The organism is Streptacidiphilus monticola (genome assembly GCF_042658505.1).
Taxonomy (GTDB): domain Bacteria; phylum Actinomycetota; class Actinomycetes; order Streptomycetales; family Streptomycetaceae; genus Streptacidiphilus; species Streptacidiphilus monticola.
Genome location: NZ_JBHSQJ010000147.1, coordinates 40374 through 94721 on the forward strand (window position 1 = coordinate 40374; position 54348 = coordinate 94721).

Genomic DNA, 54348 nt, shown 5'->3' on the forward strand with positions numbered 1-54348 from the left:
CTGACGTCGTGTCAGGCCGAGGTCCAGCGCGGGCGGCGGTGCTCAAGGAAGGCGGCGACGCCCTCCGCCGCGTCCGGGGCGGCCAGCGCGTCGGCGTCCGCCTTCTCCGTGGCCGCCCACGCGGCGGGGTCGTCACCGGACAGCACCGCGTCCATCGCGGCGAGCGAAGCACGCACCGCGGAGGGGGAGTTGTCGCAGATCCGGTCGGCCAGCTCGAGTGCGGTCGGCAGCGCGTGGCCGGGCGCGGTGAGCCGGTTCACCAGGCCGTGCGCGTGCGCGCGCTGGGCGTCGATCGGGTCCCCGGTCAGCACCATCTCCCGGGCCAGGTTGACCGGCAGCGCCCGCGGCCCGCGGAACAGGCCGCCGCAGCGGGCCACCAGGCCCAGCTTGACCTCGGGCAGGCCGAACCGGGCCGAGGTGGAGGCCACCACCAGGTCGCAGGCGAGCACGAGTTCCAGTCCGCCGCCCAGAGCCGCGCCCTCGACCGCCGCGATGAGCGGCTTGCGCCGCTGCCGCCGGACCAGGCCGTAGGCGCCCCCGCGTTCGGTGACGTAGTCGCCGCCGGCGGTCAGGTCGCTGCCGGCGGAGAAGACCCGTCCGGTTCCGGTGAGCACGCCGACCCACAGCTTCGGGTCGTCCTCCAGCAGGTTGAAGGCGGCGTCCAGGCCGTCGGCCACCCGCCGGTCCACCGCGTTGCGCCGCTCCTCGCGGCAGATCCGCACTTCGAGCACCCGGCCGTGCCGCCGGGTCTGCACCAACTCACCGCTGTCTGCCATGCCTGTCAGCGTAGGCTGGCAGACTGCCCGCATGCGTGATCTCGGAACGGGCTTCGCCCATCTGCTGAAGGGACAGCGCTGGGTGGTCCGGCATCCCCGCTGGTGGGCCTTCGGCCTGCTGCCCGGGCTGGTCGCTCTGGTGCTCTACCTCGGCGCGGTCGTGTCGCTGGTGGCCTGGTCGGGCGACCTGGCGCGGTGGGCCACTCCCTTCGCCGACGGCTGGAACGCGGACGGGCGCGGCACGCTTCGGGTGGTGGTCGCGGTGCTGCTGGTCTGCGGAGGGCTGCTGCTCGCGGTGGTCACCTTCACCGCGGTGACGCTGGTGCTCGGTCAGCCCTTCTACGAGTCGCTCGCCGAGCGCGTCGAGCGGATGGAGGGCGGCGCACCGGACGCCCCGCGCCGCTCGCCGGCGCAGCAGTTCGGCTCCGCGATACGCGACGGGCTGGCGTCCGTGCTGCTGGCGGCGGGCTTCGGCGTGCTGCTGTTCGTCGCGGGCTTCCTGCCGCTGGTCGGGCAGACGGTGGTCCCGGCGATCGGGGTGTGCGTCTCCGGCTTCTTCCTGACCGAGCAGTTGGCCGGGGTGGCGCTGGACCGGCGCGGGTTGACGTTCCGTCAGCGGGTGCGGCTGCTGCGGGCGCGGCTGTGGCTGGCGCTCGGCTTCGGGGCGCCGCTGGCGCTGCTGTTCCTGGTGCCCTTCGTGGCCGTCGTGGCGATGCCGGGTGGGGTCGCGGGCGGCACGCTGCTCGCCCGCGAACTGGTGCCGCCCGCCGCGCCGCAGGGACCGGGAGAGCAGGGACCGGGACAGCGGGGACCGGGACAGCGGGGACAGGACGACTCCGACGAACCGCAGGGAAGTCCGTCCGCCGTCACATCGTCAGGCGAATGACCTCGAACGCGGCGGCGTAGGTGGTGCCCAGGCGGCTGCCGGCCATCCGGCCGAAGGACTCCAGGAACTCGTCCGGCTGGGCCATCGCGCCGCCGAGGCCGTCCAGGTAGGCCTTGTGCTCCTTGAGCGAGGCCACGCCGAGGTCGAAGTGCGCGGTGGTGTCCACGGCGTGCGCGGCGGCGGGGGATCCTGCGGCCAGCAGCAGCCGCACGCCGTTCCACGGCGCCAGGCCCTCGGACTCGGCCAGGTCGCGGAAGACCCAGCGGTTGCCCGCGTCCCGGACGCCGTCCAGGGCGGCGCGGCCCACGGCGATGTGGTCGGCCTGGTTGGGGAACACGCCGCCGTAGGTGTCCCGGAAGTTGGTGGTGATCACGACGTCGGGGCGGTGCTGCCGTACGGAGCGGGCGATGGCGCGGCGCAGCGGCAGCCCGTACTCGATGACCCCGTCGGGGAAGTCGAGGAACTCGACGGTGTCCACGCCGACCACGGCCGCCGAGGCGATCTGCTCGGCGGTGCGCACCCGGGCGGCCTCGTCCGGGTCCATGCCGTCGATGCCGGCCTCGCCGCGGGTGGCCATCACGTAGACGACGCGCTTGCCCTGGCCGGTCCAGCGGGCCACCGCGGCGGCCGCGCCGTACTCCATGTCGTCGGGGTGGGCGACGACGGCGAGTGCCGTCTGCCAGTCCTCGTCGACCGGTTCGTAGGGAGGGGGTGCCTGCTCGCTCATCGGGCCGTCCTTCCTCAGGGCGAAGTCGCGGGCGCGGGGGCGGTGGTGGCGCCGCCGCCACCTGACGGTACCTCAGTGCTCGTACCGCCGTTGCCGGTTGCGCCGCCGGTGGTCCCGCCGGTGGCGGTGCCGGCGCCCGGGCCGGTGGTGCCCGCCGAGCCGCTGCCGGAACCGCTGCCCGAGCTGCTGCCCGAACTGCTGCCCGTGGACGGGGAACCGCTGCCCGAGGAGGAGCCTGACGCGGAGGTGGACGTGGACGCCGAGGCGCTCGGCGAGGTGCTGCTCGGATGCGCGGTCGGGGTGTCGTGGCCGCCGTGGGTGCCGACCGGGCGGACGAACCAGGTGCCGGTCGCCGGGTCGTAGAGGACGACCCACTCGAGCGCGGACGGCGCGGGGGAGACGGTGACGACGCGGTCGGCCTGGAAGCCGGACCAGGTGGTGCCGGTGAAGTGCGCGCTGCTCGCCGCCGAGGGCGGCGTCAGCGGATTGCCGCAGGCGCAGCGCACCCGGGGCACGCCCTGACGGTCCACCAGAACGGCGGTGCCGGACTGGAGGACGGACTGGAAGGTGGTGGCGGACCCGTCGCGGAAGCCGTGGTTGGTGACGCGCGTGTCGGTGCGCAGCACCACCGGGGTCAGCGCGTGCAGGTAGTCGGGGATCCGGCCCGTGTCGATGCCCTCGACCTGGGCCCAGGCGGTGCCCTTGTCGGCGTGGGTGGTGAGGAAGGACTGCAGCTGGGGGACGTCGCAGCTGGACACCTTGGTACTGCCGCCGTAGAGGCCGACCGCGTTGCCGGAGACGGTGCCCCCGGAGGCCGTCGCGGTGGGGGAGGCGGGCCCGGCCCCGGTGGTCTTCGCGGTGGTGAACGGGTCGGGCCCGGTCGAACCGGTGGGCTGGAGCAGGACCTGGGCGCTGGCCTGGCGGTTCGCCAGGACCAGGGACAGCGCGGTGGCGAGCGCGACCAGCACCACCCCCAGCACCAGGGTGCCCGGCCGACGCCACCAGGGACGGCCGTGGTAGCGGGAGGCGCCCGGCGGATTGGCCGGGGGGCCGGGCGGTCCCGGCGGTCCCGGCGGCCTGCTCGGCGGGCCGGAGGCGCCCGAGGGCGGTCCCGACCGAGGGCCGGAGCGCGGACCGGAGCGGCCTCCGGACAGGGGACCGGACGGCGGCCCCGACTGCGGGCCGGACGGGGGCGGAGGGGGCTGGGTCGTCATCGCGGCACCTCACCTGGGCGCGGGACAGCGAACACGGGAGCCGCCCAGGCCGGAGGCTCGGGCAGCGGAGCCGCCGCCACCAGTTGCGTGGCGCGGACCAACTGGGTGGCGTCGTGCAGGACCCGGGGCTCGTCGTGCGGTTCCCCCCGGGCCGCCGCCCGCACGGCGGCGACCAGTTCCAGGCAGGAGCCGTGGCGCTGGTCCGGCTCCTTGGCCAGGGCGCGGGCGAACACCTCGTCGAGTCCGGCGGGCAGCTCGGGCCGACGCTCCGTCAGGCTCGACGCGTCGTCGTGCAGGTGGGCCCAGAGGCTCGCCAGGTCGTCGCCGCGGCGGAAGGGGGGCTCCCCGCACAGCGCCTCGAAGAGTACGCAGGCGGTGCTGTAGACGTCGCAGCGGCCGTCCACCGGCCTGCCGGAGATCTGCTCGGGCGCGACGTAGTCGACGGTGCCGACGAACTGGCCGACGGCCGTGAGACCGGTCAGCGAGGAGGAGCGCTTGGTCAGCCCGAAGTCGGTGAGGTAGACGTGCTCGGGGTGGTCGCTGTCGGTGCCCTCGGCCAGCAGCACGTTGCCGGGCTTCACGTCTCGGTGCACGAGTTCGCGGCTGTGCGCGGCGTCCAGGGCCGAGGCGAGCTGGGCGGCGATCCGCAGCGTCTGCGGCAGTCCCAGCGGCCCCTCGCGGTCCAGCAGCACGCGCAGGTCCCGGCCGCGGACGAAGCGCATGGCGATGAAGAGGACGCCCTCGCTCTCGCCCGCCTCGAAGACCGGGATGATGTTGGGGTGGTCGATCGCGGCCGCGGCCCGCGACTCGGAGATGAACCGCTTGCGGAAGACGTCGTTGTCCGCCAGCCCCGGGGCCAGCAGCTTGACCGCGACGGTCCGGTCCAGGCGCAGGTCCCGGGCGCGGTAGACGACGGCCATGCCGCCGCGGCCGATCTCCTGCTCCAGCTGGTAGCCGGCGACGCGCTCCCCGGCCGCGCCGACCGGCAGGCCGCCCATCAGGGCTCACCCGCCTGCGTCGGCGCGTGGTCCACCGCGCTCTGCCGCCCCTCGCGCTCGCCGGGGATGGACACCGCCGCGTGCGGCTGGAGCTGCCCGGCCCGGGCGTAGAACCAGCACTCCTGCTCCAGGTCCAGCAGCCAGGCCGACTCGCCGTCCAGCACTGCGCCCACCCGGTGCCCGCGGATCCGGTCGGCGAAGGCCTCACGGGAGATCCGGCCCTCCGCGAGGTCGTCGAGCGCCTGGCGGTACGCCTGGACGGCCTCCTCGACGCGCCGCAGCAGCGGCCGCGGATCCCCGGCCGGGGCAAGGGCGTTGGGGGTGCGCGGCGGTTGCTGCGGCAGAGCCACCAGCAGCCTGCTGTCCACCCACGTCTGCCAGCCGTTCGAGCAGGTGACGTGGCCCCAGTCGCCGATCACCTCGGTCAGCCGGACCGGCAGCACCGGGTCGAGCGGCACCGAGGGCTGCGCCGGGTCGGGGGCGGACCAGCTGGGAAGCCCGTCGGGCGGGACGACGTGCGTCGGGCGGAACTCCGGCTCGTCCATCGGCTCTCCTCGCGCCTGCCCGGCTCACCTGCGGCGCATGACCGCGGGCTCCTGGCGCCGCAGCAGCACGGAGACCACCGCGCCGAAGACGACGGACAGGACGAGCAGCATGCCCATGCACAGCAGCCAGGTCCCGGGCCGGTGCGCGAAGAGCGGGTCGGCGCCGATGCTGCCGGGGACCAGATGGCGCAGGTCGACCGTGCCGGCCATGGCGCCCAGGGCCCACCGGGCGGGCACCAGCCAGGCCAGCTGCTCCAGGCCGGGGACGCCGTGCAGCTTCAGCAGCGCGCCGCAGAAGACGACCTGGACGATCGCCAGCAGCACCAGCAGCGGCATGGTGATCTCCTCGCGCGGCACCAGCGCGGAGACCAGCAGCCCCAGCATCATCGCGGTGAACGCCAACAGGGCCACCGCCAGCGTCAGTTCGACCAGCGGCGGCAGGAAGACGCCGCCGGCCCCGGGCGGTCTCAGCCGCACCCCGACCAGGCCGACCATGGTGAGCACCACCGCCTGGACGACGGTGACGGTGCCCAGCACGACGATCTTCGAGCAGAGGTAGGCGGAGCGGGACAGCCCCACCGCGCGTTCCCTGCGGTAGATCACCCGTTCCTTCACCAGCTCGCGGACCGAGTTGGCGGCGCCGGTCAGCACGGCGCCGACGCACAGGATCAGCAGCGCGTTGAGCGCCGTGGACTGGTCCAGCCTGCTGCCCGCGAGCGCCCGGGCCATGGCGCCCATCACGAAGGGCAGCGCGATCATGACGACCAGGAAGGTGCGGTCCGAGGACAGCGCGGCCGCGTAGCGCCGCACCAGCGTGGACAGTTGGGAACCCCAGCTCTGCGCCTTGGGCGGCTCGGGCGGCGGCGTCTCGGCCGGGGCGCGGGTGGGCCGCTGCTGGCCCATGGCGTCGGTGATGTAGGCGCGGTAGGGCTCGGAGGCGCGGAACTGGCCGGCCCAGTCCCGGCCGGGCTGCTCCTCGAAGGCCTCGAAGGCGGCCGGCCAGTCGTCGCAGCCGAAGTAGGGCAGGGCGTCGTCCGGCGGCCCGTAGTAGGCGATCCGGCCGCCGGGCGCGAGCATCAGCAGCCGGTCGCAGACGCTGAGGCTCAGCACGCTGTGGGTGACCACGATGACGGTGCGGCCGTCGTCGGCCAGGCCGCGCAGCATGTGCATCACCGAGCGGTCCATGCCGGGGTCGAGGCCGGAGGTGGGCTCGTCGAGGAAGAGCAGGGACGGCTTCGTCAGCAGTTCCAGGGCCACGCTGACGCGCTTGCGCTGTCCGCCCGAGAGGCGGGAGATGACCAGGTCGGCCCGCTGGGACAGGCCCAGTTCCTGGATCACCTCGTCCACCCGGGCCTCGCGCTCGGCCTTGGCGGTGTCGTCCGGGAAGCGCAGTTCGGCGGCGTAGCCGAGGGCCCGACGGACCGTCAGCTGGGTGTGCAGGATGTCCTCCTGCGGGACCAGGCCGATGCGCTGGCGCAGCTCGGCGTAGTCCCGGTAGAGGTCGCGGCCGTCGTAGCGGACGGAGCCGGTGTCGGCGGGGCGCAGCCCGGTGAGCGCGCCGAGGAGCGTGGACTTGCCGGCGCCGGAAGGGCCGACGACCGCCAGCAGGCTCTTCTCGGCGATGGGGAAGGTGACGCCTTCCAGCAGGGTCCGGCCGCCGCCCACGTGGACCGCCAACTCCTCGACGCGGAGCGAGACTTCGCCGGTGTCCAGCCACTCCTGCAGCTGGTCGCCGACCAGGCAGAACAGTGAGTGGCCGATGCCGACCAGGTCGTCCGGGCCGAGGGGAGCGGTGGTGACCGGGCTGCCGTTGACATAGGTGCCGTTGTGGCTGTCCAGGTCGGTGATCTGGAACCCGCCGTCGGGGCGGCGGCTCAGCTCGGCGTGGTGACGGGAGACCACCAGGTCGTCCAGGACCAGGTCGTTGTCCCGGGCCCGGCCGATGCGCACGGCGCGGACGGGCGCCGGCCGGATCGTGGTCGGCTGGCGGAAGGCGCCGGTCAGGCGGGTCAGCGCGGAGGGCTGGGGCTGCATCCGGGTCGGCTCGGGCAGCGCGGCCAGCGCGGCCCAGGGGCCGTCGGTGAAGCTGCCGAAGTGCAGCACGGTGCCGGGGCCGACATCGAGGTGGATCACGCGGTGCCCGGCGTCGTCGAAGGTGCCGTTGGAGCTGCCGACGTCGTCGCAGACCCAGTGGTCGTGGTCGGCGTGCAGGATCGCGTGGTGCCAGGAGACCCGGGGGTCGGTGAGCACGATGTCGCTGAGCGGGTCGCGACCGACCTGGTAGGCGCGGCTGGGGCTCATCACCTGTGAGTCGCCGGCCGTCTCGAGTACGAGTTGCGGCGCGCCGGGCGCGCCCGAGCGCTCTCCCATGCCCACCACCGTAGCCCCGGCCGGGGACGCCCGCGCGCCGCCGGGGCTACGGTGGACTGGGGGCGGCCCAGGACCCTGCGAAGGAGGGCGAGATGCCCGGATCCACGAAGCTGGGGCAGCACGCGATGCCCGTCGAGCTGGAGCACGAGGACGGCGAGCGGCTGGGGTCGCTGCTGGACTGCCTGGCCCGGCTGCTGGACGCCCGCGGCCCCGAAGGACTGACCGACGCGCAGGTCGACGCGCTGTGCGCCGGCCACGAGCACTCCCGTGACGAACTCCGGGGCTGGCTCGGCCACCTGACGGCGGACCTGAGGGAGAAGAGCTGACCCCTGGTCCCGGCCCCGGGCCGGCTCCGCGACCGAGGACAGGTCAGTGGCTGGGGACGGTTCAGCGGCTGTGGATGGCGATGTCGTCGGCGGCCGCGTCCACGGTGCCGGTGCGGAGCAGCTGGTAGCCGAGGCCGACCAGGGCCCGGCCCACGGCGAACTCCTCGCCGATCACCGGGACGGGCGTGTCGTGCGGGTTGCGGCGGGCGTTCGCCCTGCTCTCCAGGACCTGCTCGCCGGTGTCCAGGACCGCGTGGACGCGGGTCTCGTCGTCGCCCTCCTCGACGATGTCCACGGTCACCGTCCAGGTCCGGTTGCGGACCGGTTTCGGCTGCTCGTTCATGCTGCTCGCCTCCAGGGGGACCGGATGCCCCTGGGTCAACTCTCGCACCGCGGCGGCGGACCGGCAGCGGCAGCAGGGTACCGCCGCCGGTCCGCGCGGGCCGCCTCAGTCGTCCACCGAGTGGGCGGCCAGGAAGTCCTTGTCCAGGACCTCGTGGGCCGCCTTCAGGTCGTCCAGGTCGACGATGCCGTACTTCTCCGCGTGGGCGTCCAGGGCCGCGAGTATCTTCTCCACCGGCTCGTGGGTGCCGCCGAGGCGGTTCTCGGCGTAGGCCGCGATGCCCAGCTTGAGGAAGAGCTGCGCCGCCGCGCGGTTCTCCAGGAACTCGCTCACCGCCTCGTGGACGGTCTCGGTGCCGGTCTCGACGGCCGAGAGGGCGCGTTCGAAGATGCTCATCATGGCTCCTGGCCAGAAGTAGGGATCTTGTGAGTGTCGGCCAGACCCTACCCGAGGCTCCGTCAACTGCGCTGCCGGGTGGGCCGATCAGGACTGCGGCCGGCGCAGGTCGCGCAGCCGCTTGAGCTTGCCGACCGAGCGCTCCAGCGTCTCCGGGTCCACCACCTCAACGCCGACGGTGACGCCGATGCCGTCCTTGACGGCCCGGCGGACGTCGTCCGCCGCGGCGGCGCGCACCGCGGCGTCGGCGTCGGGGCGGGCCTCGACACGGACGGTCATGGCGTCCATCCGGCCCTGGCGGGTCAGCTCCAGCTGGAAGTGCGGGGACAGGCCCGGGGTGCGCAGCACCAACTCCTCGATCTGGCTGGGGAAGAGGTTGACGCCGCGCAGGATGACCATGTCGTCGCAGCGGCCGGTGATCTTCTCGATCCGGCGGAACGCGGGCCGGGCGGTGCCGGGCAGCAGCCGGGTCAGGTCCCGGGTGCGGTAGCGGACGACCGGCAGCGCCTCCTTGGTCAGCGTGGTGAAGACCAGTTCGCCGCTCTCGCCGTCGGGCAGCAGCGCGTCGGTGACGGGGTCGACGACCTCGGGCAGGAAGTGGTCCTCCCACACCGTCAGGCCGTCCTTGGTGTCCACGCACTCCTGGGCCACCCCCGGCCCCATCACCTCGGACAGGCCGTAGATGTCGACGGCGTGCAGGTCCGCGCGCTCCTCGATCTCGCGGCGCATCTCCTCGGTCCACGGCTCGGCGCCGAAGACGCCGACCCGCAGCGAGGTGGAGCGCGGGTCGACGCCCTGCCGCTCGAACTCGTCGAGCAGGGTGAGCATGTAGCTCGGCGTCACCATGATGATCTCGGGGCGGAAGTCCTGGATGATCTGGACCTGACGGGCCGTCATGCCGCCGGAGGCGGGGATCACCGTGCAGCCGGCCCGCTCGGCGCCGTAGTGGGCGCCGAGGCCGCCGGTGAACAGGCCGTAGCCGTAGGAGATGTGCACCTTGTGGCCGGGCCGCCCGCCGGCCGCCCGGATGGAGCGGGCCACCACGTCGGCCCAGACGTCGAGGTCGTGCTCGGTGTAGCCGACGACGGTGGGGCGGCCGGTGGTGCCGCTGGAGGCGTGGACGCGGCGGACCTGGTCCATGGGGACGGCGAACATGCCGAAGGGGTAGCCCTCGCGCAGGTCGGCCTTGGTGGTGAAGGGGAAGCGGGCGAGGTCGGCCAGGGTGCGGCAGTCGTCGGGGTGGACCCCGGCGGCGTCGAACTTGCGCCGGTACAGCTCGACGTGGTCGTAGGCGTGGCGCAGGGTCCACCGCAGCCGCTCGAGCTGGAGGGCTTCCAGCTCCGCGCGGTCGAGCCGTTCGCCGGCGTCCTTGAGCTGTTCCGGCAGCGGCTCGCCGAGTTTCATGGCGTCTCCCTGATGACCGACCGAACATTCGGTATGCATTCTGGGCGGAGACCCGGCGTGTCGTCCAGTGCCCGGCGCGGGGCGGTCGTGTCTGATGGGGCGTGTGTTCACTGGCGCACACGTGATCCTCTACAGCCACGACGCCGAGGCGGACCGGGCCTTCATCCGGGACGTGCTCGGGTTCCCCTACGTCGACGCGGGCCACGGCTGGCTGATCTTCAAGCTGCCCCCGGCCGAGGTCGCGGTCCACCCGTCGGAGGGACCGCCCCGGGACGAGCTCTACCTCATGTGCGACGACGTCCGCGCCGTGGTCGCCGGACTGGCCTCGCAGGGCGTCGAGGTGGTGCGCGAGCCCGCCGACCAGGGCTGGGGCGTCCTGGCCGCCGTACGGATGCCCAGCGGAGCGGAACTGCCGCTCTACGAGCCGCGTCACCCCGTCGCGCACAGCCTCGACTCGGACTGAGCGCGCAGCGACAGGGCGGCGTTGACCAGCGCGACATGGGTGAACGCCTGCGGGTGGTTGCCCAGGTGCCGGCCGGTGCACGGGTCCCACTCCTCGGCGAACAGCCCGACGTCGCTGGCCAGTTCCAGGCAGCGGTCCAGCAGCTCCCGGCCCTCCTCGGTCCGGCCCACCACGCCCAGCGCGTCCGCGAGCCAGAACGCGCAGGCCAGGAAGGCGCCTTCGGAGCCGGGCAGCCCGTCCGGCGCGGTGTAGCGGCGGATCAGGCCGCCGTGGTCCAGCTCGCCGCGGACGGCCTCGACCGTGCCGGCCAGCCGCGGGTCGTCCGGCGGCANTCCGGCGGCAGCAGACCGCTGCGCGCCACCAGCAGCGCGGAGGCGTCCAGCGCCGTCGAACCGTACGCCTGCACCAGGACGCCCCGGTGCGGGTCCACCCCGTACGCCAGCACGTCCGCCCGCACGGCGTCGCGCAGCGCCCGCCAGCCGTCCAGCGGAGCCGGCAGCCCGGTGCCCTCGGCCAGCCGCACGGCCCGGTCCGCGGCGACCCAGCACATCACCTTGGAGTGCACGTAGTGGCGGCGGGCGTCCCGGATCTCCCACAGCCCCTCGTCCGGCTCCCGCCAACGGGACGCCAGACCCTCCATCAGCACCCGCACCAGCGACCAGACCTGACGCTCCATCGGGATCCCCGCCGACCAGGCCAGGTGCAGGGTGTCCAGCACCTCCCCGTACACGTCCAGCTGCAACTGGCCGACCGCGGCGTTGCCGAGGCGGACCGGCACCGAGTCCGCGTAACCGGGCAGCCAGTCCGCCCGGGTCTCCGGCAGGGCTCGCTCCCCGGCGACGCCGTACACCGCCTGCAGGTCGGCCGGGTCGCCCGCGATCGCGCGCAGCAGCCAGCGCCGCCAGGCGGCGGCCTCGGCCCGGTAGCCGCTGCGCAGCAGGGCGTTGAGGGTGAGGCTGGAGTCGCGCAGCCAGCAGAAGCGGTAGTCCCAGTTGCGGCTGCCGCCGATCCGCTCCGGCAGCGAGGCCGTGGGCGCGGCAACGACGCCGCCGGTGGGCGCGTAGACGAGGGCCTTGAGGGTGATCAGGGAGCGCAGCACCGCCTCGCGCGCCGGGCCCTGGTAGTCGCAGCGGGCCGACCACTCGGTCCACTGCTGCTCCGTGGCGCGCAGCAGCTCGTCCGGGTCCAGCCGGCCGACCGTGCCCAGGTGCGAGGGCTGCCAGGTGAGCGCCAGGGTGGCCCGCTCCCCCGCGGCCACCTCGAACTCGCACCTGGTGCAGCCGTCCACGCCCCAGGTGTGGGCGCCCGGCGGCACCCGCAGCCAGGCGGAGTCCGGCCCGGCGACCGCCACGCGGTGGTGGCCGGTCCGGCGCACCCAGGGCACCACCCGGCCGTAGTTGAAGCGCAGCCGCAGGTCGGCCCGCATCGGCACCCGGCCGCTCAGGCCCTCGACGACGCGCAGCAGCCGCGGGTGCCGGTCCCGGTGCGGCATGAGGTCCAGCACCCGGACGCTGCCGTCGGGCGTGTCCCAGCGGGTCTCCAGGACCAGGGTGTCCCCCCGGTAGCGGCGGGCCGTGCAGCGCGGCGGGCCGTCCGCCGGGGCCAGCCGCCAGTGGCCGTGGCGGTCGTCGCCGAGCAGCGCGGCGAAGCAGGCGGGGGAGTCGAACCGGGGCAGGCAGAGCCAGTCCACCGAGCCGTCCGGGCCGACCAGGGCGGCGGTCTCGAGATCGCCGAGCAGCGCGTAGTCCTCGATCCTCGCGGCCATGGCCACCATCCCGGTTGCGGCGTATCTGACATGGTAGGAGTTTTGGTGTGTTCGGCACGCTGTGCCCGGGACACGGAGACGGCCGGTCGGTTGCGGGCCGCTCAGCCTTTGGGCCACTCATCTTGTCGGGGGCGACGACGATGCCACGCGCGGAATGGGTCCCGGAGGGGACCGACACCACCCGGCCCAACGCGGCCCGTGTGTACGACTACTACCTGGGCGGCTCGCACAATTTCGCCGTGGACCGGCAGATGGCCCGGCAGGCCATCGCCATGTGGCCGGACCTGCCCGCCATCATGCGGGCCAACCGCGCCTTCCTGCGCCGCTCGGTGCAGTACCTGGCGGAGCACGGCGTCACCCGCTTCCTCGACATCGGCTCCGGGATCCCGACCTTCGGCGCGGTCCACGAGGTCGCCCGGGAGGTGCGCCCCGGCGCGCGGGTGGTCTACGTCGACAACGACCCGGTGGCCGTCGCCCACTCCCGGGCGATCCTCGGCGACGACCCGCTGACCGCCGTCGTCCAGACCGACCTGCGCGACACCGAGACCCTGCTCGGGCACCCGGCCGTGGCCGGACTGCTGGACGCCGGGGAGCCGGTGGGCCTGATGATGGTCGCCATCCTCCACTTCGTGCAGGACGCCGACGCCCCGCACGCCCTGGTCCGCCGGCTCGCCGCGGCGCTCCCGCCGGGCAGTGCGCTCGCCCTCTCGCACGCCTCGCTGGAGGGCCGCCCCGACCAGGCGGAGTCCCACCAGGGCCTGTACGCGCGCACGCCGACCCCGCTCACCATGCGCAGCCACGACCAGGTGCTCGCCTTCTTCGACGGCTTCGACCTGGTCGAACCGGGCCTGGTCTACCTGTCCGAGTGGCGACCTGACGATCCGTCGACCGTGGGCGACCACCCCGAGCGCATGGTCGGCCTGGCCGGCGTGGGGTGGCGCCGATGACGTCCGCCGCCGAACCGCACCGCGCGGCCGGGGACCAGGGCATCCGTGAAACCACCGCCGTGGGACGGCAGTTCGACTTCCCGACCGAGTGGAGCAGGCTCCTCGCCGAACAGGGCGTCGTGCTCAACCCGCGGGCGCTGCGCCGGCTCGCGGGCCGCACCGCGGAACTGCTCGGCTCGCCGGTCCCTGGCGACGGGGCGATCCGTGCCGGGGAGGCGCTGGTGGGCGCACACTTCACCGACCCCGCCGTGCTCGGCGAAGCCCTGCACCTGCTGCTGGAGCGGCCCGGCTCCGAGCAGCACCGGCACGAGACCGCCGCCGCGTTCGCCGTCGGCTGGTCCAGCGCGCTGCGCGAACGCACCCTCGCCGAACAGGAGTCGATCCGGCTGGCCGCAGACCGCGCCCGCGCGGACACCGAGCGGCGGCTGCGCGCCTCCGAGGCCCGGTTCCGCGCGCTGTTCGAGCACGCGGCGGTCGGCATCGGCATCGGTGACCTGGAGGGGAACATCCTGGCGGTCAACAACGCGCTGCTGGAACTGTTCGGCGCCCAGGCGGAGGACGACATCCGGGGGCTCAACGTCGGCCAGCTGATGCACCCCGAGGACACCCCCGGCGTCTGGGAGGCGTACGCCGAACTCGTCGCCGGGGAACGGGACTCGTTCCAGGCGGACAAACCGTACTACCGGCGCGACGGTGAGGTGGTGTGGACGCATCTGACGGTCTCGCTGATCCGCGACGAGGACGGCAGCCCGCGCTACCAGGTGGCGATGCTGGAGGACATCACCGACCGGCACCGGCTGCAGGAGCGGCTGCGCCACCAGGCCACCCACGACCCGCTCACCGGACTGCCCAACCGGGTCGCCTTCTTCGAACGGCTGGAGGCGCTGTTCGAGGCGCCGGAGCCGGACGCGCGGGTGGGGCTCTGCTACGTGGACCTGGACGGGTTCAAGGTGGTCAACGACAGCCTCGGGCACGAGACCGGTGACCGGCTGCTCGCCGCGGTGGCCTCGCGGCTGGGACAGGCGCTGGGCCCCCTCGGCTACCTGGTGGCCCGGCTCGGCGGCGACGAGTTCGTGGTGCTGCTGGAGCACAGCCGGGGCGAGCAGGAGGCGGTGGCCGCGGCCAAGGCGGTGCTGGCGGCGCTGGTGCAGCCGGTCCAGGTGGGCGCGCACCGGCTGTCGGTCGGCGCCAGCATCGGCGTCTTCGAGCGCCGCGTCGCGGTGACCACGCCCGGAGCGGCGGTCCGGGCGGCCGATCTGACGCTGTATCGGGCGAAGGAGGGCGGCCGCGGCCGCTGGGTGCTCTACGACCCGACCGCCACCGCCCGGTCGGTCAGCCGCTACGCGGTGTCGGTGCGGATGCCCATGGCCCTGGACCGCGGCGAGTTCTACGTCGACTACCAGCCCCTGGTCTCGCTCACCGACGGACGGCTGCGCGCCGTCGAGGCCCTGGTGCGCTGGCGCCACCCGCAGTTGGGCGTACTCGGCCCGGAGGAGTTCGTCGCCACGGCGGAGGAGACCGGCCTGATCATTCCGCTGGGCCGGTGGGTGCTGGAACGCGCCTGCGAGCAGGCAGCGCAGTGGCAGAAGCAGTTCGGTGACGCCGCCCCGCAGGTCAACGTCAATCTGGCGGTGCGTCAGGCGCGCAGCCCGGGGCTGGTGCGGGACCTGCGGTCGATCCTGCGGGCGACGGGTCTCGACCCGGCCCGGCTGCAGCTGGAGATCACCGAGAGCACGGTGGTGGGGACCGAGGACGAGGCGCTGCGGGTGCTGCACGACCTGGTGGCGGAGGGCGTGTCGCTGGCGGTGGACGACTTCGGCACCGGCTGGTCGAACCTGGCCTACCTCACCGACCTGCCGGTGAGCGGACTCAAGATCGCCGGCTCCTTCGTCGAGGACCTGCACCGCGACGGCGCCCAGCACCGGCTGGGCAGCCGTATCGTCTACGGGCTGGTCGGCCTCGCCCACACGCTCGGGCTCAAGGTGACGGCCGAGGGCGTCGAGAACGCCGCCGCGGCGAGCCGGCTGCGCGCCATGGGCTGTGACTGGGCCCAGGGCTGGCACTTCGGCCAGCCCATGTCGGCCGAGCGACTGACCGAACTCATCTCCCGCGAGGGCTAGTCGCCGTGACCGGGCGGTGCCCGTGCTTGTGGCCGTGCCGCTGCCCGTGGCCGCAGGCCGGCGGGTCGGGGCGGAAGGTTGCCGCGACCGCGTACCAGTCGGTGCTGGTGGCCATCGTGAAGCGGGCGTTCTGCGGGCCGGGCGCGCTGGAGAGGATGCCCGCGATGTCCGTGGACCGGCTGCCGTTGAAGACCTGCATGGTGTAGGGGACGCCCTGGCTGCTGCCCGGAGTCACCGTCAGCGGCTGGCCGCCGGTGATCAGTCCGGCGACGACGAGCTCGCCGCCGGGCGTGGTCGCGGTCGGGCCGGAGTCGACCGCGGTGCCGTTGCCCTGGCCGACCGCGGTCTGGTCGAGGGCGTTGGTCAGGGCCACGTCGGAGTACTCGGCGATCGCACCCGGGAGGTAGGTGGGGGAGGAGGCGCTGAGCGTCACGGTCAGCGAGGGGGCGGCCTTCGCGTTCTGCACGTAGTACAGGGCGATGTCGCCGCCGCCGTTGCCGAAGTGTTCGGAGGCACCCGGGGCGCGGGTCCACGCCCCGTTGACGCTGTCGGAGACCTGCACCTGGCCCGCGGAGTCGTACTGGGCGACCCAGCCGACCAGCAGGTGGCCCGCGGTGACCGGGGAGGTGAGCGTCAGCGTCGCCGTGGTGGTCCGGGTGCCGGGGGAGTTCGCCGCGCCCTGGACGAAGGCCGGGGAGGCGGTGGGCGTGGTCACCGCAAGGGGCGAGGACTGCGCGGAGTGGTTCCCCGCCGCGTCGAAGGCGTCGACGGTGTAGGTGTACGACGTCCCGGCGGCGACGCTCTGGTCGGTGTAGGTGGTCGTCGCGGGAGCGGTCGTCGCCAGCTGGACGCCGTTGCGGTAGACGGTGTAGCCGGTGACGCCGACGTTGTCCGTCGAGGCGTTCCAGGCGAGGCTGACGCTGGTCGCCGCGACGCTGGTCGTGTGCAGGTTGGCCGGGACGGTCGGCGGCACCTGGTCCTGGGTGGAGGCGGGGCGGAACGTGGCGACGACGGCGTACCAGTCGGTGCTCGCGCCCAGGGTCGCGGTGCCGCGCTGCGCGCCGGCCGCGCCGGCGGCGATGTCCTCCTCGAAGGCGGAACCCGAGGCGGTGCGGTTGCGCGCGGTGTACGCGAGGCCCTGGCTGGAGCCGGGCGTGACCGAGGCCGGGTTGCCGCCCGTGATGAGCGCGGAGTACACCAGCTCGCCGGCCGCCACCGAAGGCGTGGGGCCGGTGTCCACGGCGGTGCCGACGCCGCGGCTGGACACGATCTGGTCCAGCGGCCCGGCGACGGCGACGCCCGCGTACTCCGCGAGCGCGCCCTGGAAGTACGCGGGGGCGGAGGCCGTCACGGTGACCGTCAGGCCGTTGGAGGCCTTGGCGTTGGCGACGTAGTACAGCGCGATGTCGCCGGTGTCGTTCTGGAAGGCCGTCGAGCCCGGAGCCCGGGTCCAGGCGCCGTTGACGTTGTCGGAGACCTGCACCTGGCCGGTCGCGTTGTACTCGGCGAACCAGCCGACCAGCAGGTGGCCGGAGCCGACCGCGCCGCTGAGGCCGACCGAGAGCGAGGGCACCCGGCCCGATGTGGTGAAGGCCTGTCCCTGCACGTAGCCGGGCGCGGCGTGGGCCGTGGTCGGGAGGGCGCCGAGGCCGAGGAGGACGAGGGCCGCGGTGAGGAGCCAACGCAGCGTCAACCGGTAGCGCGCCATGGGACGGGCCTTTCCAGGAGGGCGACAGCCCCCAGTACAGGGGGCGGCGCGCGGGGCGCGCCAGCCTTGTGCCGCCGTACGGGCCCGGGTCTCACCCCTACGGGGGAAGGCGCAGGACCGTCTGCGTCATTCGCGGTAGCCGGGCGCCGTGCCGGGGGCGGCGCCCAGGAGCGGGCATAGCCTGAGGACCTGAGGGCTCCGCCCGCCGTGCGGGGGGCGCTGTCCGGCACAGGAGGTGTGCTCATGCCGAGCCGCGTCGTCGCGGGACGGATGGTGGTCACGGCCGTCGCCGCGGCCGCCGTCGCGATCGCGGTGCCCGCCGCGGTGAGCGAGCCGGGCGGGAACGCGGGGTCCGCCCCGACGCAGTCGAGCACCGCGGCCCCGTGGGGGCGGACGCTGCACGAGGCGTCCAACGACAACTTCGCCGCCGACCACAGCTTCGCGCCCGGCGCGCTCGGCTTCGACCTCGCCGAGGTGACCTCGCCGGCGGACTTGGGCCACCTGCCGCCCGGGGTCAAGGCCCTTGTCTGGCTGGGGCGTTGCGACGGAGCCACGCCCGCGTTCGCCGACACCGTGCGGCCCTACCTGCACTCGCCGAAGGTGTTCGGGTACTACCTGCTCGACGAACCGGACCCCAACGGGCGGTGGAAGAGGATGTGCCCGGCCGCGCACCTCGCCGCCGAGAGCGACTACCTGCACCGCCACGACCCCGGCCGGAAGACCTTCTTCCTGATGATGAACCTCGGCATGGCGGCCCGCCCCGACTACACCAACCGCGGCGACTCCTACACCCCCGGCAACACGCACATCGACCTGGTCGGCATCGACCCCTACCCGTGCCGGTCCGAGCTGCACGGCTGCGACCTGTCCCAGATCCCGACCTTCGTCCGGGCCGCCACCTCGATCGGCTGGCCGCTCTCCGCTCTCGTACCGGTGTACCAGGCCTTCGGCGGCGGCCGGTGGCGGGACGACGAGGGCGCCCCGTGGCTGCTGCCCACGCCGGACCAGGCGGCCTCGATGCTGACGCTGTGGCAGCGGCTGGTCCCGCACCCGGCGTTCGACCAGGTCTACAGCTGGGGCTCGCAGCGCGACGACGTGGCCCTGTCCGCCGCGCCGGCGGCGCTTCAGGCGGTGTTCGCGCAGCACAACGCCCAGGGCCACGACAGCAAGGACCGGGCGGCGGCCGCCGGGGCCCGGTCCGGACCCGGGTCCGGGGCTCAGTGGGCCTGGGCGCCGACGACGCCCGCCGCGCGCAGCACCAGGCGCAGGTCGGTGCGGAGCCGGCGGTCCGTCAGGTAGGCCAGGTCCAGGGCGAGTTTCGGGTGCAGGTGGTGGGCGGCGTAATAGGCGTCGGGGTCGGCGGCGGCGCACAGCTCGTCGGCCTGCTCGGCCGCGAACAGCAGCGCGCCGGGGCCGATGACGCCGGGGCGGACCCGCAGCAGCTCGCGTTCCCGCGCCGTGTAGCAGGGGAGGAACCGGGCGACCTCCGGCCGAGGGCCGACCAGTGTCATGTCGCCGCGCAACAGGTTGACCAGCTGCGGCAGTTCGTCGAGGCGCGCGGCGCGCAGCCGGCGGCCGAGCGCGGTGATCCGCGGGTCGTCCGTGCCGTCGACGGCCGGGCCGACGCGGTCGGCGTCGGCGACCATGGTGCGGAACTTCCAGATGGTGAACGGCTGTCCGCCGCGCCCGACGCGCTGCTGGCGGTAGACGGCCGGCCCCGGGCTGTCGATCCGGACCGCGCACGCGAGCAGCAGCAGTACCGGAAGCAGCAAGGTCAACAGGGTGAGCGAGATGGCCACGTCCACGCAGCGCCGCAGGTGCGTGTCGGGGCGGACCCCGCTGTGGGCGTGATGGAAGGCGGTCGCCGACCGGACGACGGTCACGGTGCCACCTCCCGCAGCAGCTGCAGGGGTTCGGCCGCGGCCAGGCCCACGTGGCTGCCCCAGTAGGCGGCCCGCTCGCGCAGGGCGCGCAGCGAGCGGGGGTGCGGATAGTCCCGCAACTCCGTGCCGTAGCAGGCCATGGCGTCGAGCTTGCGCTCCAGCGTGCCGGCCACGTCGGTGTAGACGGTGGGGGCGAAGCCGCTGATGCCGCCGCCCTGCACCGGCCAGCCCCACTCGGTGGAGGAGGGGGTCTCGAAGACGGCGAACCGCCGCAGCCCCGGCAGCACGTAGGGACGGCAGGCGGTCCAGGCGGCCCGGGCCACCACGGCGTGGTCGGCGTTGGCGTCGCCGGGGAAGTGCGTGTAGACCACGCGAGGCTTCAACTCCGCGACGACGGCCTCGACCTGCGCGGTCACCTGGACCAGCGGCAGGACGTCCAGGCGCTGGTCGGGCAGCGACAGCATCCGGAGCGAGGCCAGGCCGAGCACCTCGGCGGCCCGGTGCGCGCACTTGGCCAGCACCTCGTCCATGCCGTCGGCGTAACGGCTGGTGGCCCCGTCGGCCAGGACGAGCGCGTGGACCTGGTCGCCGGCCAGCGCGTGCCGGGCCAAGGTGCCTCCCGCGCCGAGGAGTTCGTCGTCGGGATGGGCCGCGACGACCAGCACCGTGGTGCGACGGGTGGGTGCCGGGCTCATGGCACGGTCACCCCCACCGGACGCGGGCCCTCGCCGCGGGCCCAGCGCGCCAGCGCGGGCGGGACCGGCTCGAAGCGCAGGCCCGGCCGGATCCCCGCCGCACGGCACCAGGGTGCGGCACGGCGCGGTGCCTCGCCGCGCGCGGACATGGCGGTGACGACGACGCTGCCCGGGTCGGTGGCGATGCGCACGCCGTCCGGCTCCAGGGCGAGGACGGTCCCCGCCGGGCCGCGTGGCTGCGCGTCGTCGGGCAGCCGGGTGTGCCAGAGCATCACCCGGCGGCCGCCCAGCGCGGAGAACGCTCCGGGGTAGGGCAGGGTGAGCGCGCGGACCCAGTCGTGGACGACGCGGGCGGGCTGCGCCCAGTCGACCACGCCCATCTCCGGGGTGCGGCGCGGCAGTACGTCCCCCTCGTCGGGGTCCTGGGGGTGGCGTGGGGCGGTGCCGGCCAGCAGTGCGGGCAGGTGCTGGACGAGCATCTGCGCGCCGGCGTGGGCGACGCGCCGGTAGACGGAGGCGCAGGTGTCCTCCGGGCCGATCGCGACGAGGCGCTGGTCCACGATGTCCCCGGTGTCCACGCCCGGGTCCAGCAGCATCATGGTGTTTCCGGTGACCGATTCGCCTTTGAGGATCGCCCAGTTGACCGGTGCGCGACCGCGGTGACGGGGCAGCAGCGAGGCGTGGAAGCCGACGCAGCCGTGACGCGGCACGGCCAGCAGCGCGTCGCCGAGCAGCCGGGTCCAGCCGACGACGACGAGCAGGTCCGGCGCGAGCGCGCGGATCCGGGCCACCGTCGCGGGCGCGTTGAGGTCGGCGGGGGGTCGCAGCGGCACCCCGGCCGCCGCGGCCGCCGGGGCGAGGTCGGTCCGCCCGGACGGCGAACTGCCGTGGTCCGGCGGGGTGGTGGCGACGGCGACGACGCGGGCCCGGGGGTCGTCGAGCAGCGCGGCCAGGGCGGGTCGGGCCTCGTGCACGGCGCCGACGAAGACGACGCGGCCTGCGGGGGCTGCTGCCTCGGGGGCGGACATGGTGGCTCCTTCCGGTCGTGGTGCCGTCAGGTGGGACAGGGCGGCAGGGCCGCGCGCCGGGTGACGGCGCGGCTGATCGTGGTGAGCATCCCGGTCGCCACCAGGTAGGCGGCGCTGGACGCGACGGCGGCGCCGACCGCGCCGTGACGGGGGATCAGCAGGATGTCGAGCAGCACGGTCACCGCCACGCCGGTGGCCATGCCCAGCGAGTTGGCGCCCGGACGGCCGACCCCGCACAGGTGCGCGGAGGAGACGGCGGCGGCTCCCTCGACCGCCAGCCCGACCAGCAGGATGCAGGCCGGCAGCACCGCGCTGCGGAACTCCCGCCCGTAGAGCAGCGGCAGCGCGAAGACGGAGCAGAGGCCGATCACGGGCGTCAGCGCGACCGTGACGGCGAGCGCGCGCGGCAGCAGCCGGCGGGCGTCCTCGCCGGCCTGCCGCGGCTCCTGGCGCGCGAAGCGCGGGTAGAGCACGTAGTTGAGGGCCGTCGCGGGCAGGCGCATCAGCTCGGCGAACTTCGACGCCACGGCGTAGACGCCGAGGACCGCGGGACCGGCGAGCGCGCCCAGGATGACGAAGTCCAGGCGCAGGTTCACCAGCATCAGCAGGTTGCCCAGCTGGCCCCGGGCCCCGTACTGGAGCACCTCCTTGGCGGCCGTCCGGGACGGCCGGCCCCAGCCGCGGCCGAAGCCGGTGACCGCGAGACGCACCAGGGCCGTGAGCGTCGCGGCGACGCCGCCGCCGAGGATACCGGCGACCACCGCGTCGATGCCGCGCAGGCCGAGGCCGAGGGCGATGCCGTAGGCGGGCAGGAAGAGCAGTTCCTCGCAGACGATCACGAGGTTGGCGCCGCGCATGTCCGCCGCCCCCTGGCAGCACGCCTTGCCCCACACGGTGGTGAGTTGGGTGGCGACGGCCACGCCCATTAGCGCCACCAGCCGCAGCGGCATCGCCGCGAAGAGCACGTGGTGCAGCAGCGGACTCGCGGCCAGCCAGAGGGCGACGCCCAGGACCGCTCCGGCGGCGCTCAGCAGCGTCAGGGTCGGCCGCAGCCGGCGGTCGTCCGGGCGGGCGGCCAGGTAGTACGCGGAGGCGACCGGCAGCCCGCAGCTCACCACCACGCCGACCAGCCACGGCAGGACCCGCAGCAGCGCGTACTCGCCGAGGACGGCCGCGCCGGACAGGCGTGCGACGAGCAGGCTGGCCACGGACACCACCAGCAGCGCGGTCCCCTGGGCGGCCAGGTTGCTCAGGACGCCGCGCCGCCCGAGGGAGGGCTCCGACCGCGTGGCCGAGACGGCGGTGGCGGTCCGCGCGGCGCGGTCGGCGTCGGTCATGTCCGGTCCCTCCCACCGGCGTCCGGACCTGACGCGTCGTTACGGGACGCGGCAGCGAGCGCGGCGACGAGGGCGAGCAGGATCCAGACGAAGCGGAAGTGCAGCACCTGGTAGTAGGCGCCGGCCACCCCCATCGCCAGCAGCGCGGCCACCAGCCCTGCGGGCCGGGGCAGTTCGGCGGTCTGGCCCCGCTGTGGCGGCGCCCGCAGCACGCGGCCGCAGCGGACGGCGGCGGCGAGGACGAGGGTGACGATGCCGACCACCCCGAGCGGGCCGCGTTCGGTCAGCGCGGCCAGGTAGTCGTCGTGCGCCTCCTTGGCGTACGGGTACTGACGGTCGTACAGGAGCTGCTTGGTGGTGCGCGGGCCGCTGCCGAGCGGGCCCCCGGAGTCGTACAGCTGCAGCGACTCCTGCACCAGGATGCTCCGCTGGGAGGTGCTGTTGTCGCTCCGCCCAAGGGAGTTGACCAGCAGCGGCTGCCCCGACTGGGCGGCCCAGTTCTGCACCGTCGAGAGCGGCACCACCTGCAGCGTCCCGCCGACGAGCGCCCCCGTGGCGAGCACCATCGCCACCGCGGCGACCAGGCCGTGCCGCCGCCACACCGCCACCGCGCCCAGGAAGACCAGTCCGACGGCGAGTTCGAGCAGGCCGCCGTTGGACTCCGACAGCGCGAACGCCCAGAGCAGCAGCGCGTATCCGGTCCAGCGCAGCGCCCGGCTCCGGGGCCGCTGGACGGCGTGCACGACGAAGAGGGAGACGACCCAGTAGGCGGCGGCGTAGTTGGGGTCGCCGAAGGTGAACAGCAGCCGGTTGCCCTCGGTCTCGGAAACGCCCTCGATGGCGCTGATGTGCGCGAAGGAGGCGGTGACGAGCAGCGCCGCCCAGCCGATCGACGCCAGCGCGAACGCGGTCGCCAGGCGGCGGAGCACCCCCGGGAGGCGCGCGAGGTTGTACAGGGCGGCGGTCCAGGCGATCAGCACCAGGTCCTGGGCCAACTGCAGCAGCGAGACGCCGGGCAGCGGCCCGATCAGTCCGGCGATGCCGCCGCCGACGACCAGCAGGCCCATCGGCAGCAGGTAGGGGGCGCCCAGCCGGCGGCCGCTGGTGGCCGCCCAGACGCCGGTCAGCAGGAGCGTGGCCAGGGTGAACAGGTCCACCGGGGAGGTGTGGCCGGGGCCGGTGGGCTGCAGGATCGGCTGGAACACCATGGCCAGGCACGCGGCCGTCACGGCCGCCCGCTCGGCGCTGCCCCGCCGGGGGCCGCGTGCCTCGGCCGGGGACGGGAGCGGTGGCAGGACTGCTCCCGGTCGTGGGCGGGCGCCCGCCAGGGTCGGCGTCATGTCAGCACCGCGAAGGGGCGCAGCCGGGCGACCGGCCGGACCAGGCCGTTGCCCACCAGGATCCGCAGGGCCGCGTCCACGCCCCGGTCGTCGAGCTGGGGGATCTCCCGGGGTGCGGCGTCGCCGTAGCCGAAGCGCAGTGTGTGCCGACCATGGGGGTCCGCGCCGGAGCGGCCGTCGCGGGCGAAGGCGCTGATGATGCTGCCGGTGCCGTGGCAGGCGGTGTAGAGGCTGCGGTGCGCCTGCGGCGCGGGCACGCACAGGAAGGAGGAGGTGCGGTTGGTGCCGGGCACCAGGAGCGGCTGTCCCGTCGCGGCGAAGGCGGGGTGACCCCGCATCAGCTCCGGAGTCCAGGCGCGCGCGGCGTTGTGGCGGTGCACATAGGCGGGGCGGCCGTCCACGGTCTCCTCGTAGACGGAGTTGTGGGGCGAGTCGACGACCAGGCGCAGCTTCGCGCCGAACACCTGCGCGGCGAACTCCTGCAGGGCGGCATAGGTGGCCAGCCGGTAGGCGAAGCCGTAGTTCATGGACAGCCGCTGGGCCAGCAGCAGCCGGCGGCCCTCGTCGGTGTCGGTGGCCACGGACGGGCAGCCCGCGGTGAAGTAGGCCGCGTAGCGTTGCCGCGCGCGCAGCGGCGAGCGGGCCAGAAAGTGCGACAGCGGCTTCTGCACCGCCATCTCGGCCCGCAGCATCCGCGACGCGGACTTCCGCCGGGCGTACAACTCGCCGATCTGGCCGGTGAGGACGCCGCCGCCGTTGTGGAACTGCAGGGTCACCTGGCCCTGGTGGACGCCCAGTTGCTCAGCGATCCCGGGCTCGAAGACCTCCTCGACCTCCTGCAGCTCCAGGAAGTGGGTGCTCGCGCCGATCGAGCCGAACCGCAGCCGGGCGAGCTGGACGCAGACCCAGGGCAGTTCCCGGCGGGCGCGGTGGGCGCCGCCGAACTCCTCGACGGGCAGGCGGCCGAACTCCTCGACCCGGTCGATGTCGGCGCGGTCGAGCCCGAAGCGCTCGGCGGCGAAGTCCGCGCCGGTGACGGCGGCGCGCAGGACCTCCTCGCGGCTGAGCTCGAAGCGCCAGCCGGGCGGGTCCGGGTAGCGCCGGCCGACGCGGCCGTAGAAGTCGGCGACGGCGGCCGGGTCGGGCCGCGGCAGGTCCAGAGTGGCCAGCGCCATACCGCAGTTGAGCGCGGAGTCGGTGAGTGCGGGGCGGATCGCGTCCCGGGTGGCGACGGCGATGCTGGAGGGCATCTCGGACTTGCTCTTGTGGCAGAAGTCGGGGAGCACGACGGGCGGGGCGGCGAGATCCGCGGTCGCGGTGCCCTCGTGCAGGCGCTCCAGCAGCGCCGGGTCGGCACGGGCGTCAGGGCTGTCGAAGACGGTGAGGTCGGGCGGCGCGCCGTCGGCAGGGCTGCCGAACGGGCCGCCGGAGGGGCCGGAGCCGGGTCGGCCGGCGGGGTCGGTGAACACGTCGATGCGCATCTCAGATCCTCGTGTGCAGCGGGGCTTCGGTCGTCGTGGCGGTCGCGGCCCGGGCGGGCGGCGGCCCGTAGGCGGCGGTCAGGGTGTCGGCCAGGGCGCGCTCGGTGTAGCGCTCGTCGATCCGGGCGCGGGCGGCGGCGGCCATCCGGGATGCTTCGTCCGGGCGGTCGAGCAGGTGGCCGATCGCCGCGGCGAGGAGTTCGGGCCGCTGCGGCGGCGCGAGCAGCCCGGTCTCGCCCGGACGCACCACGTCGGGAACGGAGTTGACCGCGCTCGCGACGACGGGGACGCCGCAGACCATCGCCTCGCAGATGGCCACCGGCAGCCCCTCGTAGCGGCTCGGCAACGCGAACACGTCGAAGGCGGGCAGCAGTTCGGGCACGTCCTCGCGTTCACCGACCAGGACCACGCGGGCGGCCGGCAGCGCGCGGCGGGCCGATTCGGCCGCCTGCTGGGCGAGTTCGCCGCCGCCGACCCAGACGCCGGTCACCTCGGGGCGGCCCAGCGCCGCCATCGCGGCGACGAAGTGCTCGGGCGCCTTCTGGTAGCAGAGCCGGCCGACCGACCCGACGACGGCGCCGGACTCCGGCAGACCGAGCAGGCGGCGGGCGCGGGCGCGGGTCTGCGGCGAGCGGATCGTCGCGTCCCGGTCCACGGGCACGGCGATGGTGCGGATCCGTTCCGGACTGAGCAGGCCGCGGCGGACGACCTCCACCGACACGGCCGTGCCCACGCACAGTCCGACGTCCGTGAACCGCCCGAGGCGGCGCTCGATGCGCGCGTAGGCCCCGCGGCGCGGCGGCGACTGGAACTCGTGGAAGGGGAGCCCGTGGTAGGTGTGCACCAGGCGCGGCACGCCCGCCCGGCGGGCGGCCTCGCGGCCGATCGCGCCCGCCTTCGCGCTGTGGGTGTGCACGACGTCGAAGCTCCGCTGCCGGAACAGGGTGGCGAGCCGGAACAGCGCGCGCAGGTCGTCCAAGGGGGCGATGGGCGAGCGCAGCGACGGTTCGAGGACCACCTCGAGGCCCGCGCCCACCGCCTCGTCGAGCAGCCGGTCGCCGCTGCCGGCGACGAGGGTCACCCGGTACCGGTCCGGGTCGAGCGCCCGTGCCCCGCGCAGGGCGACGACACCGGCGCCGGCCTGCATCCGGGTGATCACGACGGCCACCCGCAGCCGGTCGGCGGAACGCGGGGCGGTTCCGGCTGTCATGGCGTCACCACCGGGGTCCGGGCGAGCAGTTCGGCGAGACCGGCGCCCGGAGCCGCGCCGAGGACGATCTCGTAGGCGGGCAGCCGGGCCGCCAGTTCCGCGGCGGTCGCGGCCACCGGGGGGTGGCTCGGGCCGATGCCCGTGCCGAGGGCGAGCGTGGCCGCGAAGGCCCAGTAGCGCCGCAACTCCCCGGCCATGTAGGTGCCGGCGGTCAGCGCGCGGGCGGCCGCGTCGGGGTCCAGCGGTGTGATCGACGGCCGGGCGCGGCCGGTCCGGCGCAGCACCACCAGCCGGTCCGGACGCAGCACGTCCACCCGGCCGGGCAGCGGTCGCTCGCTGCGGCCGTAGGGCATCCGCCGGCCGCCACCGCCCTCGACGCGCACCGGTTCGACCAGTCCGTGGGCCCATGTCCCGTCACTGACACAGAGGTTGTCGGAGCAGGCGCGCTCGCCCTGGGCGACCGCCTGGAGCAGCAGCGTGGACCGGCCGATGCCGCCCGGTCCGGCCAGCAGGCAGGTCTCCCGGCCGACCGTGACGGCGGCGGCGTGCAGCGGCGCCCGGCCGCGCCGACCGGCCCACCACAGCGCCGGGTACTGCACCAGGACGGCCCTGGCCAGCAGGTGGAACCGCGAACGCAGCGCGTGCGCGGCCAGGCGCTCGCGGCCGGGCGGCCGCCAGCGGGCCTCCACCCGCAGGTGTTCCCCGCCGGTCCGCAGCCGCAGGTCGAAGCCGCTGCCGGCGGCGTTGACGAGCAGCACCTCGCCCGGGCGGCGCCAGGCGCCCCGGGTCAGCGGCTCGGCGCCGGCCAGGTCCAGCGGGCCGCGGTCGGCGGAGACGTCCACGGCGATGTCCGGGGCGGTGTCCGGCGGTTCGGCGTCGACCGGCTGCCAGGCGTCGGGGCAGGCTTCGGCGAGCAGGCGGGCCGTCCAGCGTTCGGAGCAGGACACCACGAGCCGTTCCCCGGCCTGGACCAGTGCCGCGCGCATCAGAAGTCGTCCAGCCAGAGCGAGTCGAGCAGGTCCCGGGCGGCGGGCGCGGTCATCACCGGCGGCTGGTACTCGGGCACCAGCGCCGCGAGCCGCTTGCGGACCGCCTCGGCGTCGTTCTCCGCCGCGGCGGCGTAGAGTTCGGCCAGCCCCGCGTCCAGGTCGTCCGGCAGCACCGCGCCGCGGGTGGCGGAGATGCGCGGATGCCCGGTGGGGACGTTCTCCTCGGAACGGGCGAACAGCGACTCGTTGAGTTTCTCGCCGGGCCGCAGCCCGGTGAACCGGATCTCCACGCCGGGCTTGCCGACCAGCGCCGCGTAGGCCTCGACGAGGGAGACCATGCGGACCGGCTCGCCCATGTCGAGCACGAAGGTCTCCCCGGCCTCCGCCATCGCGGCGGCCTCCAGGACCAGGCCGACGGCCTCCTCCACGGTCATGAAGAATCGGTCCACCTCCGGATCGGTGATGGTCACCGGCTGCCCGGTGGCGATCTGGTGGGCCAGCACGTGCAGGAAGGAGCCCCGGCTGCCCAGCACGTTGCCGAAGCGCACCGACCCGACGCTGGTCCCTGAGCCGGCCCGGCTGCGCACGATCAGCTCGGCCAGCTGCTTGGTCGCGCCCAGCACCGAGGTCGGCGCGGCGGCCTTGTCCGTGGAGATCAGCACGAACCGGCGGGTGCCGTGGGCGACTGCGGCGTCCACGAGTTGCTGGGTGCCGAGCACGTTGGACTTGACGCCCTCGCAGGGGTGCAGTTCCAGCAGCGGGAGGTGCTTGTGCGCGGCCGCGTGGAAGACCACCTCCGGACGGAGGGTGGCGAAGACCTGGTCCACCCGGGCCCGGTCGCGGATGTCGGCGACGATCAACTCGTCGGTGTCCAGCAGCGCTTCGCCGGTGATCTCCAACTGGAGCCGGTGCAGGTTGGACTCGTCGTGGTCGAGCATGTAGAGCGCGGCCGGGTGGTAGGAGCGCACCTGGCGGCACAGCTCGCTGCCGATCGACCCGCCCGCCCCGGTGACCAGCACCCGGCGGCCGGCGACGACGGCACGGGTCGCGGCCCGCACGACATGGATCTCGTCGCGGCCGAGCAGCGTCGTCGGCGAGACTTCCCACAGGTCGCCGCCGCGGCTGCCGCGCTGGACGGCGGCGTGGAAGGCGGGCAGATAGCGCACGGCCGCGCCGGAGTCGGCGGCCTGGCGCAGCAGCGCGGCGAGTTCCAGTGGCGGCAGTGAGGGGATCGCCACGATCACCACGTCCACGGCCTCCGTCCGCACCACCTCCGCCAGGGCGGACAGGGGGCCCAGGACCGGCAGCCGGTCCACGCGGTGCTTGCCGGGGTCGTCGTCCAGGAAGGCGAAGGGGGCCAGGCCGTAGGAGGGGGTCTCCTGGAGGTCGTGGGCCAGGGTCCGTCCCGCGTCCCCGGCGCCGACGATCAGCGTCCGGCAGCCGGCCGAACGCCCGGCGCGGGAACGGCGGTTGCGGTGGTCCAGATGCACGAGTTGCATGACGTCGCTTCTCCTCCTGGGCGCGGATGGTCCCCGGGGTCAGCGGTCCGGTCCGCGCCGGCCGCCGTGGATGAGGGCGCAGTGGTAGGCGCGCAGCAGGCCCCGGGCCAGCTCCTCGAGTACCGGCTCGGTGCCCGCCGAGGGCACCCGGGCGCAGCCGTACGGCAGTTGGCCGTCCAGGTAGGCGCGCACCGCGTCGGCGACAGCCGCCGGATCGGGTGGCACCACGAAGCCGTTGCGGCCGGAGCGGACCAGTTCGGCCGTGCTGTCGGTGGTCACCGCGACGACGGGCACCCCGGCCGCGACCGCGGCGACCCCGGGGTTCTCCGCGGTCAGGCCACGGCGGCCGGCGACGAACAGGTCTGCCGCGGCGAGCAGTTCGGTGAAGGAGAGGTCGTCCTCGGCCGGGGCCCGGGTGGTGCAGGTCAGTGCCAGCACGTCCGTGCGCCGCGGGCCGACCCGGGTCGCCCAGTCCCCGACGGACTGGGGGGCGTCCGGGCTCAGGCACTCCAGGACCAGCGCCACGCCCGGCGCGACGCCCAGCCTGGCCCGGACCGCCGCGCGGTCGACCCGGTTGGTCGGCCAGCACTCCACGGGCGCGACGATCGGCAGCCAGTGCACCAGGTCACCCCGGGCGGCACCGGACGCCACGAGCAGCCCGGCCGCGACCCGGCCGTGCGCCAGCCAGGTCGTCCGCGCGCCGGCCCGGCGGCGTTCGTGCCGGGCCCACCACCGCGCCGGGGCCGTGCGTCCACGCCGCAGCGGCACCAGCGGCACCGTGTGCACGCGGCGGACGGCGCTGCCCTCGGCATCGTCGGCCGGGCCCTTGCCGACGCTGTGCACGACGTCGGCCGGCTCGTCAGGTCCGACCAGGCGGATCCGGCCGCCCGTGTCGAGCAGGTCGAGCGCGGCGCGCAGGACCGTGCCCAGGCTCTCGGCGGTGCTTCCCCATTCGACCCTGATCCGGGGACTGGTCCCGGCGATCGTCGTCACCCGACTCAACTCCCCTTGTGCTCACGGTCCTTGGCGGCCAGGCCGAGCACGCCGACCACCGGCCAGCCGGTGGAGTCGGCCAACTGCCGGATCCGCCGCACCTCCCGGTGCGGGGCGAGGTCGGGAACGACGACCAGCAGGCCCTCGCGGCGGTCGTCGCCGCGTCGGTCCGCGCCGGGCAGGTCCGCCAGCGCGCGGACCCGGAGCAGGGCGGTCGCCCCGGCGGGCTCCGCGGCCTCCATCAGCCGCTGCGTGCCCGGCTGCCCCACGCCGTCGACGGACACGCCCCACTCGTCGGCTGCCCTCAGGTTCGTCCGGTGGCCGGTGCCCGCGCCGTTGAGGGTCGAGTGCTCGCCGCCGTGCCCCGGCTGCTGGGCCGGGGTCAGCAGAGCCTCGAACTCCCGGGCCACCAGCGCGAGTCGGCCGTCCGGGTCGGGCCCGGTCAGCAGCAGGGACTCGACCCTGCTGCGGGCGACCGCGCGCCGGGCGCTGATCAGGGTGTCGGCGGGGACAACCAGCTGCTGCGGGTGGCGGCGGCCGCCGCGGAGCCGGACCGCGCCGAGCAGCGGCGCGCCGATCTCGCGGCTGAACGCCTCGGCGTCGGCGACCCGCGGGCGCAGCGTCTCCAGCACGGTCGCCGCCAGCAGCCCGGTGACCAGGCCCAGCAGGCCGGCCAGGACCGCGTCGGTGACCAGCGCGGAATGCGCGCGGCCCGCGCCCGTCGGAGCGGCGATGACGGCCGCGGTGGTCGGGTTCAGGCCGCTCAGCAGCGACTGCACGCCGCCGAGCTGCTGGTCCACGGAGCCCAGCTGCGCGGAGAGCCGGGCGTGGTCGGCCGGACTCTGCGCCAGCGCCAACTGGGCGGCCAGCTGCGAGCGTTGCGCCAGCAATGAGTGCTCCTGCGCGGTGAGCTGGTTGATCAGGGCGGTGTCCGCGGTGGTCTTCGGACCGCCGTTGAGGTAGTTCGCCAGCTCCTTGGCCAGTCCGCTGTCCAGACCGGTCGCCACGGCCGGGCTGCGGTCGGTGACGGTCAGGTTGACCACGGCGGAGGTGCCGATCCGGCTCAACTTGATCTCGTGCGCGAAATCGGCCGGGACGTGGCCGGTGAGGTGCGCGTCCCAGATGGCCCGCTGCACGATGCTGGTACTGGTCGCGATCGCCTGCGCCCGGCTGAGCACCGCGTCAGCCTCCGTCGTGGTGGTCGGCGTCTGGTCGGACACCTGCACCCGTGAGGTCGCGGCGTAGCCGGGGTGGGACCGCAGCTGCAGACCGACGACCACGAGCACCGGCAGCAGCGTGAGGACCAGCAGCAGCCGCCAGTGGCCGACCACCACCCGGTGCAGGGCTTCGTTGAGTTCCATCCGATGACCTCGCATTCCGCGGCGCGCCCGTGCGCGTCCGCCTGCTCGGGCAGGCGAGGAAGGTGCCTGACATCGTTGCAGCGGGCCGACGCGACGGGCTCATGCGGCGGGGCGAGATCCGGCTCGTTCATTTGCGTGATCCACAAGTTCGCGGCCCCGCCTACGGTCGTACTGCCGGCGGGCCCGCCGCCGGCCGAGGAGCGAGCCATGGACGTCCGCCGGATCTCCCCAGCAACGGCCGAGGCCGACGACGCCGGACCGGACCGCGAGGCCGTCCCGTTCGCGCGGACGGAGATCTGCGCCGAGGCGCGGCAGGCGGCCCAGCGGGTGCTGGCCTCCGGCTGGGTGACCACGGGCCCGGAAACCCTGCTGTTCGAGCGCGAGTTCGCCGCTTACGTGGGGGCCGCGCACGCGGTGGCGGTCAGCTCGTGCACCGCCGCGCTCGAACTCGCGCTCCGGGCTCTACGGTTGCCGCCCGGCAGCCGGGTGCTGGTGCCGACGCTGACCTTCTGCGGCACCGCCCACGCGGTGCTGCACGCGGGCCTGCGGCCCGTCCTGGTCGACGTCGACCCGGACACCGGCATGCCGGCCGCACCGCAGGTCACCGCGGCGGTCGCCGCCACCGGCCGTCCGGCCGCCATGGTCGTGGTCCATCTCGCGGGCGCACCCGCCCCCTTGGACGAGCTCGCGCAGGCCGCGGACCTGCCGCTCGACCTGGTCCTGGAGGACGCGGCGCATGCGCTCGGGACCTACGTCGGCAGCCGCCCGGTCGGTGCCCTGTCCCGGGCCGCCTGCTTCAGCTTCTACGCCACCAAGAACCTGCCGATCGGCGAGGGCGGCATGGTCACCACCGACGACGCCGAGCTGGCCGCTCAGGTCCACCGCGGGCGGCTGCACGGCATGTCGGCCGACGCCTGGCGCCGCTACCAGCCGGGCGCCACTTGGCAGTACACCGTCGAAGAGCCCGGTCTGAAGGCCAACATGACGGACCTTCAGGCGGCGATCGGGCGCCGGCAACTGCTCCACCTGCCCGAATGGCAGCGCACCCGCGAAGCGCTGGCCGCCCGGTACACCGCCGGCCTGCGTGACGTGCCCGGGCTGAGGCTGCCCCGCGAACCGGCCGGGGGCCGGCACGCCTGGCACCTCTACCCGGTCCGGGTCGCGGAGCAGGAGTACGGCCGCGAACGGGATCTGCTGATACGTCAGCTGGCCGCGCGCGGCATCGGCACCTCGGTGCACTTCCTGCCGCTGCACCGGATGCCCTACTTCCGCCGCACCGCGCTCTGTCCCACCGGCGGCTTCCCGGGAGCGGACGCGCTCTACCCCGGCCTGCTGTCGCTGCCGATGCATCCCGGCCTGACCGGACGTCAGGTCGACGCCGTCTGCAGGGCCCTGCGCGAGCTGGGCCCGGACCCGGAGGGCCCGCGATGACTTCCGCACCCGCCACCCGCACCGCCCCCGACCTGTCCTGGCGGCGCCCCGCACTGCTCGGCGCGCTGCTGCTGGCGGTGCTCCTCGCGCTCGCCGCCCTGACCCGGACGGCGGCGCTGACCCACGCGGACCTGCGGGCCGACCGCGCCGTGCAGCCGCTGCGCTCGCACGCCGCGACCACCGCCTTCCTGTGGCTGACCGACGCCTCCGCCGAGGTCGTCGGCCTGGCCGCGCTCGCCGCCGGGCTCCTCGTGCTCCTCGCCCGGCGCCGGCCCCGCGACGCCGTCCGGCTGCTGCTGACGGCGGGCGGTGCGTGGGGCCTCGCCCTCGTCCTGAAGACGGCCCTCGACCGGCCGCGTCCTCCGTCCGTGCTGTGGGTGCGGCCGCCGGACGCCACCGGGTCCTTTCCCAGCGGCCACGACACCACGGCGACGGTGCTCGTCGTGGTGGTCCTGCTCACCCTGGCGGGCACGGGCCGCGCCCGCCGGATCGCGACGGCGTGCGCGGTCGTCTTCGCCCTGGCCGTCGGCTTCGGCCGGATCTACCTGGGCGACCACTACCCCACCGACGTCCTCGGCAGCTACCTGACCGTCGCTGCCACCGCCCTGCTCGTCCGGGCAGCCGCCGAGCTGCCCGTCGAACCGATGAGCTGGCGCGGCCGGCGTTCCGCCGCGGCCTGCCTCCGTCCCGCCGCCCGCGAAACGCACGACACCGCAGCCGTGCCGGCGTTGGTGCGGCCGCCGGGGCACCCGCACGGACTGGCCCTGCCCGCCGACCGCGCCGATCAGCCGGAGCCGGAGCACGGGACGCCGCGCCCGGGGCCCGTGCAAGGAAACCGAACCCCGTGAGTGTGGTGCCGATTCTCCAGTACCACTCGGTCTCGGACGATCCCCCCGAGTGGGCGGAGCCGCTCACCGTGACGCCACGTCACTTCCAGGAGCAGCTCGACCTGTTGCGGGACGCCCAGATGTCGGTGATACCGCTGCGGCGCCTGGTCTCCGCCATCCGCGGCGGCCCACCGCTGCCGCCGCGGTCGCTCGTGCTCACCTTCGACGACGGCTTCTCCGACTTCTACTGGACCGTCACCCCGCTGCTCGCCGCCCGCGAACTCCCGGCCACGCTCTTCGTCGCCACCGGGGCCGCCTACCCGCCGGGCGGCCGCTCCTCGGGCTCCCGGCTGCCCGCGGCACGGATGCTGAACTGGCGTCAGGTCGCCGGACTCGACGCCTACGGCATCGAGATCGGCGGCCATTCGCGGACCCACGCCGAGCTCGACGTCCTGCCGGGCCGGCAGTTGCGCAGCGAGGTCGAGGGCTGCAAGCGGGACCTGGAGGACGTCCTGGGCCACGCGGTGTCCAGCTACTCCTACCCGCACGGCTACCACAACGCCGCGGTGCGGCGCGCGCTGCGCGCCGCCGGCTGGGACTGCGCCTGCGCCGCGCCCCAGGCGTTCAGTTCCACCACCGACGACCCCATGTGCCTGGCCCGGCTGACCGTGCGCCACGACACGACGGCGGCCGTGTTCGCCGACTGGCTGCGCGGCCAGGGCGCCCGCACCTCGCCCGCACCGCCGGAGACCCTCGGCACGCGGGCCTCCCGCCTGCTCCGCCGCACCCGCGCCCGGTGGCCCGGTCGCCTGCGCTGAGTACCCAGCGCCGTGGCCGGAGGCGCTCTCCGGATTCCGACGGCGGGTCACCTCCCGGCCGAAGGCCGGGGAGTGACCTCGCAAGGGTGCGGAAAGGTGAACCCGTCCGGGTCATGGCCACTGGTCCGGCCTCGCCGGCGTCCCCTGTGCCGTGCCGCGCAGGAAGTCCCGCTCCACCGCGTTCGACGCCAGTTCCGCTGCCTGTGCGTAGACGCGCCGTGCCTCCTCCTCGCGGCCGAGACGGCGCAGCAGGTTCGCGCGCACGGCGTGGTAGAGGTGACTGCGCGTCAGCCGCAGCTCCTCCACCGCCGCCAGCCCCGCCTCCGGTCCGGCCACCTCCGCCAGCGCCACCGCCCGGTTCAGCGCGGCCACCGGTGTCGGCGCCAGAGCCAGCAACTGGTCGTACAGGGCCATGATCTGACGCCAGTCGGTGTCCTGCGCCCGGGCCGCGTCCGTGTGCACCGCGGCGATGGCGGCCTGGATCTGGTACGGGCCGGGACGTCCCCGGCGCAGGCAGGCGCGGACGAGGGCGTGGCCCTCCGCGATCTGCTCCCGGTCCCAGCGGGAGCGGTCCTGGTCGGCGAGGAGCACGAGAGAGCCGTCCGGGGCGGTGCGGGCCGCACGCCGGGCGTCGGTGAGCAGCATCAGCGCCAGCAGGCCCGCCGCCTCCGGCTCGTCCGGCATCAGCTCGCACAGCTGCCGGCCGAGCCGCAGCGCCTCCGCGCTGAGCGCCGGGCGGGTCAACTCTGGCCCCGCGCTCGCGGTGTAGCCCTCGTTGAAGACGAGATACACCACGGCCAGCACGGCCCCGAGCCGGTCCGGCAGGTCGGCGTCGCGCGGGACGCGGTAGGGGATGCCGGCGTCGCGGATCTTCGTCTTGGCGCGCACCAGGCGCTGCGCCATGGTGGCCTCGGGGACCAGGAACGCGCGGGCGATCTCGGCGGTCGTCAGGCCGCCCAGCAGGCGCAGGGTGAGCGCGACCCGGGCGGGGAGGGCCAGTGCGGGGTGGCAGCAGGTGAAGATCAGCCGCAGCCGGTCGTCGGTCACCGGGCCCTCCTCCTCGGGGGCGGTCGCCGCCTCCTCTTCCAGCCGCGCCGCGGCCTCGGCGTGCCGGCGGTCGCGCACGGCCTCCCGGCGCAGCCGGTCCACCGCACGGTTGCGCGCGGTGGTGACGATCCAGCCCGCCGGGCTGGGCGGGATGCCGGTCCGGGGCCAGCGGTCCAGGGCGGTCGCGCAGGCGTCCTGGACCGCCTCCTCGGCGAGGTCGATGTCGCCGAGGGCGCGGACCAGGACCGCGACCGCCTTGCCGTACTGCTCGCGGAAGACCCGCTCGACGACGGCAGCGGCGTCCGCCGCATCAGACATCGGTCATGAACGGCCGCACCTCGATGGGCAGGGTCGTCGCCTGGGCGCACTTGCGGCCCCACTCCAGGGCGGCGTCGAGGTCCGGGGCCTTGATGATGGTCAGGCCGCCCAGGTACTCGCGGGCCTCGGCGAAGGGGCCGTCGGTGACCAGGACACTGTCCTTGCCGTCGGGGTTCTCGCGGTCCTTGAGCCGGACGACGGTCGCGCTCTCCTGACCGGCCAGCCCGTCGGAGAAGACCCAGGCCCCGGCCGCCTTCAGCTCGTCGTTGAAGGCGGCGACATCGCGCATGATCCCGTCCAGCACCTCGGGCTCGGGCCGCGGGCCCTCGGGCTGGTAGACGCTGAGCAGGTAGTGCTTCACGGCGTGCTCCTCGGTGGTGCGACGGCCGGCCGCTGCCGGCCTCCTACCCTCTATACGAGAAGGACCCCCGGTTCTCGACAACCCGCCGGAGGGGATTTCCCGGCGCTGTTCCGGGCGCTCTTGACGCCCGGCCATGGTCTAGGCCAATTTAGGGCTGCGCGGTGCGAGTCGGAGTTCGTGTGGGGGCTTCGGAACTGCAGTCGCGTCAGTTCCGCGTGTGCGCAAGGAATCTGACGGATCAGACGGAGGCAGTACGCCCATGAGCACGAAGCCCACACGGACACTCGCCGCGGCCTGCGCGGTCGCGGCCCTCGGCCTCGGGGGCCTGGTCGCCCTCGACGGCCCGGCCTCCGCCGGGACGGCGCAGCTGCTGGCCAACCCCGGCTTCGAGAGCGGCAGCCTCAGCGGCTGGACCTGCTCCACCGCCGACAAGGCGGTCACCAGCCCGGTCGCGGACGGCGGTTACGCGCTGAGCGGCACCCCGGCGGGCACGGACTACGCGCAGTGCTCGCAGACGGTGGCGGTGCTGCCGAACTCCAGCTACACCCTGTCGGGCAAGGTCTACGGCAACTACGTCTACCTGGGCGACACCGGCACCGGGACCTCGGACACCAGCACCTGGGCCTCGCCGGGCAGCAGTTGGCAGACGCTCAGCACCAGCTTCACCACGGGCGCGAGCACGACGTCGGTGACGGTGTGGGTGCACGGATGGTACGGCCAGCCCGCCTTCGGCGCGGACACGCTCTCGCTCACCGGCCCGGCCCCGGGCGGCAGTTCCGCGAGCCCCAGCGCGTCCGCCTCCGCCTCGACGTCCGTCTCCGCCTCGGCATCCGCCTCCGCCTCCGCGTCGCCCAGCGGGAGCGGCACGGCCACCCCGCCGCCCGCCGACACCGGGTTCCGGCACCCGGTCTACTTCATGCCCCTGGAGAACTCCCCGCAGGCGGTCTCCGACATCGTCAGCGGCTCCGGCGAGAACGAGTTCCTGCTGGCCTTCGTGCTCGACTCGGGGAACTGCACGCCGGCCTGGGGCGGCAGCACCGGCAGCCCCGTCAGCAGCGACACCGCGGTCCTCTCCGACGTCAACGCGATCCGCGCCGCGGGCGGCGACGTCAGCGTCTCCTTCGGCGGCTACAACGGCACCGAACTGGGCGCCACCTGCGGCGGCAGCTCGGCGCTGGCGGCGGCCTACCAGAAGGTCATCGACAAGTACCGGCTGACCCGGATCGACCTGGACTGGGAGGGCGACGACCTCGACGCCAACATGGCCGTGCGCTGGCAGGCGATCAAGCAGCTGGAGTCCGCCAACCCGAGCCTCAAGGTCACCCTGACCATCCCGGCCACCACCGTCGGCCTGCCCGACACCGGCAAGGACGAGATCCGCCAGGCCATCGCGAACGGCGCGCGGATCGACCGGGTCAACCTGATGGACTTCGACTTCGGCCTCACCAGCGGCACCCAGACCGCCGCCGCCGAGTCGGTCGCCATGCAGACCGCCGCCCAGCTGCAGAGCCTGTACGGCTGGGACTCCGCGACCGCGTGGGCGCACCTGGGCGTGCAGCTGATGAACGGCCACACCGACCAGCCCAGCGAGCTGTACACCCAGTCCACCTTCACCGACCTGCTCGGCTTCGTGCAGGCCAACCACGCCGCCCAGTTCTCCTACTGGGACGTCAACCGCGACCGCGCCTGCGACCCCAGCACCGTGCACTACTGGGCCGACGGCGCGTGCAGCAGCGTGACGCAGAACCCCTACGACTTCACCAAGATCCTCGTGAAGTACGCGGGCTGACACCCCGGAAGGGCCACCGCGGAACAAACGCACCCCTGCCCATGTTGACGTGAGCACACTCAACAGCTCATCCAAGAAGGGCAGGGGTCCGCATGAAGGTCCGCAACTCGCTCCGCGCGCTGAAGGCCAAGCCCGGCGCCCAGGTCGTCCGCCGCCGCGGGCGCACGTTCGTCGTCAACAAGCGCGATCCGCGCATGAAGGCCCGTCAGGGCTGAAGCCCGGGGCACGCCGGAGCCGGATGTGGCTGAATACCTGTCATGTCTGTTGCTCCGGCTGCCGCCCCGCGCGTCTGCGGCGTCTGCGGACGCCCGCTGCCGCCCCGTCCCCCGGGGCCGGGGCGGGCGTCCCGCTACTGCTCCGCCGCCTGCCGTCAGCGGGCCTACCGCGAGCGGGGCGCTCCCCCCGAGCAGACGGTCGACGAGATCATCGCGGACATCGCCCGGCGTGCCCAGGTGCTCGCCCCCGACCCTGTCGAGGCGCTCGCCGCCGGCGCGGACGAACTCGGCAGCCGCGTCGCCAGGCTCCGCCGGATGGCCCGCACCGCCGCCGACGCCGCCCGGCAAAACGTCACCCCGCCCGCCGTTACGGAAACCGACGGACTCGCGGAACTCGACTGCGCCGAACTGGCCGAACGGCACCGGCGGGAACTGCGTGCCCACTGCTACCGCCTGCTCGGCTCCTACGACGAGGCCGAGGACCTGGTCCAGGAGACCTTCCTGCGCGCCTGGCGAGCCCGCGACGGCTTCGCCGGCCGGGCCTCCGCCCGCACCTGGCTGTTCCGGATCGCGACCAACGCCTGCCTGGACCACCTGCGCGCCCTCGGCTCGCCGCGGTCACCGGCGGCCCGGTGATGGACGACGCCGCCTTCCAGGGCGTGCTCGCCCACCTGGCCGGACTGCGGATGCTGCGCCGCTCGCCGTCCCTCGACGAGATCGCCGCGACTGCCGTCTTCCTCGCCTCCGACCAGGCCGGCGCCCTGACCGGATGCTTCGTCAACGCCACCGGTGGAATCTTCACGAGCTGATGGGCGCGCGGCTGTCACAAGGGGGGCGGAGGCGGTGTCCAACCCTTCGAAAGCCGCCGAGAGCGGAGCGAACGAAGGAGAAGACCATGACCACCCAGCACCTCGGGCCGCTGCACCGCACCGCCGTCCTGGACAGCTTCATAACCCACCGGGAGGAGGGCCCCGCCGACGGCCCGGCCGTCGTCTTCCTGCACGGGAACCCGACCTCCTCCTACCTGTGGCGCAACGTCCTGCCGGTGGTCGGCGACGGCCACCGGCGGCTCGCGCCCGACCTCATCGGGATGGGCGGCTCCGGCAAGCCGGAGATCGCCTACCGCTTCGCGGACCACGCCCGGTACCTCGCCGCCTGGATGGAGGCGGTCCTGCCCGCGGGCGACGTGGTCCTGGTCGGCCATGACTGGGGTGGCGCGCTCGCCCAGGACTGGGCGGCCCGGGAAGGCGGGGACCGGGTCCGCGGCATCGCGCTGATCGAGACCTTCCTGCGGCCGGTGGAATGGTCGGAGATGGTCCCGGCCGCCGCCGAGCGTTTCCGGGCCTTCCGCACCCCCGGGGTGGGCGAGCGGCTGGTCCTGGAGCAGAACCTGTTCGTCGAGGCGAACCTGCCCGCAGCCACCAAGTCCCTTGCCCCGCACGACCTGGACGCCTACCGCGCCCCCTACCCGACCCCGGCGTCGCGGCGCCCGATGCTGCAGTGGGCCCGCGAGTTCCCGCTGGACGGCGAACCCGCCGACGTGGTGGACCGGGTGCTGGCGTACGGCCGTTGGATGGGGGAGGCTGTCCAGGTGCCGAAGCTGCTGATGACCGTCACCCCCGCTCAGGGACTCGGCTCCGAGCAGACGATCGCCTGGGCCCAGGAGCACATCAGCGCGCTGGACGTGGTCCCCGTCGGCGAGGCGGGCCACCACGCCCCCGAGGACGTGCCGGAGGAGATCGGGCAGGCCGTCAGGACATGGCTGGAGCGGCTGGCATGACGGACCATCAGCCGGACCTGGACCTCGTCGCCCGCGCCGTCGCGGGGGAGCAGACCGCGCTCGAGGACGTGATGCGCCGGGTCCAGGACCCTGTCTACCGCCTCGCCCTGCGCATGACCGCGCGCCCGGCGGACGCGGAGGACACGACGCAGGAGATCCTGATCAGGATCCTCACCCGGCTCGCGAGCTACCGCGGCGAGGCGGCGCTCACCACGTGGGCGTACCGGGTCGCGGCCAACCACCTGATCAACCTGGCCCGGCGGACGCCCCACGAGGAGAACGGGATCACCGTGGACTCCTACCGCCAGGACCTCCTCGACGGCCTGGCCGCGCCGGAGTACCAGGGCCCGGACACCGAACTCCTCGCGGAGGAGGTCCGGTTGATCTGCACGCAGGCCCTGCTGCAGTGCCTGGACCGGGACGCGCGCGCGGTCTACGTGCTCGGCGACATCGTCCGCCTGCCCGGCGAGGAGGCCGCCTGGGCGCTCGGGCTCCAGCCCGCCGCCTACCGCAAGCGCCTGGAACGCGCCCGCCGCCAGGTACGCGACGCCCTCCGCGGGCGCTGCGGCCTGCTCGACGCCACCGCCCCCTGCCGCTGCGCCCGCCGCATCAACCACGCCGTCGGCAAGGGCCGCATCGACCCCGAGCGTCCCGCCCTCGCCACCCACGCGGTCACCGAGGCCGCCGCCCAGGTCCACGAACTCCACGACGTGGGCGACCTGTTGCGCACCCATCCCGCCTACGCGGCCCCGCGCAGCCGCACGGAGGCCGTCCTCGCCCTGGCGAAGGCCGGCCGCTACCGGGGCGTGCTGGACGCCTGACCGCGCGCCGGGGTCAGCGCGAGCCAGGCCGCCCAACCCCCGGACAGCACCAGCTCGGCCAGGCGGCGGTAGCCGCCCGCCGCGGGGTGGGCGCCGTCGCCCGACAGGGCTTCCGAGGTCCAGACCGGGTCGGCGGCCAGCGCGCGGGTGGTGGGGACGAACGCCACGGAGCGGTCGTCGCACAGGGCGGCCATCCGGTCGGACAGCTCCGCGGTGCGGAGCAGGTGGGACTCGCCCGCGTCGGCGACGGGCGGCGGCCCCACCACCAGGACGCAGATCCCTCGCGAACCGCAACTGTCCAGCAGCGCGGCCAGGTTGGCCAGGCTCCGGGCCGGCTCGACACGGAGCGTGCCGTCCCCCTGCTCGACCATGTCGTTGCTGCCGAAGGAGACGACCAGTCGGTTGTCCGCGCCCGGCAGGAAGCGCGCCGCCGTCTCCTGCCGCCAGCGGGACAGCACGTCGTCCGAAGTGTCGCGGCGGATGCCGAGGTTGAAGGCGGTGAGGTCCGGACCCGAGGCCTCAAGCACGCGGCCCACCCAGCCCCGGTAGCCGGGATCGCCGACGCCCTGGACGAAGGAGTCGCCGACGAAGCAGAGCCGGAGGGACGCGGCCGTGGTGGAGCGAACGGGGGTGGGGGTCATGGGGGCCAAGCCTGCCACAGGAGGGGGTGGGGGCCTCCGTACGGATGATCGCTAAGCTGGGCGGATGTCATCGGTGAGGCAGATCCAGGTCACGTTCGACTGCGCGGAACCCCGGCGCGTCGCCCGCTTCTGGGCCGAGGTGCTCGGCTACGCCGCGACTCCGGGTCCGGAGGAGGTGACCCCGGAGGACGACGGCTCGTGGGCCGCGTGCGTGGACCCCTCGGGGACGGGACCGCGGCTGTACTTCCAGCGCGTGCCGGAGGGAAAGGTCGTCAAGAACCGGGTGCACCTGGACGTCCGGGTGGCCACGGGCCTGCGCGGCGACGAGCGCCTCGCCGTCCTTGAGGCCGAGTGCGCGAGGCTGGTCGCGCTCGGCGGGCAACGCGTGCGGCTGCTCCCTGCCGACGAGGAGAACGAGTCCTGCCTGGTGATGCAGGACGTCGAGGGCAACGAGTTCTGCCTGGACTGAGCCCGGACCGGAACGGGGCCGGCCCCCGTCCCGCGATGGCGGCGGGACGGGGGCCGACGGGCGGTGGCGGCGGGCTCAGCGCACCGGCAGCACGCGGGTGTGCTCGATGCGGACCGCCTCCAGGCGCTGCGGGTCCAGGCCCAGCAGCGCGAGGATCGTCGGCGCGATCTGGGTGGTGTGCACCGTGCCGCCGACGGTCACGTGGGCGGGGGTGCCGGCGCCGGAGATGACGAGCGGCACGTCGAGGTCGTCGGCGTGGCCGCCGCCGTGCTCGGCGATCTTGCCGGTGCCGCCGGTGTAGACGACGCCGTACTGGGCCACGCCGTAGACGTCCGGGACGCGCGCGTCGCCGGGCTTGACGCCGAAGAACTTCGCCGCGGCCGTGCCCGCGTAGACCCGGGAGAGGCCGGAGTGGGCGAAGGGCTTGGCGGCCTTGTCGATGTCGGTGCCCGAACCCGACTGGCCCAGCAGGTAGTTCTTCGCGAAGTCGGCCGCGGCCTGGGAGCGGTCGCTCAGCCACAGCAGCATGGCGTCGTCGTCCACGGCGTGCACGACGAGGTCGCCCGCGCCCGGGTGGGCGGCCTTCCAGGCGGCGTTGAGGCCGTCGATCAGGGCGCCGTCGTCGATGCGGGTGAGCGCCTTGGGGTCGATCGGGGACTGGCCGTGCTTGGCGGAGAGGATGACGGTCGTGTTCCGCTCCAGGTGCTGCTTGCGGATCTCCCGCACCAGCGAGCCCACCTGCGCGTCCACGTACGCGAGGGCGCGCTGCAGCAGCGGGCCGGGGACGCCCTTGCTGGTGTAGCCGCCGGTGAGGCCGTCGCTCTTGGGCAGCTTCTGGGCGGTGGACACCGTCTGGAAGTTGAGGCCGAAGACCGCCGGGACGCCCACCTTGCGGGAGCGGGCGTGGTCGTAGCCGTCGATCTCGTTGCGGACCGCGGCGACCTTGTAGGAGTCGTACTGCTGGGTGGCCGCGTTGTCCTTGGTCCAGTCGGCGCCGGCCGCGTAGCCGATGGCGTCGGAGTTGATCTCGGGGGTGAACAGGTCCTGGATGCCCTTGCCCGAGGGGCCGTTGAGGATGTCGTAGGCCGCGTGCTTGTCCGACCACGCGGTGCGCAGCCCGGCCTGCCGGACCACCTCGAAGACCGTGTTCACCTTGAGGTAGGAGTGCGGGTAGACCGGCTTGCAGGTCTTCGGGTCCACCGGCAGCTTCGCGGGGTTGATCAGCGAGGTGGGGTTCCCGGTCATGTGCAGGATGCTGCCGGGCAGCGCGGCCAGCCCCTGGCCGGCGTCGAGGCGGGACTGGTCGCGGTCGAGGTCCTCGGTGAGGTCCACCTCGACGCCCGGCTTGGCGGTCCTGCAGTCGGTCGTCCCGGCCGGCAGCAGCTTCGCGTTCCAGGTGTCGTCGTAGTAGACGCCGGTGGTGCCCGGGCCGCCGCCGGTCAGCTGGGCCACCATGCCGGGGAAGCTGTCGGAGGGGTTGGTGGTCTGCGCGTGCTGGTAGGACACGCCGCCGTGGACCAGCTGCGCGAGCGCGGAGTGCGGGTGGCGGGCGACGTACCAGGCGAGGTCGCTCTGGTGCAGGCCGTCGACGGAGATCAGCAGCACATGCTTGGCCGCGGGCGCGTGATGGCCCCGGACCGCGGCGGTGGGCGCGGCCGAGGCCTGCGCCAGGGTGGCGCCGCCCAACAGGGCGGCCGTCCCGAGGACGGCGGCGAGGCGGAGGGTACGACGGGTCACGAGGGACTCCCTGCAGGAGAACTGACGGGTGGTCGGCTGTGCGGGACATGAGTAGTCCCTGCGCCTGTACGCCCGCGTGTACGCCCGTCGTACCCCCGCTGAACACCGGGACGGAGAGGGGTAAGAGAAGCCCGCGACCTCGCCGGACGGGCAGCGCCTAGCCGATCCCGGTGACCTGCAGGGCGGTGGTCCAGTTGTTCCGGATCGCGGAGCGGGCCGCGGCCAGGGTGATGGTGCCGTTGCAGACGGCGTTCTTGAGCTTGGTCTCGACGCCGTCCTTCGAGGTGGCCGTCGTGGTGCCGTAGCGGGGTTCGGGCCAGAGGTTGCCCGGGTCCTTCGGCGCGCCGCCCAGCTCCAGCGGGACGAGGTGGTCCTCCTCGTAGTCGGACAGGTTGGTGTCCGCGTACCCGTAGTCGGCGATGCCCTGGACCTTGAGCGCGTTGGTGTAGCTGGTGGACGGGCGGACGGTGGCGGTCCAGCCGGAGACGCAGATGGTGGAGCCGATGGTCGCCTGCGTCACGTCCGGGTTGTACGCGCCCGGGGTGCAGGTGGAGTCGGGCAGCGGCAGGTAGGCGGTGGAGCAGGTGGCGGCGTGGGCGGCGCCGGCGCTGACGCCGACGATCAGGCCGCTGACGGCGAGGCAGAGGGCGGAGGCGGTGGCGGTGGAGACTCGGGTGACGGAGCGCATGGAGGACCCCCAACAAGGGCGTGGCGGCGAACGGGAGTTGACCGCGGCGACGCGGCACGGGGCGCTGTTCGAACGTCCACCAGGGTCTCGAACTCCTGTCTATGCGCATAGAGCAGGAGCGGTGAAATGCTTGTGACGAGAGCATGACGCAATGGGTCCGGTCCGGCCGCTGAGGCGGAACCGGATCGCCGCGGCGCGCGTCACAGGGCCGTGGACACCACCGTTGACGCCGGACAGGACGGCTCGAAGCAGCACAAGTCCCGCCGCCGCATGGCCCGTTGGCTTGAGTGGCCGGCGCTGCTGGTCCTCGCGCTGCTGCTCGCGCTGTTCGTGAAGACCTTCCTGCTGCAGGCCTTCGTCATCCCCTCCGACTCCATGAACGACACCATCGTGCGCGGCGACCGTGTGCTCGTGGACAAGCTCAGCCCGTGGTTCGGGTGGACGCCGCACCGCGGCGACGTGGTCGTCTTCCGGGACCCCGGCGACTGGCTCGCCGACGAGCCGGTGCCGGACCCGAGTTCACTGGAACGCGGGCTCGCCGTGGTCGGCCTGGTGCCCGACCCGGGGGAGCGGGACCTGATCAAGCGGGTCATCGCGGTCGGCGGCGACACCGTGGACTGCCGCGCGGGCCAGCCGGTGCGCGTCAACGGCCATGCGCTGCACGAGCCTTACCTCTACCCCGGGGCCACGCCCTGCGACGACGACCCGGTCGGCACCCTCACCGTCCCCCAGGGCTCGATCTGGGTCATGGGCGACCATCGGAACGACTCGCAGGACTCGCGCTTCCATCAGCGGGCGCACCCGGGCGACGGCTTCGTCCCGGTCTCCGACGTCATCGGCCGCGCACTCGTCGTGGCCTGGCCCGTCCCCGGCTGGAAGGGGCTCTGAACCGGCGCCGGAGCCGCTCGTCAACTCCCGCTGGCGGTAGGGCTGATGGCGACGACCGCCTCCGTGGTGTGGACCAGGAAGGTGAGCGACTCCTGGAAGTACAGCTGCACGCTGTCGGCGTCGTGGGAGAGGTAGCCGATGGAGAGGTCCTGGCCCAGTCGGAGGGTGAAGTCGCCGCCGCGGGTGGAGAGCAGGAAGGCGCCGTCGATGGCGGGGGCCCAGACGATGTCGCCGTCCAGCACCCGGCGCACGTGCTCGTGGATCGGGTAGCCGTGGTCCGAGGTCTCGTTGACCGCCGTGTAGGCGTCCGCGCTGAGCGCCAGCGTGTAGGGGCCGCCGACGCCGGCCAGGCGCAGCTCGGTGACGGCGCGGCTGACCACCTCCGGGTAGTCGCGCGGATCGGCGGGCAGCGTCAGCGTCCCGTTGCTGGTCGAGGCCCGCAGGCCGGCGATGCCCGCCGCGGGGTAGCCCTCGAACACGGCCCGGTCCTCGGCGTACGCGATGCGGCGCGCCGCCTCCTTCACCGGACCCCAGTCCGCGTCCTGGGCGCCGCGGGAGACGTCGTCCACCTGCTGCCGGTCCACGGTGAACGGCACCCGCAGCTCCACCACCGGCTGGGACCGCCGGACCCGTGCGCGGACGCCCGACGCCGGGGTCTCGATGTCCTCGAGGTGGCCGGTGTTGACGGCGGCCAGCTCCGGCCCCGCGGCCTCGGGGACGTCCACGATCCGGCGGGCGGCCACATAGCGGGTGAAGGTGCGCCGGGCCTCCTGCTCGAGGTCCGCCCAGGCGGCGTCGGAGATCGGGGCGAGTGCGCGGTGCAGGTTGTCCATGGGATGCGGTGCTCCTAACGGTGCTTCAGGTCGCCGATGCCGAGCGAGCCCTGGGCCGCTGCCGACGCGGTCTGCTCGTCCTGGTCGGCCAGGTCCTCCAGGAAGGCGGCCGGCGGTACGAAGAACAGGGTGCCGGTCACGGCGGTGGAGAAGTCGAGGATGCGGTCGTGGCTGAACGGGCCGTCGCCCAGGAACATGTGACGCAGCATCTCCTCGGTGACCGAAGGGGTGCGCGCGTAGCCGATGTAGTACGTGCCGAACTGGCCGCTGCCCGGGCTGCCGAAGGGCATGTTGTCGCGCAGGATCTTGCGCTCGGCGCCGTCCGGGCCGGTGATGGTGTTGAGCTCGACGTGCGAGCCCGGGGCGTCGATCTCGACGTTGGTCAGTTTGCTCCGGCCGATGATCTGCTCCTGCTGCTCCACCGTGAGCCGGTTCCAGGCGTCCAGATCGTGCAGGTACTTCTGCACGATGACATAGGACCCCCCGGCGAACTCCGGGTCCTCGTCGCCGATCAGCACCGCCGCCGCGGCCGCCCGGCCGACCGGGTTCTCCGTCCCGTCCACGAAGCCCAGCAGGTCGCGCATGTCCAGGTAGCTGAAGCCGGTGACCTCGTCCGCCACCGACACGGCGCCGCGCAGCCGGTTCATGATCTCCGAGCCGAGCGCGAAGCACAGGTCCTGACGGCCGGCCCGGATGTGGAAGAGCAGGTCGCCCGGGGTGGCCGGGGCGTGGTGCCGCGCGCCGCGCAGCTCCTCGAACGGATGCAGCTCGGCCGGACGGGGGCCGTCCACCAGCCGGTCCCACGCCTCGGACCCGATGCCCGCCACCACGCTCAGCCGGCCCTGCGGGTGGCCGAAGCCGACGCTGCGCTGCAGCCCGGCGAGGTCGGCCAGCAGCTCGCGCACCACCGGCTCGCCGCCGGGGTCGACGGTCAGCACCAGGAACAGCGCCGCCGTGGTCAGCGGGCTGAGCACCGGCTGGGGCTCGGACAGGGTCGGGTCCTCGTCGCTCGGCATGCCCACCATCCTGCGGCAGCGGCGCCCGGCCCGCAGGTCGGCGCGCGGGGGAAGGGCGTAGGCTGCGGCGCGGAACCACGGCCACAGGGGAGGACGCTGATGCTGGCTCAGGTACGGGTGCTGGTGGACGACTTCGCGAAGAGCTTCGCCTTCTACGAGCAGGTGCTGGGTCTGACCGCCCAGGAGGGGCAGGACGGCTCGGGTCCGTATGCCTGCTTCAAGGCGCCCGGCAGCACCGACCTGGCGCTGTTCGACCGCGCGCTGATGGCGGGCGCGGTCGGCGCGACCGCGGGTGAGCGCGGCACGGCCGACCATGTGGTGCTGGTGCTCCGTGTCGAGGACGTGGACCGGGTCCACGCCGAGGCCGTCGCCCGGGGCGCGCAGCCGGCCTCCGAGCCCGCCGACCAGCCTGCCTGGGGCATGCGGGTCGCCCACGTCCGCGCGCCCGAGGGCACGCTCGTGGAGTTCTGCAGCTACGGGGACTGAAAGGACCTCCCGGGGGTGCAACCGGACGGAACCGCTCCGGCGGCAGGCGAGTCCCAAAGACGCCTGTGTCCGTCCGGCCCTTCTGGAGTCGCCATGCCGGCCCTGCGCCCCGCCCTCGTCCCGATCACCGCGGCAGCCGCTCTCGCCCTTGCCGGATGCGCCAGTGTGCCCGCGGTGACCGCGCCGCACATCGCCGTCTCGGCGACCCGGCCCTGCCCTCCGCCCCCGGCCTGGCTCGGCGCCACCGCGGCGCCGACGCGGCTGCAGAGCACGCCCGCCAACACCCCGCAGGCCGAGGCGCTGTCGCAGGCCGTGGGCGCGCAGGGCCGGGGCGCCTTCGCCGATGTCTACGGCACGCAGATCACCGACTTCCCGGTGGGCCGGGTCGCCCTCTGCGTCACCGACCTGGCCCGGGGCAGGCAGCTTGCCGCCGCGGCGAAGCGGGCCGACCCGGGGATCGACCTCTCGCGCCTCGACCTCTACCACTGCGGCTACGCGCAGCGGACCCTGGACCGGGCCATCGCCAGGATCATGGCGCTCGGTCCGACGGTGCTCGGCTTCCCCCTCTACACCGCGTCGCCCGTGCAGGACGCCTCCGGCATCCAGGTCACCACGACCGCGAAGGGCGCCCACTCCGCCGCGCTGCAGGCCGCCCTGGCCCGGGCGGCCGGGAACGGCATCCCCGTCCGCGTCGACCCGGGCGGCCCGATGCGGCCCGCCTGACAGCGCGTGGCGCTCCCGGCTCCTACTGGCCGTTGAGCGCGCTGCCCGCCTGCCACTGGGCCCAGGACAGGTTGAAGGCCGCGTAGCCGTTGTCCGGCGCGGCCTTGCCGCGCGGCGAGCCGGTGATGGTGACCGGGTCGCCCTGCTTGACGTGGCTGTAGTACCACTTCGAGTCCGCGAGCGACAGGTGCACGCAGCCGTGCGAGCCGTAGCTGTGGCCCGGGTACGGGTCGCCGGTGGAGTAGTGGACGTAGGTGCCCGAGTAGGTGAGGTGGACGTCCCAGGGCAGCGTCAGGTCGTAGTAGTTGGGGCTGTTCTTGTCGCAGGAGATCCCGACGCTGCACGAGGTCATCCGGACCGTCGGCTCCTTGTCGATGACCGCCATCGTCCCGTCCCAGGACGGGAAGTCCGGGCTGCCCGCGTCGATCGGCATGGTGCGGACGACCTTGCCGTCGCTCTTGACCACCATCGAGTGCCCGGTGACCGAGACGAACGTCTCGAAGTCCGCGCCGATCGTGAAGCTGTGGTGGTAGGCATGGGTGCCGTAACGGCCGTTGCCGTCCGGCACGTCCGTCAGGTCGGCGTCCACGGAGACCTGGGTGCCCGGGGTCCAGTAGTTCTCCGGACGCCAGTCCACCCGGGTGCCGCCCGGGTACCAGTGCCAACTTCCGGTCGTGGGCACCGAGGTGGTGACCTTCAGGTGCTGCTCCACCCCGGCCCGGGCCGACGCGGCCACCGCGTGGCTGAACACCACCGACACCGGCATCGCCACGCCCACCGTGGCCCCGGTGGCCGGGGTGATCGACTCCAGCTGCATCGGCGGACCCGACGGGTGCGTGGGAGAGGGCGACGCGCTCGCCGAGGGCGAGGACGTGCCCGAGGCCGTGCCGGAGCCCGCGCTCGGCGTCCCCGACGCCGCGCCGGCCGAGGCCGCGCTCCCCGCTGCGGCCGACGCGCTGTCGTTGCACGCCGTCGCACCCGCGAGCACCGCACACGCCAGCAGCGCCATCCCGGCAACCGTGCCCTTGCTCTTCCGCACTCCCCGACTCCCATCGACTACACACCCACTGCACCCGCAGAGAGCACACCGCAAGGGCGAACGGTTGCACGGCGAGGTGAGAGTCGTATGTGAGAGCTGTGTCACACCGGCTGTTCGGATCCGCGCCCGAACGGCGCAGCAGCGCTCGCCCGCTCCGCGGGCCCGCACATTGACTGGGCGTCAGCACTGCCGCAGGACGGAGGGGAGACGCGCATGGGCGGGAGGGCCCGGCTGCGGAACGCCGCCGCCACCGCACAGCGCCTGCGTGCGAGCGCCGAGCAGCACTTCCCCGTGCTCACCGAGCTGACCGCCCGGCTGCTCTCAACGAATCTGCTCGACGCCGCGACCCGCCTCGCCGCGCAGGCCTTCCTCACCGCCGTCCCGCTCCTCTTCGCCGTCGCCGCCTTCGCCCCGGCCAGCATGCGCACGCAGCTCGCGGAGTCGCTGCGCACGGTCTTCGGGCTGACCGGGCCGGCCAACCAGGAGATCACCGAGCTTCTCGGTTCGCCCACGGGCAAGGACCTGCGGCAGACCACCGGCATCATCGGTCTGCTCATGGCCCTGATCTCGGCCACCAGCTTCAGCCGCGCCATGGTCCGGGTCTGCGAGCGCGCCTGGCTGCTGCCGAAGGCGGGGGCCCGGATCGTGGCCTGGCGCTGGGTCATCTGGATCCTCGCCGTGCTGCTGGTGATCTTCTTCCAGGGGCCGCTGCGGGAGGGGTTCGGGGTGGGGATCTGGTTGGGCCTGCCGGTCACCTTCGTGATCAGCGTGCTGGTCTGGCTGTGGACGCAGCATCTGCTGCTGGCCGGGCGGGTCCCCTGGCTCCCGCTGCTGCCCGGGGCCGTCCTCGCCGCCGCGGGCTCCACCGCCCTGTGGATCACCGCCCGCCTCTACATCCCCACCGCCCTGAACAAGGCGCTCAACCAGTACGGCTCCCTCGGCCTGGTGCTGACGATGCTGTCCTGGCTCATCGTCCTGTGCGCCGCGGCCAGCTTCGCCGTCACCATCGGCGCGGTGCTGGCCCAAGGGCCGCCGCTGAACCGCTATCTGACGCCCCGTCGGAGCACAGGGGATGCACCAGCCGCACCTCCCGCCTAGGCTGCGATCACCAAATCCGGGCAAAGCCACAGAAAAGGGGCGGCAAGCGCCCCGCTGCGAGAGGAAAGTGACATGTCCTCACCCTCCACCGGTGCCTCCAGGAGCAGCAGCCCCTGGGCGGTCGGCGCCACCGTCTTCGCCGGCGTCCTGCTGGTGTGCAACGGCGTCATCAGCATCCTTGAGGGCATCACCGGCATCGCCAAGGACGACGTCCTGGTCAGCACCCCCCGCTACGTCTACCGTTTCGACCTCACCACCTGGGGCTGGCTGCACCTGGCGATCGGCGCGGTGCTGGTGATCGTCGGCATCGGCGTCCTGCGCAACCAGGGCTGGGCCCGCTGGACCGGCATCCTGCTGGCCGGCGTCAGCCTGTTCACGCAGTTCATGTTCCTGCCCCACTACCCGCTGTGGTCGCTGACCGTGATGGCGCTCGACGTCTTCATCATCTGGGGCCTCGCCACCGTCCGCAGCGACGAGCGGCTCTGAGGGACGACGGTCCCCGTCGGCCGCCTGCGGGCCGACGGGGACCGTCGTGCGTCACGGCTCAGGCCAGCAGCTTGTCCTTGGCCTTCTGGAACTCCGCGTCGCTCAGCGCGCCCTGGTCCCGCAGCTGGGCCAGCCGCGCCAGCTCGTCCACGTGCGTGGGGCCGGCCCCCGCGGCCGGACCGGAGGTCCCGGCCGCCTCGCGGACGTAGGACTTGAAGGCGGCGTCGGCCTGCCGCGCCTGCTCGGCGTCGCGCTCGCCCATCGACCGCCCCCGGACGATGACGTAGGCGAGCACGCCGATGAACGGCAGCAGGATCACCAGGATGATCCAGCCCGCCTTGCCCCAGCCGCTGAGGTCGTGGCTGCGGAAGATGTCGGTGATGATGCGGAACAGCAGGAAGAACCACAGGATCCAGAGGAACAGCTCCAGCATGCTCCAGAAGATGTTCAGCGCCGGGTAGTTGCTCACGGCAGTCCTCCGTGTCGGTCGTGCGGGTCGGTCGGTGCGGGCAAAGCCAGGGCTATCACCCGCCGACCGGCCCCGCAGCCGGGACTGGGCCGACCGCGTGGCGGCGTCAGGCCAGCGCCGAGGCGACCAACTCCCGCGCGGCTTCCTGCACCTGGGCCAGGTGCTCGGGACCGCGGAAGCTCTCGGTGTAGATCTTGTAGACGTCCTCCGTGCCCGACGGCCGGGCGGCGAACCACGCCTGATCCGTCGTCACCTTCAGGCCGCCGATCGCGGCGTCGTTCCCGGGGGCGCGGGTGAGCACCGCCGTGATCGGGTCCCCGGCCAGGGTGTCGGCCCGGACCTGGTCCGGGGAGAGGGCCGCCAGCCGGGCCTTCTGCTCCCGGTCGGCGGGGGCGTCCACGCGGGCGTAGGCGGGGTCGCCGAAGCGCGCGGTGAGCCCGGCGTAGAGCTGGGAGGGCGTCTCCCCGGTGACGGCCAGGATCTCCGAGGCCAGCAGCGCGAGCAGGATGCCGTCCTTGTCCGTGGTCCACACGCTGCCGTCGCGGCGCAGGAACGACGCACCGGCGGACTCCTCGCCGCCGAAGCCGAGCGAACCGTCCAGCAGCCCGTCGACGAACCACTTGAAGCCGACCGGTACCTCCACCAGCCGCCGCCCCAGGTCCGCCGCCACCCGGTCGATCATCGACGAGGAGACGAGCGTCTTGCCCACACCGGCCGCCGACGGCCAGTCGGGACGGTGCGCGAAGAGGTAGCCGATGGCGACGGCCAGGTAGTGGTTGGGGTTCATCAGCCCGCCGTCCGGGGTGACGATGCCGTGCCGGTCGGCGTCCGCGTCGTTGCCGGTGGCCAGCCGGTAGCGGTCGCGCTGCCCGATCAGCGAGGCCATCGCGTACGGGGAGGAGCAGTCCATGCGGACCTTGCCGTCCCAGTCCAGGGTCATGAAGCGCCAGGTGGGGTCGGTCAGCGGGTTGACCACGGTCAGGTCGAGGCGGTGCTGCTCGGCGATCCGGCCCCAGTAGGCCACCGACGCGCCGCCCAGCGGGTCCGCGCCGACGCGCAGACCTGCCGCGCGGACCGCGTCCAGGTCCAGCACGCTGGGCAGGGCGGCGGCATAGGCGCCGAGGAAGTCGTAGCGCCGGGTGGTCTCCGCCGTGAGCGCGCGGCTCAGCGGGATCCGCCGGACGTCCGCGAGACCCTTGCGGATCAGGTCGTTGGCCCGGTCCTGGATCCAGCCCGTGGCCTCGGACCCGGCCGGGCCGCCGGAGGGCGGGTTGTACTTGAACCCGCCGTCCGCGGGGGGGTTGTGAGAGGGCGTCACCACGATGCCGTCCGCGAGGCCGGTGCCGCGGCCGCGGTTGTGGTCCAGGATCGCCAGGGACACCGCCGGGGTCGGCGTGTAGCCGTCGTTGCTGTCGATCAGCACGGTCACCCCGTTGCCGGCCAGCACCTCCAGCGCGGTGGCCCGGGCCGGCTCGGACAGGGCGTGCGTGTCGATACCGAGGAACAGGGGCCCGTCGGTGCCCTGTTGGGCCCGGTACTCGCAGATCGCCTGGGTGGTCGCCGCGATGTGCGCCTCGTTGAAGGCGGTGTTCAGCGCCGAACCCCGGTGCCCGGAGGTGCCGAAGGCCACCGCCTGGCCGGGGACGTCCGGATCCGGCACCAGCGTGTAGTAGGCCGTCACCAGCCGTGCCACGTCGACGAGGTCCTCCGGCCGCGCCGGCTGCCCGGCCCGCTCGTGCACCATCCCGATCCACTCCCTTGCGCTCCGAAGCCGCTGGTCCTGCTGCCCACGAGGCTATCCCAGCCGGTCCCCGGTACCGGGGGGCCGACCGCGCGCGGGGCCGATCGGGTGATCGTGCAACTGCCTTGCCTTGCTCCGGATGCGGGTCGCGGCGGGGCCAATGAAGCTGAGAACCGGCGTCCCTGACGTGGCGTCGGAAAGTGAGGCCGCATGACCAGCATGGACCTGCCCGCCGACGAGAGCGGCACGGCACCCGTCGGGACGCGCACCGTCACCCGCGTGGCCGCCGGACCGCGGATGAGCTGGGTGACCCTGGCGCTGATGATCACCAGTTCGGTGGCCAGCCTGCGCTCCGCGCCCACCATGGCCGTCTACGGCCTGGCCTGCGTCTTCCTCTACCTGCTGCCCGCCGTGGTGTTCCTGCTGCCGACCGCGCTGGTCTCCGCGGAACTCGCCTCCGGATGGAACGGCGGCGTCTACAACTGGGTGGCCCAGGGCCTGTCCAAGCCGCTCGGCTTCCTGGCCGTCTGGTGCCAGTTCGCCATGACGATCTTCTACTACCCGACCCTGCTCGCCTACGTGGCCGGCACCATCTCCTATGTGATCAACCCGAAGCTGGCGAGCAACGGGCTCTACACCGCCGTCGTGATCATGGTGCTGTACTGGACCGGCGTCTGGGTCTCCTCGCGCGGCACCGAGGCCGTCGCCGGGCTGTCCAGCTGGGGCCTGGTCATCGGCACCCTGATCCCCGGCGCGCTGCTGGTCGTCCTGGGCTTCGTCTTCCTCGGCCAGGGCAACGCCTCCGCCGCCCCCATGGACGCCGCGCACCTGTTCCCGCAGTGGACCGGACTGGCCAGCCTGGTGCTGATCGTCAACAACTTCCTCAGCTACTCCGGCATGGAGATGAACGCCGTGCACGTCTCCTCGCTGAAGAACCCGGGCCGGGACTTCCCGCGCGCGATGTTCCTCGCGGTGGGGCTGGTCCTGGTGATCTTCATCCTGCCGGCCCTCGCCATCAGCTGGGTGGTGCCCTCGGCCGAACTCTCGCTCACCGCAGGCGTGATGCAGGCGTTCAACGCCTTCTTCCAGCACTTCCACGTCGGTTGGCTGACCCCGGTGATCTCGGTCTGCCTGGTCGCCGCCTCGCTCGGCGGCATGCTCACCTGGCTGGCCGGGCCGTCCAAGGGCCTGCTGATGATCTCCCGTCAGGAGGGCTACCTGCCGCCGTTCCTGCAGAAGCTCAACCGGCACGGCATCCAGCAGAACATCCTGGTCTCCCAGGGCGTGGTCACCACGCTGATCGCGCTGCTGTACGCGTTCATCCCGAACGTGTCCAACTCGTACTGGATCTTCTCCGTGATCACCACGCAGGTCTACCTCATCGTCTACCTGCTGATGTTCGTCGCGGCGGTGCGGCTGCGGAAGCTGCAGCCGAACCACCCGCGCGGCTACCGCGCCCCCGCGCTGAACGTGCTCTGCGTCGTCGGCTTCCTGGCCTCGCTCGCCGCGTTCGGCATCGGCTTCGTGCCCTCGTCCCAGTTCGGCGGCGGCAGCGTGTGGAGCTATGTCGGCATCGTCGCGGGCGGCACGGTCCTGCTGGGCCTGCTCATCCCGTGGCTGTTCCTGAGGCTGCGCAAGCCCGGCTGGCAGGATCCCGCGGCCGCGGCGCAGGAGGAGGCTGAGCTGGCATGAGCCGGAGCATGATGGCGTCGCGGCACCGGTGGATCTACGTCGGCTCGATCGTGCTGCTGGTGGCGATGGTGATCGGCGCCCTCCTCACCTTCTCCTCGCTGCACCGCACCAACCAGGCGAACCGCAAGGCC

General features: G+C 73.9%; 53 protein-coding genes and 1 pseudogene. 22 read left to right on the forward strand and 32 right to left on the reverse strand.

What is annotated here, in order from left to right; genetic code table 11:
* Positions 1–11 precede the first annotated feature (11 nt).
* Positions 12–776 (reverse strand): enoyl-CoA hydratase-related protein, encoded by a 765-nt coding sequence (locus ACFP3V_RS28565; protein ID WP_380589588.1) that lies wholly within the window; start codon positions 774–776, stop codon positions 12–14.
* Between the two features lie 31 nt (positions 777–807).
* On the opposite strand from ACFP3V_RS28565, the gene ACFP3V_RS28570 reads away from it, so the two are divergent.
* Positions 808–1662 (forward strand): EI24 domain-containing protein, encoded by an 855-nt coding sequence (locus ACFP3V_RS28570; RefSeq protein ID WP_380589591.1) that lies wholly within the window; start codon positions 808–810, stop codon positions 1660–1662.
* Here the strand turns inward: ACFP3V_RS28570 and ACFP3V_RS28575 are convergent.
* The 5 genes from ACFP3V_RS28575 to ACFP3V_RS28595 all read right to left on the reverse strand — a co-directional run bounded on the left by ACFP3V_RS28575 (position 1643) and on the right by ACFP3V_RS28595 (position 7516).
* Positions 1643–2389, reverse strand: coding sequence for a PIG-L deacetylase family protein (locus ACFP3V_RS28575; RefSeq protein ID WP_380589594.1), 747 nt, complete (start codon positions 2387–2389; stop codon positions 1643–1645). The genes ACFP3V_RS28570 and ACFP3V_RS28575 overlap by 20 nt on opposite strands.
* A gap of 14 nt (positions 2390–2403) precedes the next feature.
* Positions 2404–3360 (reverse strand): DUF6777 domain-containing protein, encoded by a 957-nt coding sequence (locus tag ACFP3V_RS28580; protein ID WP_380589597.1) that lies wholly within the window; start codon positions 3358–3360, stop codon positions 2404–2406.
* A gap of 239 nt (positions 3361–3599) precedes the next feature.
* On the reverse strand, positions 3600–4601 hold the full coding sequence (locus tag ACFP3V_RS28585) for a serine/threonine-protein kinase (RefSeq protein ID WP_380589600.1): 1002 nt from the start codon (positions 4599–4601) through the stop codon (positions 3600–3602).
* Complete coding sequence (locus ACFP3V_RS28590) at positions 4601–5146, reverse strand: SH3 domain-containing protein (RefSeq protein ID WP_380589602.1); 546 nt, start codon at positions 5144–5146, stop codon at positions 4601–4603. Before ACFP3V_RS28590 ends, ACFP3V_RS28585 begins: the two co-directional genes overlap by 1 nt.
* A 24-nt stretch (positions 5147–5170) precedes the next feature.
* Positions 5171–7516, reverse strand: coding sequence for an ATP-binding cassette domain-containing protein (locus ACFP3V_RS28595; RefSeq protein ID WP_380589605.1), 2346 nt, complete (start codon positions 7514–7516; stop codon positions 5171–5173).
* Positions 7517–7608: 92 nt separating this feature from the next.
* Between ACFP3V_RS28595 and ACFP3V_RS28600 the strand changes: the two genes are divergently transcribed.
* Complete coding sequence (locus tag ACFP3V_RS28600; protein ID WP_380589608.1) at positions 7609–7842, forward strand: hypothetical protein; 234 nt, start codon at positions 7609–7611, stop codon at positions 7840–7842.
* 61 nt (positions 7843–7903) lie between these two features.
* Here the strand turns inward: ACFP3V_RS28600 and ACFP3V_RS28605 are convergent, their stop codons facing one another.
* The 3 genes from ACFP3V_RS28605 to paaK all read right to left on the reverse strand — a co-directional run bounded on the left by ACFP3V_RS28605 (position 7904) and on the right by paaK (position 9985).
* Entirely contained in the window at positions 7904–8185 is a 282-nt protein-coding gene (locus ACFP3V_RS28605) for a dsRBD fold-containing protein (RefSeq protein WP_380589611.1), read from the reverse strand.
* A 105-nt stretch (positions 8186–8290) separates the two neighbouring features.
* Positions 8291–8581, reverse strand: coding sequence for a hypothetical protein (locus ACFP3V_RS28610; RefSeq protein WP_380589614.1), 291 nt, complete (start codon positions 8579–8581; stop codon positions 8291–8293).
* An 87-nt stretch (positions 8582–8668) separates the two neighbouring features.
* Positions 8669–9985: a phenylacetate--CoA ligase PaaK gene (gene paaK / locus ACFP3V_RS28615; protein ID WP_380589617.1), complete on the reverse strand. Its 1317-nt coding sequence runs from the start codon at positions 9983–9985 to the stop codon at positions 8669–8671.
* A gap of 103 nt (positions 9986–10088) precedes the next feature.
* Between paaK and ACFP3V_RS28620 the strand changes: the two genes are divergently transcribed.
* Positions 10089–10448, forward strand: coding sequence for a VOC family protein (locus ACFP3V_RS28620; RefSeq protein WP_380589620.1), 360 nt, complete (start codon positions 10089–10091; stop codon positions 10446–10448).
* Here the strand turns inward: ACFP3V_RS28620 and ACFP3V_RS28625 are convergent.
* Positions 10415–12213, reverse strand: a pseudogene (locus tag ACFP3V_RS28625) (glycoside hydrolase family 15 protein). The gene ACFP3V_RS28620 and the pseudogene ACFP3V_RS28625 overlap by 34 nt on opposite strands.
* A 140-nt stretch (positions 12214–12353) precedes the next feature.
* Between ACFP3V_RS28625 and ACFP3V_RS28630 the strand changes: the two are divergent.
* Complete coding sequence (locus ACFP3V_RS28630; protein ID WP_380589623.1) at positions 12354–13160, forward strand: SAM-dependent methyltransferase; 807 nt, start codon at positions 12354–12356, stop codon at positions 13158–13160.
* Positions 13157–15280 carry a putative bifunctional diguanylate cyclase/phosphodiesterase gene (locus ACFP3V_RS28635; protein WP_380589626.1) on the forward strand — a complete coding sequence of 708 codons (2124 nt, stop codon included), beginning with the start codon at positions 13157–13159 and terminating at the stop codon, positions 15278–15280. The genes ACFP3V_RS28630 and ACFP3V_RS28635 overlap by 4 nt, the downstream gene beginning before the upstream one ends.
* Here ACFP3V_RS28635 and ACFP3V_RS28640 read toward each other — a convergent pair.
* Positions 15261–16988 (reverse strand): fibronectin type III domain-containing protein, encoded by a 1728-nt coding sequence (locus tag ACFP3V_RS28640; RefSeq protein ID WP_380589629.1) that lies wholly within the window; start codon positions 16986–16988, stop codon positions 15261–15263. The two genes, ACFP3V_RS28635 and ACFP3V_RS28640, sit on opposite strands and share 20 nt — an antisense overlap.
* A 243-nt stretch (positions 16989–17231) precedes the next feature.
* On the opposite strand from ACFP3V_RS28640, the gene ACFP3V_RS28645 reads away from it, so the two are divergent.
* A complete protein-coding gene (locus tag ACFP3V_RS28645; protein ID WP_380589632.1) occupies positions 17232–18287 on the forward strand; it encodes a hypothetical protein in 1056 nt (351 codons plus the stop codon).
* Here the strand turns inward: ACFP3V_RS28645 and ACFP3V_RS28650 are convergent.
* Genes ACFP3V_RS28650 through ACFP3V_RS28700 form a run of 11 tightly spaced genes read right to left on the reverse strand, consistent with a single transcriptional unit; the run spans position 18206 to position 30804 of the window.
* Positions 18206–18871, reverse strand: a complete 666-nt coding sequence (locus tag ACFP3V_RS28650) for a sugar transferase (RefSeq protein ID WP_380589635.1) — start codon at positions 18869–18871, stop codon at positions 18206–18208. The genes ACFP3V_RS28645 and ACFP3V_RS28650 overlap by 82 nt on opposite strands.
* Positions 18868–19566 carry a PIG-L deacetylase family protein gene (locus ACFP3V_RS28655; protein ID WP_380589638.1) on the reverse strand — a complete coding sequence of 233 codons (699 nt, stop codon included), beginning with the start codon at positions 19564–19566 and terminating at the stop codon, positions 18868–18870. The genes ACFP3V_RS28650 and ACFP3V_RS28655 overlap by 4 nt, the downstream gene beginning before the upstream one ends.
* Positions 19563–20594, reverse strand: coding sequence for a methionyl-tRNA formyltransferase (locus tag ACFP3V_RS28660; RefSeq protein WP_380589641.1), 1032 nt, complete (start codon positions 20592–20594; stop codon positions 19563–19565). Before ACFP3V_RS28660 ends, ACFP3V_RS28655 begins: the two co-directional genes overlap by 4 nt.
* A gap of 26 nt (positions 20595–20620) precedes the next feature.
* Complete coding sequence (locus tag ACFP3V_RS28665) at positions 20621–21931, reverse strand: oligosaccharide flippase family protein (protein ID WP_380589644.1); 1311 nt, start codon at positions 21929–21931, stop codon at positions 20621–20623.
* On the reverse strand, positions 21928–23271 hold the full coding sequence (locus ACFP3V_RS28670) for an O-antigen ligase family protein (protein WP_380589647.1): 1344 nt from the start codon (positions 23269–23271) through the stop codon (positions 21928–21930). The genes ACFP3V_RS28665 and ACFP3V_RS28670 overlap by 4 nt, the downstream gene beginning before the upstream one ends.
* Positions 23268–24752 carry an RtcB family protein gene (locus ACFP3V_RS28675; RefSeq protein ID WP_380589649.1) on the reverse strand — a complete coding sequence of 495 codons (1485 nt, stop codon included), beginning with the start codon at positions 24750–24752 and terminating at the stop codon, positions 23268–23270. The genes ACFP3V_RS28670 and ACFP3V_RS28675 overlap by 4 nt, the downstream gene beginning before the upstream one ends.
* Before the next feature lies 1 nt (position 24753).
* Positions 24754–25962: a glycosyltransferase family 4 protein gene (locus ACFP3V_RS28680; protein ID WP_380589651.1), complete on the reverse strand. Its 1209-nt coding sequence runs from the start codon at positions 25960–25962 to the stop codon at positions 24754–24756.
* Positions 25959–26948: a hypothetical protein gene (locus ACFP3V_RS28685; protein ID WP_380589654.1), complete on the reverse strand. Its 990-nt coding sequence runs from the start codon at positions 26946–26948 to the stop codon at positions 25959–25961. The genes ACFP3V_RS28680 and ACFP3V_RS28685 overlap by 4 nt, the downstream gene beginning before the upstream one ends.
* On the reverse strand, positions 26948–28450 hold the full coding sequence (locus ACFP3V_RS28690) for a polysaccharide biosynthesis protein (RefSeq protein ID WP_380589657.1): 1503 nt from the start codon (positions 28448–28450) through the stop codon (positions 26948–26950). Before ACFP3V_RS28690 ends, ACFP3V_RS28685 begins: the two co-directional genes overlap by 1 nt.
* Positions 28451–28489: 39 nt before the next feature.
* Positions 28490–29443, reverse strand: coding sequence for a glycosyltransferase (locus tag ACFP3V_RS28695; protein WP_380589660.1), 954 nt, complete (start codon positions 29441–29443; stop codon positions 28490–28492).
* A 5-nt stretch (positions 29444–29448) separates the two neighbouring features.
* On the reverse strand, positions 29449–30804 hold the full coding sequence (locus ACFP3V_RS28700; protein WP_380589663.1) for a hypothetical protein: 1356 nt from the start codon (positions 30802–30804) through the stop codon (positions 29449–29451).
* Between the two features lie 207 nt (positions 30805–31011).
* Here ACFP3V_RS28700 and ACFP3V_RS28705 point away from each other — a divergent pair, with 207 nt between their 5' ends.
* From ACFP3V_RS28705 to ACFP3V_RS28715, 3 genes are read left to right on the forward strand one after another with little or no spacing between them, the layout of a single operon-like run.
* On the forward strand, positions 31012–32235 hold the full coding sequence (locus ACFP3V_RS28705) for a DegT/DnrJ/EryC1/StrS family aminotransferase (RefSeq protein ID WP_380589665.1): 1224 nt from the start codon (positions 31012–31014) through the stop codon (positions 32233–32235).
* A complete protein-coding gene (locus ACFP3V_RS28710; protein WP_380589667.1) occupies positions 32232–33083 on the forward strand; it encodes a phosphatase PAP2 family protein in 852 nt (283 codons plus the stop codon). Before ACFP3V_RS28705 ends, ACFP3V_RS28710 begins: the two co-directional genes overlap by 4 nt.
* Positions 33080–33880, forward strand: coding sequence for a polysaccharide deacetylase family protein (locus tag ACFP3V_RS28715; RefSeq protein WP_380589669.1), 801 nt, complete (start codon positions 33080–33082; stop codon positions 33878–33880). Before ACFP3V_RS28710 ends, ACFP3V_RS28715 begins: the two co-directional genes overlap by 4 nt.
* Before the next feature lie 111 nt (positions 33881–33991).
* Here the strand turns inward: ACFP3V_RS28715 and ACFP3V_RS28720 are convergent, their stop codons facing one another.
* Together ACFP3V_RS28720 and ACFP3V_RS28725 are read right to left on the reverse strand one after the other, a co-directional pair.
* Positions 33992–35245, reverse strand: a complete 1254-nt coding sequence (locus ACFP3V_RS28720; RefSeq protein WP_380589671.1) for an RNA polymerase sigma factor — start codon at positions 35243–35245, stop codon at positions 33992–33994.
* The gene (locus tag ACFP3V_RS28725; RefSeq protein ID WP_380589673.1) at positions 35238–35606 is read right to left on the reverse strand and encodes a YciI family protein; all 369 of its coding nucleotides are present in this window, start codon (positions 35604–35606) and stop codon (positions 35238–35240) included. Before ACFP3V_RS28725 ends, ACFP3V_RS28720 begins: the two co-directional genes overlap by 8 nt.
* 259 nt (positions 35607–35865) lie before the next feature.
* On the opposite strand from ACFP3V_RS28725, the gene ACFP3V_RS28730 reads away from it, so the two are divergent.
* The 6 genes from ACFP3V_RS28730 (at position 35866) to ACFP3V_RS28755 (ending at position 40211) form a co-directional block, all read left to right on the forward strand.
* Positions 35866–37395, forward strand: a complete 1530-nt coding sequence (locus ACFP3V_RS28730) for a carbohydrate binding domain-containing protein (protein WP_380589676.1) — start codon at positions 35866–35868, stop codon at positions 37393–37395.
* A gap of 92 nt (positions 37396–37487) precedes the next feature.
* Complete coding sequence (ykgO, locus tag ACFP3V_RS28735; protein WP_358807815.1) at positions 37488–37610, forward strand: type B 50S ribosomal protein L36; 123 nt, start codon at positions 37488–37490, stop codon at positions 37608–37610.
* Positions 37611–37652: 42 nt separating this feature from the next.
* Entirely contained in the window at positions 37653–38246 is a 594-nt protein-coding gene (locus tag ACFP3V_RS28740) for a sigma-70 family RNA polymerase sigma factor (protein WP_465270115.1), read from the forward strand.
* On the forward strand, positions 38243–38419 hold the full coding sequence (locus ACFP3V_RS28745) for a hypothetical protein (RefSeq protein WP_380589679.1): 177 nt from the start codon (positions 38243–38245) through the stop codon (positions 38417–38419). Before ACFP3V_RS28740 ends, ACFP3V_RS28745 begins: the two co-directional genes overlap by 4 nt.
* An 86-nt stretch (positions 38420–38505) precedes the next feature.
* Complete coding sequence (locus ACFP3V_RS28750) at positions 38506–39390, forward strand: haloalkane dehalogenase (RefSeq protein WP_380589682.1); 885 nt, start codon at positions 38506–38508, stop codon at positions 39388–39390.
* A complete protein-coding gene (locus tag ACFP3V_RS28755) occupies positions 39387–40211 on the forward strand; it encodes an RNA polymerase sigma factor (RefSeq protein ID WP_380589684.1) in 825 nt (274 codons plus the stop codon). Before ACFP3V_RS28750 ends, ACFP3V_RS28755 begins: the two co-directional genes overlap by 4 nt.
* On the opposite strand, the gene ACFP3V_RS28760 is transcribed toward ACFP3V_RS28755, so the two are convergent.
* Positions 40187–40852, reverse strand: a complete 666-nt coding sequence (locus ACFP3V_RS28760; RefSeq protein ID WP_380589687.1) for a GDSL-type esterase/lipase family protein — start codon at positions 40850–40852, stop codon at positions 40187–40189. The two genes, ACFP3V_RS28755 and ACFP3V_RS28760, sit on opposite strands and share 25 nt — an antisense overlap.
* 64 nt (positions 40853–40916) lie before the next feature.
* Between ACFP3V_RS28760 and ACFP3V_RS28765 the strand changes: the two genes are divergently transcribed.
* A complete protein-coding gene (locus tag ACFP3V_RS28765; protein ID WP_380589690.1) occupies positions 40917–41321 on the forward strand; it encodes a VOC family protein in 405 nt (134 codons plus the stop codon).
* 75 nt (positions 41322–41396) lie between these two features.
* Here ACFP3V_RS28765 and ACFP3V_RS28770 read toward each other — a convergent pair whose 3' ends face one another.
* Both ACFP3V_RS28770 and ACFP3V_RS28775 read right to left on the reverse strand, forming a co-directional pair.
* Positions 41397–43058 carry an alkaline phosphatase family protein gene (locus ACFP3V_RS28770; RefSeq protein WP_380589693.1) on the reverse strand — a complete coding sequence of 554 codons (1662 nt, stop codon included), beginning with the start codon at positions 43056–43058 and terminating at the stop codon, positions 41397–41399.
* Positions 43059–43215: 157 nt separating this feature from the next.
* Positions 43216–43746 (reverse strand): hypothetical protein, encoded by a 531-nt coding sequence (locus ACFP3V_RS28775; RefSeq protein ID WP_380589696.1) that lies wholly within the window; start codon positions 43744–43746, stop codon positions 43216–43218.
* Positions 43747–43956: 210 nt separating this feature from the next.
* Between ACFP3V_RS28775 and lepB the strand changes: the two genes are divergently transcribed.
* Positions 43957–44634, forward strand: coding sequence for a signal peptidase I (gene lepB, locus ACFP3V_RS28780; RefSeq protein WP_380589699.1), 678 nt, complete (start codon positions 43957–43959; stop codon positions 44632–44634).
* A 20-nt stretch (positions 44635–44654) separates the two neighbouring features.
* On the opposite strand, the gene ACFP3V_RS28785 is transcribed toward lepB, so the two are convergent.
* Both ACFP3V_RS28785 and ACFP3V_RS28790 read right to left on the reverse strand, forming a co-directional pair.
* Entirely contained in the window at positions 44655–45467 is an 813-nt protein-coding gene (locus ACFP3V_RS28785) for a family 1 encapsulin nanocompartment shell protein (protein ID WP_380589702.1), read from the reverse strand.
* 14 nt (positions 45468–45481) lie between these two features.
* Positions 45482–46483 (reverse strand): Dyp-type peroxidase, encoded by a 1002-nt coding sequence (locus ACFP3V_RS28790; RefSeq protein WP_380589705.1) that lies wholly within the window; start codon positions 46481–46483, stop codon positions 45482–45484.
* Between the two features lie 99 nt (positions 46484–46582).
* Between ACFP3V_RS28790 and ACFP3V_RS28795 the strand changes: the two genes are divergently transcribed.
* Positions 46583–46969: a VOC family protein gene (locus ACFP3V_RS28795; protein ID WP_380589708.1), complete on the forward strand. Its 387-nt coding sequence runs from the start codon at positions 46583–46585 to the stop codon at positions 46967–46969.
* A 93-nt stretch (positions 46970–47062) separates the two neighbouring features.
* Positions 47063–47692, forward strand: a complete 630-nt coding sequence (locus ACFP3V_RS28800) for a hypothetical protein (RefSeq protein WP_380589710.1) — start codon at positions 47063–47065, stop codon at positions 47690–47692.
* A 22-nt stretch (positions 47693–47714) separates the two neighbouring features.
* Here ACFP3V_RS28800 and ACFP3V_RS28805 read toward each other — a convergent pair whose 3' ends face one another.
* A complete protein-coding gene (locus ACFP3V_RS28805) occupies positions 47715–48731 on the reverse strand; it encodes a L,D-transpeptidase (protein ID WP_380589713.1) in 1017 nt (338 codons plus the stop codon).
* A gap of 213 nt (positions 48732–48944) precedes the next feature.
* Here ACFP3V_RS28805 and ACFP3V_RS28810 point away from each other — a divergent pair, with 213 nt between their 5' ends.
* Entirely contained in the window at positions 48945–49829 is an 885-nt protein-coding gene (locus ACFP3V_RS28810) for a YhjD/YihY/BrkB family envelope integrity protein (RefSeq protein ID WP_380589716.1), read from the forward strand.
* Between the two features lie 72 nt (positions 49830–49901).
* Positions 49902–50315, forward strand: coding sequence for a DUF7144 family membrane protein (locus ACFP3V_RS28815; RefSeq protein WP_380589719.1), 414 nt, complete (start codon positions 49902–49904; stop codon positions 50313–50315).
* Positions 50316–50373: 58 nt separating this feature from the next.
* On the opposite strand, the gene ACFP3V_RS28820 is transcribed toward ACFP3V_RS28815, so the two are convergent.
* Positions 50374–50784, reverse strand: a complete 411-nt coding sequence (locus ACFP3V_RS28820; protein WP_380589722.1) for an SHOCT domain-containing protein — start codon at positions 50782–50784, stop codon at positions 50374–50376.
* Positions 50785–50890: 106 nt separating this feature from the next.
* The gene (gene pgm / locus ACFP3V_RS28825; RefSeq protein ID WP_380589725.1) at positions 50891–52528 is read right to left on the reverse strand and encodes a phosphoglucomutase (alpha-D-glucose-1,6-bisphosphate-dependent); all 1638 of its coding nucleotides are present in this window, start codon (positions 52526–52528) and stop codon (positions 50891–50893) included.
* Between the two features lie 207 nt (positions 52529–52735).
* Between pgm and ACFP3V_RS28830 the strand changes: the two genes are divergently transcribed.
* Positions 52736–54217 carry a glutamate/gamma-aminobutyrate antiporter GadC gene (locus tag ACFP3V_RS28830; RefSeq protein WP_380589728.1) on the forward strand — a complete coding sequence of 494 codons (1482 nt, stop codon included), beginning with the start codon at positions 52736–52738 and terminating at the stop codon, positions 54215–54217.
* Positions 54218–54348 lie beyond the last annotated feature (131 nt).

Bases quoted from the DNA above. Each gene is read 5' to 3' on its own strand.
- ACFP3V_RS28830 (WP_380589728.1), top strand. From the start codon at position 52,736: ATGACCAGCATGGACCTGCCCGCCGACGAGAGCGGCACGGCACCCGTC.
- ACFP3V_RS28680 (WP_380589651.1), bottom strand. From the start codon at position 25,962: ATGACAGCCGGAACCGCCCCGCGTTCCGCCGACCGGCTGCGGGTGGCC.
- ACFP3V_RS28575 (WP_380589594.1), bottom strand. From the start codon at position 2,389: ATGAGCGAGCAGGCACCCCCTCCCTACGAACCGGTCGACGAGGACTGG.
- ACFP3V_RS28675 (WP_380589649.1), bottom strand. From the start codon at position 24,752: ATGCGCATCGACGTGTTCACCGACCCCGCCGGCCGACCCGGCTCCGGC.
- ACFP3V_RS28600 (WP_380589608.1), top strand. From the start codon at position 7,609: ATGCCCGGATCCACGAAGCTGGGGCAGCACGCGATGCCCGTCGAGCTG.
- ACFP3V_RS28645 (WP_380589632.1), top strand. From the start codon at position 17,232: ATGCCGAGCCGCGTCGTCGCGGGACGGATGGTGGTCACGGCCGTCGCC.
- pgm (WP_380589725.1), bottom strand. From the start codon at position 52,528: ATGGTGCACGAGCGGGCCGGGCAGCCGGCGCGGCCGGAGGACCTCGTC.
- ACFP3V_RS28755 (WP_380589684.1), top strand. From the start codon at position 39,387: ATGACGGACCATCAGCCGGACCTGGACCTCGTCGCCCGCGCCGTCGCG.
- ACFP3V_RS28795 (WP_380589708.1), top strand. From the start codon at position 46,583: ATGCTGGCTCAGGTACGGGTGCTGGTGGACGACTTCGCGAAGAGCTTC.
- ACFP3V_RS28585 (WP_380589600.1), bottom strand. From the start codon at position 4,601: ATGGGCGGCCTGCCGGTCGGCGCGGCCGGGGAGCGCGTCGCCGGCTAC.
- ACFP3V_RS28605 (WP_380589611.1), bottom strand. From the start codon at position 8,185: ATGAACGAGCAGCCGAAACCGGTCCGCAACCGGACCTGGACGGTGACC.
- ACFP3V_RS28670 (WP_380589647.1), bottom strand. From the start codon at position 23,271: ATGACGCCGACCCTGGCGGGCGCCCGCCCACGACCGGGAGCAGTCCTG.
- ykgO (WP_358807815.1), top strand. From the start codon at position 37,488: ATGAAGGTCCGCAACTCGCTCCGCGCGCTGAAGGCCAAGCCCGGCGCC.
- ACFP3V_RS28790 (WP_380589705.1), bottom strand. From the start codon at position 46,483: ATGCCGAGCGACGAGGACCCGACCCTGTCCGAGCCCCAGCCGGTGCTC.
- ACFP3V_RS28765 (WP_380589690.1), top strand. From the start codon at position 40,917: ATGTCATCGGTGAGGCAGATCCAGGTCACGTTCGACTGCGCGGAACCC.
- ACFP3V_RS28635 (WP_380589626.1), top strand. From the start codon at position 13,157: ATGACGTCCGCCGCCGAACCGCACCGCGCGGCCGGGGACCAGGGCATC.
- ACFP3V_RS28630 (WP_380589623.1), top strand. From the start codon at position 12,354: ATGCCACGCGCGGAATGGGTCCCGGAGGGGACCGACACCACCCGGCCC.
- ACFP3V_RS28705 (WP_380589665.1), top strand. From the start codon at position 31,012: ATGGACGTCCGCCGGATCTCCCCAGCAACGGCCGAGGCCGACGACGCC.
- ACFP3V_RS28570 (WP_380589591.1), top strand. From the start codon at position 808: ATGCGTGATCTCGGAACGGGCTTCGCCCATCTGCTGAAGGGACAGCGC.
- ACFP3V_RS28700 (WP_380589663.1), bottom strand. From the start codon at position 30,804: ATGGAACTCAACGAAGCCCTGCACCGGGTGGTGGTCGGCCACTGGCGG.
- ACFP3V_RS28760 (WP_380589687.1), bottom strand. From the start codon at position 40,852: ATGACCCCCACCCCCGTTCGCTCCACCACGGCCGCGTCCCTCCGGCTC.
- ACFP3V_RS28640 (WP_380589629.1), bottom strand. From the start codon at position 16,988: ATGGCGCGCTACCGGTTGACGCTGCGTTGGCTCCTCACCGCGGCCCTC.
- ACFP3V_RS28685 (WP_380589654.1), bottom strand. From the start codon at position 26,948: ATGCGCGCGGCACTGGTCCAGGCCGGGGAACGGCTCGTGGTGTCCTGC.
- ACFP3V_RS28595 (WP_380589605.1), bottom strand. From the start codon at position 7,516: ATGGGAGAGCGCTCGGGCGCGCCCGGCGCGCCGCAACTCGTACTCGAG.
- ACFP3V_RS28730 (WP_380589676.1), top strand. From the start codon at position 35,866: ATGAGCACGAAGCCCACACGGACACTCGCCGCGGCCTGCGCGGTCGCG.
- ACFP3V_RS28785 (WP_380589702.1), bottom strand. From the start codon at position 45,467: ATGGACAACCTGCACCGCGCACTCGCCCCGATCTCCGACGCCGCCTGG.
- ACFP3V_RS28665 (WP_380589644.1), bottom strand. From the start codon at position 21,931: ATGACCGACGCCGACCGCGCCGCGCGGACCGCCACCGCCGTCTCGGCC.
- ACFP3V_RS28775 (WP_380589696.1), bottom strand. From the start codon at position 43,746: ATGCGCTCCGTCACCCGAGTCTCCACCGCCACCGCCTCCGCCCTCTGC.
- ACFP3V_RS28810 (WP_380589716.1), top strand. From the start codon at position 48,945: ATGGGCGGGAGGGCCCGGCTGCGGAACGCCGCCGCCACCGCACAGCGC.
- paaK (WP_380589617.1), bottom strand. From the start codon at position 9,985: ATGAAACTCGGCGAGCCGCTGCCGGAACAGCTCAAGGACGCCGGCGAA.
- ACFP3V_RS28660 (WP_380589641.1), bottom strand. From the start codon at position 20,594: ATGTCCGCCCCCGAGGCAGCAGCCCCCGCAGGCCGCGTCGTCTTCGTC.
- ACFP3V_RS28655 (WP_380589638.1), bottom strand. From the start codon at position 19,566: ATGAGCCCGGCACCCACCCGTCGCACCACGGTGCTGGTCGTCGCGGCC.
- ACFP3V_RS28750 (WP_380589682.1), top strand. From the start codon at position 38,506: ATGACCACCCAGCACCTCGGGCCGCTGCACCGCACCGCCGTCCTGGAC.
- ACFP3V_RS28590 (WP_380589602.1), bottom strand. From the start codon at position 5,146: ATGGACGAGCCGGAGTTCCGCCCGACGCACGTCGTCCCGCCCGACGGG.
- ACFP3V_RS28690 (WP_380589657.1), bottom strand. From the start codon at position 28,450: ATGCAACTCGTGCATCTGGACCACCGCAACCGCCGTTCCCGCGCCGGG.
- ACFP3V_RS28610 (WP_380589614.1), bottom strand. From the start codon at position 8,581: ATGAGCATCTTCGAACGCGCCCTCTCGGCCGTCGAGACCGGCACCGAG.
- ACFP3V_RS28740 (WP_465270115.1), top strand. From the start codon at position 37,653: ATGTCTGTTGCTCCGGCTGCCGCCCCGCGCGTCTGCGGCGTCTGCGGA.
- ACFP3V_RS28565 (WP_380589588.1), bottom strand. From the start codon at position 776: ATGGCAGACAGCGGTGAGTTGGTGCAGACCCGGCGGCACGGCCGGGTG.
- ACFP3V_RS28720 (WP_380589671.1), bottom strand. From the start codon at position 35,245: ATGTCTGATGCGGCGGACGCCGCTGCCGTCGTCGAGCGGGTCTTCCGC.
- ACFP3V_RS28800 (WP_380589710.1), top strand. From the start codon at position 47,063: ATGCCGGCCCTGCGCCCCGCCCTCGTCCCGATCACCGCGGCAGCCGCT.
- ACFP3V_RS28710 (WP_380589667.1), top strand. From the start codon at position 32,232: ATGACTTCCGCACCCGCCACCCGCACCGCCCCCGACCTGTCCTGGCGG.
- ACFP3V_RS28815 (WP_380589719.1), top strand. From the start codon at position 49,902: ATGTCCTCACCCTCCACCGGTGCCTCCAGGAGCAGCAGCCCCTGGGCG.